We start from the raw sequence: 57,671 nt of genomic DNA, 5'->3' as shown, positions 1-57,671 counted from the left end.
TGAGGCTCGTCTGGATCCCTACACGGAAGCCGTCCTCAGCTTACAGGGGCAGGTTAGCCATGGTGCATCCTTGTTTGCCCTCAACTGTGCAGCCTGCCACGGAGAAGAAGCGGATGGGCGAGTGGGGCCCAGTCTGCGGGGGGTGAGCAGCCGCCGCTCGGATCGGTTTATTATTCAGCAGGTGACCGGTGGCAAAACGCCTCCCATGCCCCAGTTCCAGCCGGATCCTCAGGAGATGGCAGATCTGCTCAGCTACTTGAAAACCCTCTGAGGCCGTTTCATGGGCCTGGCCCAGCAGCTTGCTTGCTATGCTCTCTGGCTGGCCGCCGTATTTGCTTTTGCGGAATGGCTGCGCTCCCGGCAGGTGGACGGGGAATGGGTGCGCAAGGCCATTCACATTGGTGTGGGCAATATCATTTTGTTGGCTTGGGCTTTGCAAGTGCCTCGCTGGCTAGGGGTGGGATTCTCTCTGGTGTTTGCCGGCTTGGCGCTGCTCTCCTACCGGGTGGCCATCTTGCCCAGCTTGAATGGAGTCGGTCGCCGCAGCTTTGGCACCTGTTTCTACGCCGTCAGCATTGGCCTGCTGCTGTTTTGGTTTTGGCGTCCCCAGCGACAGGTCTTCGCGGTGATCGGCATATTGGTGATGACGTGGGCCGACGCCTTGGCAGGGTTAGTGGGCAAAACTTGGGGCAAACACCCCTACCAACTGGGATCCATTCAAAAAAGCTGGGAGGGATCCCTGACCATGTGGGCGGTGAGCAGCTTGGTGATCGCGGCTCTGCTGCTGGGGTACTTTGGCTTCTCCCCCCCTTTGCTGGCCATCAGCCTCTTGGTGGGGGGGATAACCATGGGGTTGGAGGTGTTCTCTTGGTGGGGGTTGGATAACCTGACCGTGCCCCTGGCCAGTGCCGGCCTCTGTTTTGTTCTGCTGCAGATCCTCAACTATTTGTAACGCTTGCTACGGAACGTTCCTCTCCGGTTCCCGGCGGTATAGTGTGGAAACAGCCCTTGCTTCTCTTCGCCATGGCTGCAAGTCCTGCGCTGGCCTCTTCTGCCCCTCCCTCTCCCGCCCATATCTGTCCCCTTGCCCAGGCCTGCAGCTACCTAGATTGGGCAGCTGGCGAGCTGAAACTGGATCCCGGCTGGGTGGCGATCCTCAGCTAGAAATTGCAGGAGCCCCACACTGTACCCGTAGGGTCGGTGTCGGGAGGAATGCTATAATAATACTGCGGACACCAGAAACGGTTGTTTAAGGCACTGGTAACGGTCGATTGGGGGTGCTGTAAACCACCCCAGAGGCTCGTGGTTGGCTTGCTAACTGCAGGGCTACTAAAAGCCCGCTCCGTACCGCCTAGCGGTTGGTGTCGGGTAGTTTACGACCTGGAAATGCGCCCTTATGGGCATTCCCTACGGTGGGGCCAAAGGGGGGATCCCCCTCGATCCCAAGCGTTATTCGGTCTCGGAGCTGGAGCGCATCACCCGACGTTACACCAGCGAGCTGATCAAGGATATCGGCCCTGCAGAGGACATTCCCGCTCCAGACATGGGAACTTCCGCCCGCGAGATGGCCTGGGTGATGGATACCTATTCCATGAATGTTGGGCATGCGGTGCCGGGAGTGGTGACGGGCAAACCTCTCTCGATTGGGGGATCCCGAGGGCGAGAACTGGCCACCGGACGGGGGGTGATGATCACGGTACGGGAAGCCTTGGCCCGACATGGTGGATCCCTGGCAGGGGCAACGGTGTTAATCCAAGGTTTTGGCAATGTGGGCGGGGCAGCGGCCAGCTTGCTGCATCAGGCAGGAGCCAAAATTGTGGCGGTTTCCGGCAGTTCTGGGGGCCTTTATAACCCCAAAGGACTGGATATCCCCGCCCTCAAAGCCCACATGAAGGAACAGGGAGGCCGCATGGCGGGCTTTCCGCAAGCTGAGCCCATTAGCAATGCCGACCTGCTGGTGCAAAAAGCGGATGTGTTGATCCCTGCCGCTCTGGAAAATCAAATTACCGAAGCCAATGCCCACCAAATTCAAGCCCGGATTGTGGCAGAAGCTGCCAACGGGCCAACCACCCTTGCCGCCGACCGGATTTTGGAATCGCGAGGGATCCAGGTATTGCCGGATATTCTGACCAATGCCGGTGGGGTAGTGGTGAGCTATCTGGAGTGGGTGCAGGGACTCTCTTACATCTTCTGGGATGAAGAGCGAGTTTATCAAGAAATGGAAGGTCTGATGGTACGTGCCTTTGAACGGGTGGTGCAGGAGGCAGAACGGCGGCAAGTGTCGCTGCGACTGGCTGCCTACACCCTGGGGGTAGGCCGAGTGGCCCAAGCCCTACAGGATCGCGGCCTTTACCCGTAGACGCTCCCCCACCTGGAGACCGGGAACTCTTGGCTCAACAAGCCTACTTGCCAAGGTTCGATTGCCCTTTTCTCAAGCCCGACGGTGTTCTTGCTCTTCCTGCTGCTGCCATTGCTTGAGCAGCTCTTTTGCCGCCTGCGGGGTAAAGTAGTCCAGCTCCATCAGCTTACGGTAGGTCAGAATTTGCCGCATCTCCAGGGGCATGTCTGCTTTTTGGTAGAAGTAGCGAATGCGATTGATGTTTTGCTCCATTTCTGTAAACTCTTGCTCCCGCTTGATCTGCCTTTCCTGCTTGAGCACTTCATGGGGAGCGGACAGGCGGCTGTAGTTAGGGATCCGTTGCGTGCCTGTGGTTTTGCTGGCAGCAGGCAGACGGTGGCCTCCGGTTTGTCGGCTGTTGGCCTTGTTGGAATTGAAGAAGAAAGAGAGCATCGGCAAACCTCACACAAACAGATAGACGGCCAGATAGACGGCGGCAGCTTAACGCCAAGTCAACAATATCAAGTTTAGGTGAAGAAGCCCGTGATCCCGATCCTTCTTGGAAAAACCCGTACTTCCGGCGCGGCGCTGTATCTCTCTGCTTTTCCCACCCCCGCGGATGGTCAAGGAAAAGCTGGGGTTTGGCCTCAAGCCAATCTATTCATGAGTCCAGCCTACCGTGTTTACACGGAAAATGACTGAGATCACGTCCGAGAGTACAAGGTATTTAAGTATCTTCACGTCCTTTTGTTCGGGATCCCTGTATCGGATGTACTTTCCCGCAGGCCGCTACAGGTGGGATTCATCTCCGCTCAGCAGCCAAGTGACCGATACCCCCAACGCCTTGGCAAAGGCCACCAGTTCCTTGTCAATGACGCGCCGTTTTCCCTTTTCCACCTGGCCAATTTTGACGTAGTCCAACTGCACACCGTACTTGGCCAAGCGACCCGCCAGTTGATCTTGGGTGAGTTGCAGCTTCTCCCGTACCCAGCGCACCCGCTCCCCAATCAAGTTGGCCGATGGATGGTGCCGGTCGTTAGACTCCATAGGAGCAGAAAGCCGTAAATATTCTTTTTCTTTTCCAGACTGAGGAAGTTGAGGGATCCTCACATGGTAGCCTGAGCTGGCAAGGTTCCCTTTTCCTGGGATCCCACCCGGCAGCCGTTGAGCTGACTGGCTCAGGAACAATCTTATCTCAAGGTCTAGATCGAAAATCGCTTACCGCTTTTTGGCGAGCGACCCCTTGCCTGCAAAGACTTGGCGGACGGGACCCCTGCTGTTCCCGCATCCAAGCGGAAAAATCTCCGGACAAAAAAGAGGGGCATGATCGATTTTCGCTCGCAGCAGCAGCAGAAACCTTTTTAGACTGGGAGATGAAGTTCTCTCCTCACCTGGCTGTGGTTTTTTCTCGTCCTCATCCTGAACACTCTGTCTCTTCGCCTCAGGAGTTCGACGATCTCTGGTTCGACCCCGAGTCTGCCCCTCAAGACGACCTCGCAGAAGTTGACTCAGAGCCAGGGGCCGGCGGATCCCGGTTGAATGAAGACCCTGTCGATCACTACCTGAATACCATCGGTCGCGTGCCCCGCATCGATCACGCTGAGGAAATCGAGTTGTCGCGCAAAATTCAGCAAAAGCTCCTCATCGACCAAGCCCGGCAGGAATGGCGGCAACAGCGGGGGGAGGATCCCAGTGACGAGGCTTTGGCCGAGGCCCTGCAGATTTCCGTATCCACCCTACGCTCCCGCATCCGACAAGGGGAGCAGGCTCAGCGCAAGCTGATCAACGCCAACCTGCGCCTGGTGGTCAGCGTTGCCAAGAAATACCTCAATCGGGGGGTGCCGTTTTTGGATCTGATCCAAGAGGGCAATATCGGGTTGATCCGGGCCACCGAAAAATTCAACGCCGAACGGGGGTTTCGCTTCAGCACCTACGCCCATTGGTGGATTCGCCAAGGCATTACCCGCTGCATTGCCAACCAAGCGCGGACGATTCGCCTGCCGGTACACATGGTCGACAAAGTACGCCTGCTCAAGCGCACCAACCGCGAGCTGATGAAGCTGCAGGGGAGGCGGCCCACCGAAGCGGAGCTGGCAGAAGCCTTGGGCATTAAAGTCAAGAAACTGCGCATGATCCAACAGGCTGCTGCTTTGCCCCTGTCGCTGGATGTGCCGGTCGGCCAGGAAGGAGAAAGCCGCCTTGGAGATTTGCTGCAAGATGAGCGGCAAGAGCAGCCCTTTCAAGGGATCCTCGTGCAATCGATGCAGCAGGATGTGCGTTCTGCCATGCAAACCCTGAAGCCGATTGAGAGGCAAGTGCTGGAGTTGCGCTATGGGTTAGACGGGCAACAGGCGAGAACCCTGCGGGAGGTGGGGGATCACTTCAACCTAACGCGGGAACGGATTCGTCAGATCGAGCGGGATGCCCTGCGCAAATTGCGGGTGGGCTATTCTTCGCGGGCTTTGGCCCAGTACATTCGCTAGTGGCTACAGGCCTGGCAGACCGATTTCCGGGCCAGCTTCTGCCCAGGGATAGCCTTTTTTCAATCTTCTTGGGTTGAACACCATAGCCCCTTGCAGCGGCGATGATAAGGATCCCTTATCCCCTGAGCCTATTGGGGCTGATGACCCCCCGGCTACCTCATCTTCACGACCAGAGCCAGTGGGAAGGACTTTGGCAGCTAACCTCTTTGGTCGTTGAGGAGTTGGCTGATCGGTTTCCTCTGGCGCTCAGGCATTGTAGTCATTCCAAACGAGATTGAGACACTCCCGCTGCCGCCCAAACGCTTCGCGCCGCTGCCGCGACCCCTCTCCCAGGGGGAAAAGGATTGGTCTGCTGGCTTGACTTCCCAGAGGTGCCTAGGATTCGGAACACCTGTGCGCCGAGAAAGAAATTCTTAAAAAGCCTTCGCCAGCCACAAAACCGCATTTAGGATTGGCTTCGAGGAATAGTCAGCGAGTAACCTGCGTCTTTGTTTCCAGATGGCCCGATACCAAGCCGGCTAGGCTTTTTCAGCCCAGCCTCTTTTTCAGTGCAGATGCTCGAGCCGTCAGCCCAGTCTTTGCTATGCCTTCAACTGCAATGGATTCTTCGATCTTTCATCAATCCCAACCTTCTTCCCAGCGGAATCCTGTGCTCTCAGACAAGCTTTCCCTGCGTATGGGACAAGCCCTACTGGGGTTAGCATTGGCCACTTGGCTGCTGATGGGGTTAGGCAGTGCCACCCGCGTCATGAATGCTGGGCTGTCCTGTCCAGATTGGCCCCTTTGCTACGGGGCAATTGTGCCCAGCCAGCAGATGAACCTACAAGTCTTTTTGGAATGGTTTCACCGCATGGTGGCTTCTGGGGTAGGCTTGGCTACCTTGGTTCTAATGGGGTTTGCTTGGCTGAAGCGTCAGGCATTGCCCACTTGGCTGCCCTGGGGTTTGAGCTGGGCTTTTGTTCTGGTCTTGACGCAAGGGATCCTGGGCGGGCTGACGGTCACGGAGCTGCTGCGCTTTGACATTGTGACAGCCCACTTGGGCACGGGCCTGCTGTTTTTTGCCACTTTGCTCACCCTGGGATTACTGATCTGGACAAGAGCCGGTTCTAAGGACTCCATCCTGCCGCTGCGACTGGGTGAAGGGCCATTTTCCGTCAGCTACTTGCCTTGGCTGGGCTTGGGGGCGGTGCTGCTGGTGTATGTCCAGAGCCTTCTGGGCGCCTTGGTGGCCTCCCAATGGGCTTTGCATCAATGCTTTGCTGCCGGCGAGCTGTGCTGGGTGATGAATAGCCACTTGCTGGGGGTTGCTCCGGCCACCCTTGGGGTGTTGGCGGTAGCGGTGGCCACCGGGCTGCGGCGCAAGCGGATCCCCCGCCTTCTCAAGTTCTTGGGCCATGGGTCTGTTGGCCTGCTGTTGGCCCAGGTGGGGATCGGTGTTTTGACCTATCATTACCGGCTGCAGGTAGAACCCCTAACGGTGGCCCATCAGATGATGGGGGCAGCTTTGCTGGCCTGTCTGCTGGGTTTTACGGTGCTGGCCTGGCGAATGCGAACCCAGGGGGAAGAAGGCCAGTGGATGGCCATGACCGCAGAAATGACTGGTGAGTGAATTTCATGCAAGATAGCGTTTTAGTCGACCGTCAGGCTTCCTACCAGAACCCGATGGGGGGGATCCCCTCTGAGCAGAGCCCATGTGCTCTGGGGTGCGAGCGCCAGGCGCTTGTCCAGGTTTTGCGCAGCTACAGCCAGTTGGTGAAGCCCAAGATCATCGCCCTCTTGCTGATGACGACGGCTGGGGCCATGTGGATGGCAGGCAACACCGACCCGTTCAGGTTTTTCATCACCCTTTTGGGGGGAGGAATAGCGGCGGCGGCAGCCAACGTCATCAACATGGTGTATGACACCGATATCGATCGGATGATGGAGCGAACCCGCCATCGTCCCCTGCCTTCCGGTCGAATCCGGGCGCGGGATGCTCTGATTTTTTCGGGGATCCTGGCTTTGGCTGCCTTTGGGTTGTTGGCTATTTTCACCAACCTGCTGGCTGCCGGTTTGGCCATGTCGGGGATCCTGGTGTATGTGGGGGTCTATACCCACTGGCTGAAGCGTTCCAGCACGCAAAATATTGTCATCGGTGGAGCGGCAGGAGCGATCCCACCTTTGGTGGGCTGGGCAGCAACCACAGGCGAGCTCAGCTGGGCCGCGTGGGTGATGTTCGCCATCATCTTTTTGTGGACTCCACCCCACTTCTGGGCTTTGGCCATTCTGAAGCGGGAAGACTATGCCCGTGCCGGGGTGCCGATGCTGCCGGTGGTAGCGGGCGAAAGGATCACTGCCGCGCAGATTTTGCTCTACGCGCTGCTGATGGTTCCGGTCAGTCTGTTGCTGGTTTACCCCTTAGGGATGCTGGGATCCTTTTATCTGAGCGCGGCGGCGCTGCTGGGATCCCTCTTGGTTTGGAAGGCGGTGCAGTTGCTGCAGGATCCCTGCGACCGAGATCGGGCGGCCTCGCTCTTCACGTTTGCCAACCTGTATCTGCTGCTGTTGTGCGGGGCCATGGGTCTGGATAGGTGGTCGTTAACCCACATCCTCTGGAGCCAGGCCACTGCGTCCCTCCAAGGGATTTACACCACCCTCATAGCGCTGGCCAGCTGACTTGCGCGAATGGGGGATCCCTGGGTTGATAACCCCCGTTGGCCAGCCGGTTTTTCCTCAAAATTGCGGCCCATTCTCAGAGAGCATGACTCTAGTCAATAATAAGCTCAACTATACTGAAAATAATGTATAATATGTTCAGTACGGATTACTACCAGTTGATCTTTCTGTTTACTTTCGAGTCTGCCAACATGGTAGCCAAAGCAAAGCAGAAAATTGGTAGTAAGACGACACGGAAACTGCGCTTTGGGTATTCTACTCAAAGCTTTGCGGGATACCGCCATTCTGTTTGGACTCCGTCCCGCTAACGCGAATGGAAACAAACAGAATGCTATCGCTGCATAGTTGAACAGTGATGTTCAGCAGTGCTCAGCGTAAATGTATCAGTGACACTCCATACCGTGCAGGGTAGAATGAGCTAATTATTAGCCAACCAAGACACACCCGGCCATGACCAATGAGGAAATTGAGACGCGGTTTGTCCAGTTGGCCGAAGCTGTGACCAGGGTGGCCAATACAGTTGCCCAGGTTACCGATGCTCAGCTTGCCTTGCAGACCCTTTCAGGGCGTCTCGCCGAAGTCGTCCTGGAGTTAAGGCAGGAAGTGCGAGAATTGCGGCAGGAGCTGAGAGAATTGAGGCAGCGGCAGGCTGAATCGGATCAACGCTTTGAGGTTCTCCTTCAGGAAATCCGCTTCTTGATCCGCCGTCAGGGGGAGGGGCAACCATGACCGGGTTTGCCGCTATGCCTTGCCTGTTTCCCACGAGGCCACAGATTGCTGGGTCGAAGACATTGGATTGGAACGGAGCGATATCACCATCGGTGTGAATTGTGGGAAAGGCTGGGGATCCCTTGTTCCACTGCTGTTTTTTTGCTCCTGGTTCTTGCTGGCGAACCTTTGGCCTGTCAATTCGCCGGGGCTAACCGTCTTGGTGAGCTTCGCAGGTTCCAGGGTTGAAGAGTCCCAGAACCCTGGCCTGCCGGAAACTCTCCAGGCTTTGGATGCTGTTGGATCATAACCAACTCACAATCAATGGAGCTTAGCGGACTTGAACCGCTGACCCCTTCAATGCCATTGAAGTGCTCTACCAACTGAGCTAAAGCCCCGATTTACTTTGCTTCAGGTCAGAATCCGCTCAAGGATCCAACTTTCTATTCCATTCTACACCTGCAGCCTGTAGAAGCTGCCTTATTGGTAAAAAGTGCTGGGATCCCATACTAGATAAGGGGAGGATCCTTGTCAATAGTTTGGATGGCTCAACCGGGGGGAAGCAACAGTGGGGTTTGCTCGGCCCTCAGCCTTTTGTTGCCCGGCATCCCAGGAAGCCCGCGGGGTGGTAGAACGGAGTCAGTGGCAATTGAGGGGCCTGTGACACAAGAAACTCAGCTTAACCGCATTTTGGCGGCTTCTTTGCTGGTCGTCTGCCTTATTGCGGCCATTGTCGGGGGCACGCGCCCTGCCCCAGAGCCTACCCGAGGCGGGGTTGGCCTAGAGGCTGCACGGGGGGCGGAGCGCATCGAGGTGGTCACCCTGGAAGGAACGATAGGCGGCCCAGGGGGTTCGACTTTGGTAGGCCTGCCCACTTCTCCTGTGGAACAGTTGCGGGAGGCAGCACGGGATCCCTCTGTCAAGGCTGTATTGCTGCGCATCAACAGTCCCGGCGGAGCTGTGGGATCCAGCCAGGAACTCTACCGTGCCGTAACTGCTCTGCACGAGGCGGACAAGCCGGTGATCGCTATCCTAGAAAACATTGCTGCCAGTGGGGGGTACTACGTGGCCAGCGCTGCCGACAAAATCTATGCCAACCCCGGCACCCTGACCGGCAGCATAGGGGCTATCATCAGCGGCCTCAGCTTTGGTAAGCTGCTGGAGAACTACGGCATAGAGCCGCAGACCTTCAAAACCGGCGAGTACAAAGACCTTCTCTCTCCTTTCCGCAGTGCCACTCCTCAAGAGCAGCGCCTTCTGCAAAACTTGGTGGAGGATACCCTCGAGCAGTTCATTCGCGATGTGGCCCAAGGACGCCAGCACTTGCCAGAAAAGGCAGATGAGGTGCTGGAAGCAGAGATGATCGCGCGACGGCAGAGCTTGGATGAAGACCGGGTGCGACAATTGGCCGATGGACGCATCTTCACCGGGGCGCAAGCTGTGGAGGTGGGCTTGGTGGATGCTTTGGGGGGGTACACGGAGGCGGTGGAGGATCTGCGGCGCATGACCGGGGATCCCTCTTTGTCGCCGGCGGGTGAGGGAGAGGGCTTCCAACGAGTACTGCGACGCCTGTTAAGCCAAGGACTGTCCTCGCAAAGGCAAGCCGCTTGGCTGGGCCGGCTGTTGGAGAGCAACGAGGCTGTTGGGATCCCAGACGTGCCGTTGCTGTGGATGGCGCCGGAGTGGACTTTGCGCTAAACCTAAATCTAATCAGGACGGGTTTTGGGTGTGGGGGGTGAACGGTGAATCGAGAACCGGTCGCGCCGGCGGCGCAGGGCACTTTGAGAGCAGCTGCTCTGGGAGTGCAGGGCAATACTTGGAGAGAGGGATCCCAGAGGGCAAATCCCTCGGCGGAGCTGGATTGCGCGATTGACCTGGAGCTGTTGACCAGTCGGGCTTGGGTGGAAATTGACGCAGCCCAGCTGCGAGAAAACCTGCGGCTGTTGCAGAGGCGCCTAGGCTCAAACGTCGAGATCTGGGCGGTGGTGAAGGCCAATGCCTACGGGCATGGGGCGCAGTTGGTGGCTCCCGTGGCTGTTGCGGCTGGGGCCAAGGGGCTATGTGTGGCCACCCTGGCCGAAGGGATCGAGTTGCGGCAAACGGGGCTGCAGGCTCCGGTTCTGGTGTTGGGAGCTTTGAATACTTGGGCGGAGCTACAGCAGGCCATGGCAGCCCGGCTGGAGGTCAGCCTCACCTGCACAGACCAAATCCCGCTGATGCGCCAGGTAGCCCGTTGGGCCGGGCGACCCATCCCGGTGCATGTCAATGTGGATACGGGTATGACCCGTTTGGGGATCCCCTGGAAGGAAGCTGCAGCCGTGTGGGGGCAGATTTGTCGGATCCCGGAGCTGGAAGGCTGTAGCTTGTTTTCCCATCTGGCGACGGCGGACGAGCCCCATTCTCCGGTCATGGAACAGCAGCACGCCCGCTTTGCCCAGGTGGTGGAACAGATCCGTCAAGCCGGGGATCCCTTGCCGGCGCTGCATCTGGATAACTCAGCCGGTGCTTTAACCCATCTCCACTACTCCCGTGTGCGTTTGGGGTTGGTCCTCTATGGCCTGTCCCCTGCCCCTCACTTGCCGGTGCCAGGTCTGCAGCCAATTCTGCGGCTCAAGGCGCGGCTGTCCCACATCCAAACTGTGCCTGCTCAAACTGGCGTGAGCTATGGGCATCGCTACATCACCTCTCGCCCCAGTCGCATTGCCACTCTGGCCATCGGCTATGCGGATGGGATCCCACGGCGGCTTTCCGGCTGGCTGCGAGGATGGGTGCGCGGCGGCTTGATCCAACAGGTGGGCACAATCACGATGGATCAATGTATGTGGGATGTAACCGAGAGGCCGGATATCCAGGTGGGGGATGTGGTGGAGCTGCTGGGCCCCAATCTGGCAAATGCGGGTTTATCTGTGCAGGATTGGGCCGATCAGTTGGGTACTATTTCCTATGAGTTGCTGTGTGGACTTTCTGCCCGTCTGCCAAGAGTGTTGGTTAATTCTCTGGGTTTTGATGATGCCTGACACGACAGATTGGATTGCCTCAAGCACGGATAGGAGCGGGCCAGAGGCTGTTCGCGTCGGCAGCAGAGGGCTTGACTTGACGTGTCAACAGAGAGTAGAGCAGCATCGAAGGTAATCGAGGGCACTCCTGATCACTGAAAACAGTGACTTGGCGGCGGATTCGGTTCCCATTGGGAGGTAGCGATGGCGGAGCAACATAAGCCTCTGAAGAGCCTGGAAAATCAAATGGAACGGGCTGTTCTGGAGATGGTCAATGAAATCCTGCTGATGGAGAGTCAACAGCGCTACTGCTTCTGCGAGAAATTCTGTAACGATGCTGCCGCCCTGGCTTTGAACAACCTCCAGCCTCGATACGCCACCAGTTTTCACGGCTCTCTCCGAACTTTAGAAGCCATTCAAGCGGATCAGGAGTTGCAGAGGCTGATCCGGTTGGAGGTGGTGAAGGCCATGGACAAGGTGGCGGCCAATCCCCGTTGCCCAGAACCTGAATGTCCTTTGCTGCTGCGCGACGTCGAGGCGATAGAGTTAGAACTGGCCCCTAGCGACAATTGAAGGAATGGCTCTGATGGAGCTGCGCTCCGCTAGCGCGAACGTTTCCCCTTCGCCAGTGGCCTTCCTCGGCCCTGCTGGAACCTACACAGAGTTAGCAGCTCTGCTGGCCTGCCCTGAGCAGCCTCACCTGCACAGCCAGGGATCCCACCCCTTAGTGCCTTATCCAACGATCAGCGCCTGTCTAGAGGCGGTAGCTGCCGGCCAGCAACAATGGGCGGTGGTGCCGGTGGAAAACTCGGTGGAGGGGGGGGTCTCGATGACCTTAGACGCCCTCTGGCAACTGGAGGGGCTAGGGATTCGGCAGGCGCTGATCCTGCCCATTCGCCATGCCCTCATCGGACGTGCCTCGCGGTTGGAGCAAATTGAGCAGGTCTACTCCCACCCGCAAGCTTTGGCCCAATGTCAGGCTTGGCTGAGATCCCATCTGCCCCAGGCCACTTTGATCCCAACCCGCTCGACCACCGAAGAATTGGATCGCCTGCAGGAGCAGCCCAGCGCTGCCGTCATCGCCTCAGAACGAGCTGCCACCCTCTACCAACTGCCGGTCTTGGCCTGCCCGATCAACGATCACCCCGACAATTGCACTCGCTTTTGGGTTATTGGCCGTGCGCCGCTCTCGCGTTCCGGTCAACAGGGTGAAACCTCTGCCGATCCTGCTTCTCCGGGGGGATCCCATACTTCCTTAGCCTTCAGCCTCCCCCACAACGTGCCGGGAGCGCTGCTGAAACCTCTGCAAGTGTTTGCGGAGCGAGGCCTGAATATGTCTCGCATTGAGTCGCGCCCCACTAAAAAATCGGCAGGGACGTATGTCTTTTTTGTCGATTTGGAGAACCCTATCGGCCAACCCTATTTGGATGCCGAGGTGGTTGCGGCGCTGGAATCAATTGCTGAAACCTTGAAGCTCTTCGGCAGCTACCCTGTGCATGACCTCTGCAAACAAGGGGATCTATCCCAAGTAGCAAAAGCCCTGCCCTCTGAGGGGAAAGCGCGTCCAACGTAGAATCGAAATGACCAAGGACTGCTGTCTTGAGCGCTCAGGCAGACCAGGATCACTTCACAGAGCTCGATAACCTTGCCAGGCTTGCCAAAAAATGTAAAGAGAAAGAATGGCCAGGAAGCCCCGAAACAACAGACTGACGGTTTCATCGGGCAATTTGGGCAGGGTGCGTGTGCTAATCTGTACACCGATTAACCCCCCTGTGCCCAAGATTAAACCTGGGATCCAGAGCACATTCTGGTGGATGGTGCCGTCCCCGAACCCCAGGCCATTCCAGATCCAATCGCTGAGGCCCGCATGGCTGGCAGTGGCAGCAACTGCTGTGATCACAATGGCCCCCAGACTGGTCTGAATCGCCACTTTGATTGTCTCTTTCAGCAGCAGGATCTGCATTGGCACCAGGATCACCCCACCGCCGATGCCAAACAGCCCGGCCAACAAACCGGCAGTGCCGCCGGTCAGGGCGCGGGCTAACCAGGGAGACATCTGCCCTGAGGACTCCGTTCCGCTGAGGTGCTCGGCACCGCTGACGTCAGCCCCCAATTCTTGGGCCTGGATAACCACCTTTTTGTTGAGTTGCACCAGGTAAGTGTTGGCCAGCAGCAACACTCCAAACGCTGCCAACAGCAGATAGCTGGGAAGGCGACTGGCGATAATTGCTCCTACTTGAGCCGTAAGCAACGCTGGGATCCCCAGCAGGATCACCCGTTTCAAATCAAGCATGCCCATCCGCCAGTTTTGGATGCTGCCCGCAATCGAGGTCATAACAATGGAAAGATTGCTGGTGGCTGCAGCTTGAACCGGTGGGATCCCCAAGCTGACCTGTAAGGGCACCAGGATCACGCCACCGCCAATGCCCAGCACCCCGGCCAGGATCCCTGCCACCAGGCCGCCAATTGCCAAGGCCAACTCCATCCCCTACCACTCCCCACCGCTGCTCTATCTTGCTGGCCAAAAAGCCGACATCATCGTAACATTCTCCAGTCCTGGCAAGACTAGCAGGGATACATCGGTCGAGAAGCCTTGGGTGTGGGGTTGAAAAGAGGCGCATCATAATAATGTTGGACAGTAAATATTGGACAGTCGTACCGCCTTGGTGCAGATCGCGCCAGCATGTCAACTTCATCCATAGGCAAGGAAGCCTTCATGGTTGCCATCCATCCGGCAAATGATCTGGGTGCTCTGAAAAATCTAGGTTCCACGGCAAGAGGATCCCAGCCTGCTTGGTGGCCTCCATCTGGGCGGCAACAGGGAACTGTGGCCCCTCTGCAACCTCTGGGGCTGGTTGCTTTGGAAGGTTTGGCCACCTGGGGAGATCGCCTGTTGGGCTTGGATCGGGTGAGGGGCTATTTGGTGGAAATTCAAGAGCACAACACCCTGCTGCTCAATCCCCATCATGTCCATTCTTTCCAAGGCGCTTACGGTTTGTGGGTAGAGTCAGAAGGGGATCAAGCGTGGATTTGGCTCAGTCGGGAGCAAGAGGGGCAAATCTTGCGCATTCCCATGTCCGCTCTGCAGCAACCGGGATCCCTGGAAGCCTTTCCAGTGTGTAGGTGCCCCTACCCTATCGAAGGGATCGCCCTCTGGAGCGATCCCCACACGGGAAACCGCTACCTCTATGCCACCTGCTACCGACGGGGAAAAATCCTGCAACTGGATCCCAGCCGTGGTCTCATCGTGCAGGAGATGCCTGCCCCTGGGGTTGGCCGAGAACAGATTGCGGTGCAGGGAGACTACCTCTGGGTGAGCGATCGGGTGGAAGAGACGATCTATGTGCTGGAGCGCCAGACCGGGCGAGAACTGGCCCGTATCCTCACCCCTTCTCCTGGGCCAACAGGCTTGGCCCATTGGCGGGGGCAACTCTGGGTGGCCTATGCCCACGAAGAAGCCTACATCCACGACAACCCCAACGCTCCAGATCCCTTGTCGGTGGCCCTGCGCGACAAAACCTGGGTGGCTCCCCTGCGCCTGCGGCCTTTGGATCCCCCTAGCTCCCCCGACCCCTCTGGCGGCAGTGGAACCGAGGCCGAGGATTCCCCCATTGCCTGTCCGGTAGTTTTTCAGCCCCAGTGTCTGGGGGAACGCGCCACCTACACCCTCTCCCACGGCTATCGGGTGGAGCTGACCTATGTGGAAGAAATTGCCCAAGAAGAGCCGCGCTTCCTGCCCGATTTGGTCTGGCGAATTGCCTTGCCCTGCAACAGCCTTCGCCAACGGGTGCGCAGCCTGCACTGGGTAGGTCTGCCGTTTGAAGTGGAAGAGCAATCTGGCCAACAGGTGGCGGTGTTTTCGCTGGGATCCCTGGGGGCCCATGAGGTGCGCTTGTTTGGCTGGCGGGCGGTGCTGGATCTCTACAGTATCAAGTACTGCATCGATCCACTGGATGTAGAGGCTGCCGTTTTGCCCAGGGAGCTGCGGGATCGCTACTTGGTGGACGATGACTACCTGGCCATGGACACCTCGATTGTCCGAGAGGCAGCGCGGCTGGCCGTTGGCAGCGAGACCAACTTGCTGCGCAAAATGCTCAATATCCGGGCCTATGTTTACGACAAGCTCTCCTACCGGGTCACCTCTCGCATCGATCCGCCGGATGAGGTTTTGCGGCGTGGCTCCGGTTCTTGTGGCGAATATGTGGGGGTGCTGTTGGCTTTGGCCCGCCTCAATGGAATCCCTTGCCGCACGGTGGGGCGCTACAAATGTCCTCCCCATCCAGAACTGAAAGGGATCCCGCTGTTTCCCCAGTACAACCACGTGTGGATTGAGTTTTATCTGCCCGGCTGGGGTTGGGTGCCGATGGAGTCGAACCCCGACGATCGGGGGGAGCGCCCCTATTCGCAGCGCTACTTCATGGGCTTGCCCTGGACCCATGCCGAGATCGCCAAAGGGATCCCTTTCGAGACGATCAACACCGACCAAGCCTCAATTGGGGAGCTGGCCATTAACCATGTGCAGTTTCGCATCTTAGAAGAAATTTGAAAGGCGAATAGAGTGAGAAAACGGCCCTGAGATTGGCCAACACTGCTCCGGGAGTGATTTTTGCCGAAGATAACAATGTGGCTCCTGATGTGGTGTGGGTAAGCCGCTCTCGACTGAGAACAGCGTTAGCTTATGGGGGTGTGGGGGTAGCTAAGCCCTGCACTGTACCCGTAGGGTCAGTGCCGGGATACAGATACCCCCACATGGTGTATGATGGGAGCAGTTGCACAAAACGGCTTTTGCCGGAATCTGGTGCAACTACGCGGTGGGACATCCCGTGTCTGCTCGCTGAGGGTTCTTGCGAAAGCTCCCCGATGAAGCGAGAAGCCCACGCTGTACCCGTAGGGTCAGCGATGGGAGTATGTCACGGGCGGATGGCAAACTCCACAGTGCCCCAGAATCGGCGGTAGGAGTGCTGAGCCCTGGAGCTCGCAATATTGGCCAAGATAAGCAAACTAAGCTCAAGCTTTACAGTCGGCTTGGGCTACAGGAGTATTGAGTGGTGGACTGGCAACAGCAACAAATAGAGCTGCACTCCGCGGGCGCGAATGTTGCTTTTTCTTCCCCAGCCTGATGCTGGAATGGCTATGGGCCAACAACAGGGCTCTGCCCCCATCTGGGGCTTGCGTTAAAGACTAGGATAGGAGACTACGGCGGGGCTTGGCTTCGCTCCAGGCACATCCATCCAAAGCAATCCGCTCTACCTCCGAGGCCAGCCTCAAAGCTTTCAGGGCCTGCTCCCCACCTACGGAAGGTTGGTTGCCTCCCCGCACGCAGTTGATGAAGTGCTCCAGTTCGGCATGCAGCTTGTCGATATTGTCGGTGTGGACTTTCTCAATCAAACAATCCCGCTGGTAGGGCATTTGGCCGTAGTCGCTGGTGCTGCCGACGGATCCCTGGCGGTACACCGAGATCTCATTGTGTAGAAAATCTGCTTCTACCAAGGCATTCTTGCAGTGGACGGCAATTTTGCGCACCTTGCGGTGGGTGACCTTGCTGGCGGTGAGGGTGGCGATGGCACCGTTGGCAAAAGTGAGAGTAGCCGTGACGTAGTCCAGGTAGCCCAGCTTGGAGATGCGGTTGCCGCTGGCGGTAATCTGGGTCACGGGAGATGGGATCAGCTCCAGCAACAGATCGATGTCGTGGATCATCAAGTCGAATACCACCGACACATCGCTGGCGCGGTCGGAATAGGGGCTGAGACGGTGAGCCTCGAAAGCCAGAGGTTCTTCACTTTGCAAGACTTGGCCCAGCTTTTGGAAAACAGGGCTGAAGCGCTCGATGTGCCCCACCTGCAAAATACAATTGCAATCGGCAGCTCGGTTCACCAGCGATTCTGCTTCGCTGATGCTGGCAGCGATGGGCTTTTCGATCAGCACATGTACCCCGGCCTCCAGGCAGGCCATACCCACCTCATGGTGCAGAACCGTCGGCACGGCAATGGCCACGGCAGCTACGTGGGGCAGCAGATCGCGGTAGTCCTCATAAAAATGAACGCGGTGGCGGCTGGCCACATCCAATCCCCGTTCCACGTTGATATCCGCTACCCCCACGACCCGCACATCCTTCATCAGGCTGAAAACGCGGGTGTGGTGCTGGCCCATGTTGCCTACCCCGATCACCCCAACCGGGACAGCTTGCTCTGAATAAGCCAGTGGACGGCGGGGAGAGTTGGCAGAACTCGGGCAAGATCGGGCCATGACGTTTCCACTACCTCTACCACAAGGGTTTCGCGAACCTCGCTCCATCTTTCGGTAACGGAGCGCCGCATTTCACGAAACAAACTTCACAAAGCTTACCATGCCTCCCTTAGATCCAGTTCAAGCCGGGGATGGGCGGCAGGTGCAGCGGGGGCTGTTGGCAGGATTGGGGGCTGAAACAGAACAGCGGCACCGGGCTAGAGCGAAACCACATGCGGGCGTAGAATCCGCTTGGACTGAGGGGCAGGCCAAGCCAAACGGGGAAAAAGAAGACAAAGGACGCCAAAACCAAGGCCACCGCCGTGATGCTCGCCCCGCGCCAAAAGCGGCGATAGCTCTGCCAGCCCAGCAGCACCAACCAAGCCAGGGCTAGGGTGCTAAACGCCAGAGCGCTCATGTAGTGGTAGATAAAAACGCAGCGGCTGACCCTAAACCAAGGCAGGTAATTGGCCGCATAGCCAATCAAAATGAAGGCTTCGAGACCGTGAAAGTGGCGGATCCCTCGCCAGACAAGCACCAAGATGGATCCCGTCCCCAGCCACCACAGCCAAGGATTGCCCAAGCCATGAACAGCTTGCCAGAGGTTGCCCTGACTGCCGAAGTAGTAGGCCACGGGGCGGCCCAGAATTGGCCAGGACCAAGCTCCTGCCGAGGCCAAGGGCGTAGTCAGCCAAGGACGCAAAGCCGGGAACCAAGCCACCAGGGATCGCAAGCTGGTGGAGCAGTAGGGGTGAACAGGGGTCTCTTCGTTCACCACCAGGTGGGCTGCCATGTGGCCGCCGTAGATGGATTGGTTGATGAGCACCAGGGATCGGAAATAATTCTGGATGCCCGTCCAGCTCCAATCCAGAGTTAGTCCCTGTTGGGGATTCAGCTGCAGGTGCGGGATCCACTGAATGGCATAAAAGGCCAGCGGAGCGAGGATGAAGCAAAACACATAGTGCCACCAGCGCAGATGACGAATCTGGATCAAAATGCCCAACCGTGGGATCCACTGCGGGCGCAGCCAGACCACCCCCCAGACGAGGATCCCCAACAGAGCAAACATGAAGGCAAACCAGAGGCCATTCCACTTCACCGAAGCTGCCGCCCCCAACAGGATCCCGGAGCAAGCAAAGTGAGCAGCCCGTCGCCAACCTTGGTTTTCTAGACCTCTGAGCAACAGAATGGTCGCTGCCAGCCCAAAGGCTACCAGATACACGTTGATCAGGCCAAAGCGGGATTCCACCAGAAACACCCCATCGGTCAGCAGCAAAACCCCGCTCAACAGAGCAAAGCCCACGTGGTAGGTGAGGCGGTAGGCTAAACCGGTCAGCAACAGAGGGATCAGGGATCCGCAAAAAGCAGTGGCGAAGCGGAATCCCCACTCGTTGCGGCCAAACACCTGAATGCTAAGGGCAATGAAGTACTTGCCCAAGGGGGGATGCACATCGTAAAAAGGCTTGCCATCCAGGTAGTTCTGGGCAAACTCCGGGAAGTACACCTCATCGAACACAGGTGCCGGGAACTCGTCCAGCCGCCACAGGCGCAACCCCAGACCCACCAGAAAGATCCCCAGCGCTCCCCATACCAGCCACTGTCGGGATCCCACAGCGCTGTGCGGGGATCCGAGGATGGGCACAGCTAGCAGCAAGCTGCCCTGAGACCGCTCCGGCCCGGGGTCAATGGGGGTTGGCTCTCCAGTCATGGATAGGGCACTCTCAACACTCCGGCGAGGATCCCTAGGGATCCCCAGTGTTACTTTAGCCGACCGTGAAAGTCTAAGCGATTCCAAAGCAAACCACTGCTAGACTGTAGAATTGAATACAAAGTTGGCCAACTTCTGGCCAGTACCCTGTCTGCGCTGGCGCTCCTGAGAGCGGGCGTTTGACGTTCGGTCATCTCAGTGGGGAGGAGACACCGTGGCGACTGGTGGATATGCGTTGGTGGACAGCCTGCACCGGCATGGGGTGCAACACATCTTTGGCTATCCGGGGGGAGCCATCCTCCCCATCTACGACGAGCTGTACAAAGCCGAGTCTCAGGGGCTGCTCAAACATTACCTGGTACGCCACGAACAAGCGGCTGCCCACGCCGCCGACGGATATGCTCGCGCCACCGGCAAGGTGGGGGTGTGTTTTGCTACCTCTGGCCCAGGGGCGACCAACCTGGTGACGGGCATCGCCAACGCCATGATGGACTCTGTACCCATGGTGGTCATCACCGGGCAGGTGCCCCGCCATTTGATCGGCACCGACGGCTTTCAGGAGACCGACATCTTTGGCATCACCCTGCCCATCGTCAAGCACTCCTACGTGGTGCGGGATCCGCGCCAAATGGCTCGGATCGTGGCCGAGGCTTTTCACATTGCTGGCACCGGGCGACCGGGGCCGGTGCTGATCGACATTCCCAAAGATGTGGGGCTGGAAGAGTTCGACTACCAGCCGGTTAGCGAAGTCAACATCCCCGGCTACCGGCCCACGGTGCGGGGGAACCCGCGCCAGATCCACGCGGCGGCCAAGCTGATCCTGCAGGCCAAGCGGCCCCTGCTCTACGTGGGGGGCGGGGCCATCATCTCGGGTGCCCATGCCGAGATTGCCGAGCTGGCCCACACCTATCAGATCCCGGTGACCACCACCCTCATGGGCAAAGGGGCCTTCGATGAGAACGATCCCCTCTCGGTGGGGATGCTGGGCATGCACGGCACCGCCTACGCCAACTTCGCCGTTACCGAGTGCGACCTGCTGATTGCCGTGGGGGCCCGCTTTGACGACCGCGTAACCGGCAAGCTGGACGAATTTGCCAAGCACGCCAAGGTTATCCACATTGATATCGACCCGGCAGAAGTGGGCAAAAACCGCACTCCGGACGTGCCGATTGTGGGAGATGTGCGCACCGTCCTGGTGGAGCTGTTGGCGCAACTGAGCAAAATGCCCCACACCCCTGGCCAGACGCAGGCTTGGCTGGAGCGGATCGAGCGCTGGAAACGGGACTACCCCCTGCAGGTGCCCCGCTATGAGGGCGTGATCGCCCCGCAGCAGGTGATCGATGCCTTTCGTCGCCATGCTCCCCACGCCTACTACACCACCGATGTCGGTCAGCACCAAATGTGGGCGGCGCAGTTTCTGCGTAACGGGCCGCGCCAGTGGATCTCCAGTTCTGGCCTGGGCACCATGGGCTACGGTTTCCCGGCGGCCATGGGGGTCAAAGTGGCCCTGCCCCACGCCGAGGTGATCTGCATCAGCGGCGACGCCAGCTTCCAGATGAACATGCAGGAGCTGGGCACGGTGGCCCAGTACGGCATTGCCACCAAGGTGGCCATCATCAACAACGGCTGGCAGGGCATGGTGCGGCAGTGGCAGCAGGCCTTCCACGGCGAGCGCTACTCCCACTCGGATATGACTCCGGGCATGCCGGATTTCGTCAAGCTGGCTGAAGCCTTTGGCGTCAAGGGCATGCGCGTCGATCACCCCGATCAAGTGGACGACGCCATCCAAGAGATGCTGCGCCACGAGGGGCCGGTGGTGGTCGATTTTGTGGTCAAGCGGGACGAGAACTGCTACCCGATGGTGCCCGCCGGCAAAGCCAACTACCAGATGATCGGCCTGCCGGAAAAGCGGCAACTGGAGCAAGCCGCCGAGCTGATTTACTGCCCCAATTGCGGCACCAAAAACCCCAGCCTGCACAAGTTCTGCGCCGAGTGCGGCACCAAGCTCTAGAATCGGTGGCCTGGCCATTCGGCTGGGGAAGGCGGGCCCCAGCAGCAGGGAGTCTTCGGGGATATCGGGGCTACTGAACAAGCCAGATTAAAACGCTCCCTGAGCGCTCTGCGAGGCCAACACGAGCGACTCCTGCCCCTTTCCCAAAAGGAGAGGAAGGTTGGGATCAGCGCAACGAACGGAGGATCCCTCCTGCCCTGGGGTAGTTCGATCCCCTCAAGGAGGGTAGCCGGAAACTTCTGCCTCTGGTGTCTCTGGCGGTCGGAAGCAGGCACCCTCCAGACCTGCCCAACCGGCTTAGAGGGGTCGGTAAACCCGGTAGTTGATATTGGGGAAGATGTTGTCCATGTATTCCACCTTGGCCAGCCACTGCTCCTCTTCAGGGGTGGCTTTTTCTCGCCGAAACTGACCCTCTTTGATCTTCTCGTAGAGGTGGTTGAAGCGCAGCAGATGGGACTTGGTGCGGCGCACTGCATAGGGAACCATCGTCCCTGTGCGCATGATAAAAGCCCAGTCAGACGATTGAGCCAGTAGCAATTCTCGCGCCGCCTGGTTCAAGGCCCGCCATTCTAGGTCATCGGCAGGCTCGCGACGGCTCAGCTCGATCATCCGCTCGGTGGCCTTGTGCAGGTGGGGGTAGATCCAGGCGTTGGTGGGGTTGAGCCAGTACTCGTGGAAGCCGCGCGCCCCCCAACTGGACTGGGCAGGTTTGCACACCTGCTGGGTGGGGTTCTCCCGCAGGTACTCCGCCAGGTGAGTCATGCGGTAGGTGTTTTGGTCGAAGTAGCTCTTGCGGATGAGAAAATCCAAAAACCAAGGGCCCTCGTACCACCAGTGGCCGAACAACTCCGCATCGTAGGGGGCCACCACCAGCGGCGGGCGGCCCATGACGCTGTACAAATATTCGATTTGCCGCTGGCGGTTGAACATAAAGTTGCCCGCATGCTCTGCCGCTTTCTCCCGCGCCCAATAGGGGTCGTAAAGCTGCTTTTGCCCCAGGTCCAGGTTGCGCCCGGTGATGCGGTGGTACTTGATGCCGGTGTTTTTCCGCTGGCCGTTGGGCATGATGTAAGGCTTGATGTACTCGTAGTCGGCCTCATACCCTAGGTCTTTGTAGAACTCGCGGTAAACCGGATCCCCTGGATAGCCCACCTCTGCCGACCACACCTGCTGCGAAGACTCGTGATCCCGCCCGAAAACGGCGACGCCGGTCTCGGTAAAAATAGGGGCGTACATGCCGTAACGAGGCCGGGGCTTGGCGTAGAGAAGACCATGGGCGTCGGTGATCATGTAGCGCAGGCCGGCATCGGCAATCATCCGCTCCAGCCCTTGGTAGTAGGCGCATTCCGGCAGCCAGATCCCCCGCGGCCACTGGCCAAAGTGTTCGTTGTAGTGCTCACAAGCTACAATCAACTGCGCCCAGACTGCCTGCGGGTACATCTGCATCAAGGGCAGGTAGCCGTGGGTAGCCCCACAGGTGATGATCTCCAGGTTGCCGCTGTCTTGAAACTGTCGAAAGGCCCGCACCAGATCCCGGTCGTAGCGCTCCCAGAGATCCCGCACCATGGCAAACTGCTTGATGTAGTGCTCCGCCAGGTAGCGAATGTGGCCGTTGGTGGCGTTTTTGTCGTACTCCAGCTGGGCCAGCTCTTCCAATTTGGTTAGGTAGTGGTCGTAGCGCTCCTGCAGCAAGGGATCCCGCAGCATCGACACCAAGGGCGGCGTCAGGGACATGGTGAAACGAAAGTCGATGCCATCTCGCTGTAGCCCCTCGAACATGTGCAGCAGCGGCACATAGGTCTCCGTGATGGCTTCGTAGAGCCATTCTTCCTCCAGCACAAAGTCTTGCTCAGGGTGGCGCACAAACGGCAGGTGCGCGTGGAGTACCAAGGCGAGATAACCCATGGCAGCCGGGGATCCTTACAGACAGGGAAAGATAACGGAGCAGACTTACCCTTCTCAGCAGCAAATCTGTAGAGAAGGTTAAGCCCAAGATTGCTACCTATCGTCCAGCATTTCGTCCTTGGGGTCAAGAGCTGGGATCGCTGGGGATCGCTGTTGGGCTCAGCGGTGACGAATGAAGTCGTAGATCTCCAGATACTCCTTGCCAGGATAGTTCCAGGAGTAGTCGTAGCTCATGCCTTGAATCTGCAGTTGACGGAACTGGTCAGGAGCGGTGTACCAAAGGTCGATGGCCCGATCCAGAGCCGACTCCAAAGCAGCTGGATCTGTGTGATAAAAGACGTAGCCGTTGCGTTGCTCGGGCAATTTGTGGGGATCGTAGTCGCGGTCGAAGACGGTATCCACCAGGCCACCCACTCCTCTCACCACCGGAACTGTGCCATACTTCAAGCCAATCATCTGAGTGAGTCCACAGGGTTCGTAGTGGCTGGGCACTACGATGATGTCTGCCCCCGCATAGATAAGGTGGGAAAGTTCTTCGTTAAAGCCCAACTCAATGTGAACATCGGGGTTGTTGTTGAGGTAGCTTTTCTCGTGGGCAAACCAAGCGCCGATCCCTCGCTCCGTAGCGGATCCCAGCAGAACAAATTGGGCATTTTTGAACAGGGAGCGGTAGATGGCATGATGCACCAAATGCACGCCCTTTTGCTCGTCCAATCGCCCGATATAGGCCACGATAGGCTTGTCAACATCCTGCAGTAGCAGCCGATCCCGCAGAGCTTTTTTGTTTTTAGCTTTATTTTCCAGCGTTTGAGCAGTGTAGCGCACGGGGATAAAGCGGTCGATCTCCGGGTTCCAAATGTCGTAATCGATGCCGTTCAAAACGCCGCGAAACTTGTGCCGGTGCAAGTAGAGGGTATGGCCAAGTCCATAGCCGTAGTCGCCAAATTGCACCTCCAGCGCGTGATTGGGAGAGACCGTAGTGACAAAGTTGGAAAAAACAATTCCCCCCTTCATAAAGTTGAGAGAAAAGGGGTTGAAGTTATCGCGCAAACGGTCGTAGTGGAAGTAGTAGGGTTCGCGGTTGAGGCCGGTAGCCCAAAGAATCTCTGGGCCGCCAAAGCCTTGGTGTTTGAAGTTGTGAATGGTGTAGCACACCCGCTGGTTTCCCATGCCGTGGTACTTGTAGATCTCAAACAGCAGCACCGGTACCAACCCTGTCTGCCAGTCGTGGCAATGGATGATGTCGGGGCGCTTGTTGCTTTGTAGGAGAAACTCTAGAGCCGCCTTGCTGAAAAAAGCAAAACGCATGTTGTCATCCGGGCAGCCGTAATAACACCCGCGATTGAAGAAGTTATCGCCCGAGTGGGGCTCAATAAAAAAGCAAAGGCGGCCATGCACCCAGCCGCAGTACACCGAGCAGTGAATGGCTCCCCCGTACCAGGGCACCCAGAGATCGCGATAGGCGTCGTGCAAACCCCAGATCTGGTCGTAGCGCATCGTGTCATACTTGGGCAAAACCAGCTCGACACAGTGGCCCCGCACCTCCAGCTCGCGGCTGAGGCCGTACACCACATCCCCCAGTCCCCCCGCCTTGATAACCGGGGCGCATTCAGACGCAATCTGCACGATGTACATTTCGAGACCTCCCGTAGCACCGCCTTAGCTTTCTTTACAAACGATAATCTTTTTGGCCTCGACAGAACATCCCTCCCAATGGCAAGGGATCCCTGCACTGGGGAACAACCTCTGGGCCGACCGGGTTCGAGCCCCAGCTGCGCCGTTTGCCGGGGAACCTGATCTACGGGAGCAGCCCTCTGGGCAATTATGGGCATTTCGATTCAAACTAGAAACGTTGAATGCACGGGGCCAGAAGGCTTTTCAAGGACTCCGTCCCGCTGGCGCGATCAGTAGCCCAGGCCTCTCACCCTAACCTGAAACGCGACTATGAACGGCTGATCCCGCTGGGGCGGTACCGTTCTTCGAGCCAAGTGCGCAGCTCATCTTCCGGGAAGGCGGCAGCCAAGGTGCCCGTTCTGGGATCGTGGGCATGCCAAAGAACATGGCCGGATGGATCCTGGCTTTACGGTAACTGCAGCCGGCTGCACCTCCCCTCGTCTCTTGCGAGCAGGCTTACTCTCTCCGGCTAGGGGTAGCCAGGGATTCTTCAAGGTCACGCGAACTCAATACCACTGCTGAGCGTAAAGGCGCTGCACCAAATAAAACACGAATAGGTTGACATCCACGCGCCGCTCGTCGATCATAAAAGACTCGATGGTGCTGGCCGGGGATCCTTCGGTGGTACAGCGGAAGAACTTGCGGCCATTCAAGGATCCCTCAGCAAACAGCACGCTAAATTGCTTCTTGCCTCCTGCAAACGCGCCGACCAGCGTCTTGCCTTCCAGGCGCAGCTCCAGATCGCTGACTCCGCGCTTTTGAAAAGCCGCAATGGCCGCCGGGATCACCTCTTCCGTGATCTGTTGCTCGAAGGGCTTTTCTTCCTTAGCAACTTTTTTCGCAGCGGCTTTGGGGGAATCCTCAGCAGCAGGCTTGGCAGCTTCAGCGGGTTTCTCGGCAGCAGCGGCCTCGGGGGTGGGTTCTCCAGACATGGGGAAACGCTCCGACAATCAGATGGGTAAAAGCCTTAGATGCAGAACAATCAAAAACTCTGTCCAGAACCGGCAAAGAGCTAGCCCTTGGGGATGTATTGGCCGACAATTTCTTCAGCAGGGATCTGGGGAAAGCCCATGCTGAAGTTGGGGGCACGCCCCTGCAGGTTGTAGGCAATCTCCCCTTGCTTGAGCAGGGAGCGGATGAAATGTTCCAGGTCAGACCCAATGCGGCGGATATTGTACTCGGTCAAGTCTCGCCCCCGGTATTCTTCCACCAACTCTTCGAAACGGGCATAGACCTTTTGCAGGGCAGCATCAGTCCAGACCAGCTCGTTGTCCGGATCCACATCGAGGGTAAACAGGTCGTCGCGGGGCACGAAGTTGTTGTCTGCAGTAACTTCACCGGCAAAAATGTGGACGTGGCGAGTGGTGCATTTCAGCATTGCGATGGCTCCGCTCCGGATCTAACCTGCTAAACAGCGTATCATTACCTAGCGCTTGTGGGGGATCCGCTATTTGCCCTCGACTTGTTCCGGCCCTCTCTATGTCTGCTGTTAATGTCTGCTGTTATTCCCCAACTGGAACGCCTGCACATAGAGGTGACCAACGTTTGCAACTTTAAGTGCGAGTTTTGTCCAGATGGGATCATGCAACGGCGGCGGGGGCACATGGAGCCCGCTCTGCTGGAGCAGATTTTGGAGGAAGTAGCGGCAACAGGGCTGGCCCGCGTGATGGCTTTTCACCTGATGGGGGAGCCGCTGCTCTACCCATACCTTTTCGAGGGTATTCGCAGGGCCGCTGAGCTTGGCCTTCGCCTGCACCTGACCAGCAACGGCAGCACCTTTGCCCTCTGGCCGGAGCACATTGAAAAGCTGAACCGCAGCCCCTTTGCTAAGCTAACCATTTCCCTGCAAACTCCCGATCCAGTCACCTTCAGCATTCGCGGAGCACCTCCCCGCCTCACGCCGGAGCGCTACTTTGCTGGGATTACCCAATTTCTGCAGGTGCACTTGCGCTCCTCCAGCCCTACGCAGGTGCATCTCAAATTCCTGGATACTAGCCCCCACCCGTTTTTGGTGCCGCATAAGGCTCTTTCGGTGATCGATTCTGCACAGCAGATGCCCGCTCAGCTCTCGGCTTGGGCCAGACGAGCTTTGCAAGGGATCCCGGATGCACCGGCTCTCGATTGGGTAGAAGCCCAGATTGCTACTTACCGACCGGGCCGCTGGCAGCAGATCCGCATCCATCCCCGCTTGGTTTTGGAAACGTTTCCCTTGGACAGTTGGGGCAACGTGGAGACAGACCGGGTAATCCCAGCTCGCTGGGGATACTGCAATGGCGCTTCCGGTCAGGCGGGGATCCTCTACGACGGCACGGTGGTGCCCTGTTGCAAGGACTATGAAGGGCAAATCCCGCTGGGGCAAGTGACGCTGGGGGGATCCCTGGCCGAGATTTTGCGGGGCCAACCGGCCTGTGCGCTGCGGCGGGGGTTCAATCGTCTGCAGGTGAACCATCCCGTTTGCCAGCGCTGTATGGGTGGAGACACTTGCATCAAAGCCTTGGCCAGACAAGTGGGTTCCGTTGTCTACTTCAAGGTGTATCGGCCTTGGAAACAGAGGCTGGATCCCGGTTGGGGACAAGTGTAGACAGTTTCGGGAAAAGTCAACGCCCCACAGCAGCGGTTTCCCTGCCGTGGGCATAGCAACAACGTGACTTTCTTTCGTGATTTCTTCTAAGGGGCTCAAGCCTTGGGAGGGAGTTCCAAGGCCAGCGGCCCCAGCAAGCCCTTGCGGTAGTCGTTGAGAACTTGCCGTGCCGCCCGCTGGGGATCCCCTTGATACCGCCGCTCGGCCAACTCCTGCACTGCAGCACCACCGGGAGGGATCGGATCCGGCCAACCGTAGCGCTTTTGCAAGAGAGATCCGGCTTGGGGCTGCACCCTCAGCACTTGATCCAAAAAGTGGGCCGCCACCCGTTCGGGATCGTAGGCCGCTTCGCCGATGTCATCGCAGATGGCCAATAGAGAGGCCGCCTGTTGATCCGGCAGAGAGGGCGGTATGATGCCCGGCGAGTCCAACAGATCCAACTCTCCCCCCAGCCGCACCCACCGCAGTTGCCGCGTCACCCCAGGACGTGCTGCGCTCTCAGCTGCCCGCCGCCCCAACAGTCGATTCAGCAAAGCAGATTTGCCCACATTGGGAAAGCCCACCACCACCGCCCGAACGGCCCGCGGTCGCATGCCCCGCTGTTGACGCCGCGTGTTGACCGATTGCCCCAAGTGCAAGACCGCCTGCTTGAGGCGATTCACCCCTTCTCCTGAGCGGCCATTGGTGGGATAGACAGGGATCCCTTGCCGTAAAAAATACTCCTGCCAAGCTTTCAGATCCCCAGCCTCAATGCAGTCCGCCCTGTTCAGAGCCAGGAGGCGAGGTTTTTCCCCCAGCCACCGGCCCAGCTCAGGATGACGACTGGCCAACGGGATCCGCGCATCCAACACCTCGATGACTGCATCCACCCGCTGCAACTCTTCCCGCAACTGGCCGATCGCCTTGGCAATGTGGCCGGGATACCACTGGATGGCCGGAGAACTCATGCCGCCAGAACCCTAGAAGTGGACAGCAGAAATCAACAGTGGGATCCAATCTAGCCCGATTCCCCAAAAGAGGCTCGACCTGCCGGCTGAAGTAGCCAATAATACAACGTGAGTGCCGCTGGGATCCCTTTCCTGGGCAACCTAATGTTTAACCAACGGGGGTGCGGGGGCAACAAGCCCCGCGCTCTACCCGCAGGGTTAGCGTCGGGATACATGGATCCCTGCATGCTATACCATTATCTTTTTAGGTTGTGTTGATCTTTCATTTGAGCCAAAAGAGAGCACTGACGAGATAGAGAAAACTCAAGAAGTTCCTGGCCAATTTGTCAAAACGAGAACATAGATGCCGGTACTGCTTTAACTTATGAAAAAAGCATTCGATTAAATGCCTCTCTTGATACAGATGCTTGTCATAATGCCGCTGCGTCTTTCTATTCCTTTTAGGCGGAATAACCGCTTGAGCTTCCCCTATCTTCTCAATCAACTTATCCGCATCATATCCTTTATCCCCAATTACTTTGGTATCCTTTCTCTGCCAGCCCTCTATCAATTCTTCCCCTTGAGTAATATCGCTCTTTTCTCCGCCAGTTATTCTCAATTCCAGCGGATTTCCCAACCCATCTACACTCACATGAATCTTGGTGCTGTATCCGCCTCGGCTTCTCCCCAAAGCTTGCTCCCCTTTTTTCCGGCAGCACAGGAGTGCGCTCGAACCATGGTTGAATCAATAATGAGATGCTCTAAATCAGGGTCGTCAATAAAATACTTGAACATCCGTTCCCACACTCCAAAACGACTCCACCGCTCCACCGGTGGAATCTTTGATAGATGGTGTACCATTTGCCATATCCTTCTGGGAGGTAGCGCCAAGGAGCACCGGAACGGGCTATCCAAAGAACTGCTTCAATAAACTGTTTGCAGTTTGCTTCTTTCCCAATGTTAACTCTCTCTTCTGTCTGTAAAAAAGCCAATATCTTCTGCCATTTGTTTTCATCTAAAAAAACCAACTTCATCTTCTTTCCTCATATAAGTTATTCTCTCTATCCTAACATAAGATCAACACGACCTAGCTCCCTCCTTCCCCCTGGACCCAACGCGGGAGCGCTACTCCATGTACCTAGCCAAGGTGCATCTATTACCCTGGCTCTATTGGAACCGCATGCTCAAGGGCAAAAAGTTTGAGGCAGACATCTTCAAGCCCATCAACAAGTTGGTGCATCGCTACTAAGGCTCTTGGATCCCTCGCCCCTGACCCCTCTCCTCTGGGAGAGGGGAGTTTTTTTAGAGGCAGGCTTTTAGCCTTTTCAGCATCGGCAGCGCCGTGCGCAGGCCGCCTGAGTATTCGCGGAACAGCCCACCGGCAGGTGATTTTTGGCCCTTCCAAGCCGGCTGTAAGCTCCCCAACCCCAGCCACTCACCCTTTTTCGCAAGCAGAACCAAGTCTGACTGCCTCTAGATTGTCCTGGGAATTACTGAGGAAGATCGCGGACAAAGCTACAAAATATTTCTTAGTATCAATGTTTTTTGAGATGTAAGGCTTTGCCGCATAACTTTCCCCTAGTCTCCGTAAAGACCGGATAGGCTAAGTGTGAAAGTCTCATCTAAGGATGTTATCATATGTCCGACGAAGAAGAGCTAGGGTATCTCATCAAGAGGCGAAATGAAATTATAGAGCAGCAGAGAAATATCCAAGCCATTATTCAGGCTCCAAGGAATTGGCGAAAACGGGATATTTTGCGTCAAGCAAAAGAGTGGGGCTGGGAAATTGTTCAGCGACGTGCCAGACATAGCACGCAGGCTGTTCGGGGTGATTTAAGAATTCCTATTCCCGGACACGGCGGCGGAGATACTTTGAAAGTAGGATTAGCTCACAAAGTCTTATCCGAACTAGCAGAGCCTGTACTCAGAGAGCTGCAGCTTCAAGAGCAAGAGTACAGCGACCTACTTATTAGCTTTCCAGCGAATAGAGGTGTTAGCTTTAGGGTTGAGGCGGATTTACTAACTAAGCAGATTGAGTTTCTGGAAGAGCAGAACCAAAAACTTGAATTTAAAATAGTCGAGACTGAGGAAGCAGCTCTTAGTTTGCTCACCGAGAAAGAACTTGAGAATCAGCGGCTAGCCAACAGAATGAGAGAGCTTGTGGAAGAGCAGCTTCAAGCGCAAGAAGTTCTCGGTCATGCTATCGTAGCTCTGAAGCAGCTCAAGCATCTCTTCGACCAGCTTCAGAATGCGGTAAACCAAATTCCCATCCTATGGGTTAAGAGCTTATTGCAAAGTTACCTGAACAACATCAAGTCTGTTTTTGAAACCAACTTGCTCTCTGCCGGTTCTAGAAAGTTGCTTCAGGAGAAAGAACAGGAGTCTTATCAAGGGAAGTTGCCTCAGGAGAACAACCATGGGTCTCATCGAGAGTCTTGAAACGGCAATCGCGACCTCGCGGCGCAACTATGCTGAGCTTGTTAGCTTGACAGACCAACTCATCACCGAGCAACAGCAGCAAGGTCAACGAAATTGGCTGCGGCTGAATGCCAAGCCCTGGACCGTAGCGACTCTTAAAAAAACCTTTGCTTCCTTTGCAGCAGCTCGAGCTTACTTTGGCAAATGTTATGGCTTAAAGGCAAGAGGGTGGAAAACTTTAGCAGAGCAGGTCAATACCGTTGAGACGGCATTGATTCACTTGGGTCTAGCTATTCGCGAAAACCCACAAGAAAAGAGCATCCCCCCTTTCAAGAATTGATGGCTACCCATTTTAGTCATTTCAAGCCAGGTTTTTTAGAAACAGGCTTTTAGCTTTTTCAGCACCACTCGATCCAGCGTCAGCAGCGCCGAGCGCAAGCCACCCGAGTAGCCCCAAAAAAAGCCGACAGGCAGATGTCCTGGCGGTGCATCCAGGCTGGTTTTGAGCTCGCCGTACCCCAGCCAGCGACCTTGGATCCGCCAACCCACGGCTTCCCCCATACACTCTTCGCGGGGCAAGGCGGAGAAGGATCGCGATCTGCCTATTGAGGTTCCTCCGGGGTCGCATCCTTGCCACAGTTGCTTTTGAACGCTAAAGCCAAAGCGCCCATGGCTGGCCCGCACCCACAGTTGGTCAATCAGCCGCAGCATGGGGCAGGGGAAGGCCTGAACATCCTTGGGATCAAAAAAGCCCACTTGCGAGCGCCCAGCAAGCTTCAGCATCAGGGCTGTCGTCCAGCGATCCGCCTCCCCCCACTGCCCCGCTCGCAGCCGATCCCACAGACCTTGCAAGGCAGGGGCTGCTTCCCCCACCCACTCTGGCCAAGAGAGAGTTCCGGGCAGGGATCCCCCCTTCCCTCTCTCCTCTGGACAGACCTCAGGAAAAATCAGGGATCCGGATCCCTCTTCTCTTCCAGCTTTTTTGGCAGTGGCAGGGGTGGGAGGTGCCACCAGTTGCTCTAGCTCTTCCGCCGAGTGCCGGGACAGGAGCTGTTCCAGCTCGTCTTGGGGTTCTGGAGGCTGGGCCAAGATCTGCTCCAGCTCCCTCAGCTCTTGGGTGCGGATGGCTGGCTCAAAAGCAACCGGCTTCCTCCCTTGTTGAGAGGCTTCTGCCGGTAACAGTGCCAGCCACTCGGCCATGGTTTGCGGGCGCTCTTCTGGGTGGAGAGCCATCCCTTTGAGAATGGCAGCCTCCACAACCTCGGGAATGTTGGGGTTAAGGCTGCGAGGGGTATCCAACTGGCGGCCTGTGGCCCGCACTGGCGCACACATAGGCACCATCCCCGTCAGCGCCGTGTAGAGGGTTGCTGCCAAGGCGTAGACATCGGTGAAGGCGCCGCGGCGGCGCAAGCTGTCGTATTGCTCTAGAGGAGCATAGCCATCGGTGCCGTAGGAGGTGTGGCGTTGGATCAGACCTTGGGTGTAGCCGCGAGCTAGGCCAAAGTCGATCAAAACTGCCTGCCCGGATCCCTCCCGCACCATGATGTTGGCTGGCTTCACATCCCGATGCAGGATCCCCTGTTCGTGCAAGGCCATCAGGGCAGATCCCACCTCCCGCGTCAGGCGCAGGGCTTCCGGCAGGGGCAACGGCCCTTTTTGCCGCAGAAGCTGGTGCAGAGTCTGGCCGCGGATGTACTCCATCACAATACACCAGCGCTCCTGCTCCCAGATCACTTCTTCCACCTTCACCACATGGGGGTGGTGGCAGCGGGCCAGTTGCAGCGCCTCATTCATGAAGTTCTGCTGGAAGTGGGGATAGTCGGGATCCTCACGAAGGCTGTCGTTCAAAACTTTGATAACCACCTGGTCGGCACGAACGCTATCCCAGGCCCGGTAGGTGATGCCGAAGCCCCCCTCCCCCAAAACGGCCTCGATGCGGTAGCGTCCCCCTTGCAATTGTTCACCAACTGCCCAAGCCATATCTGGATCCCCGCCTCTAGGGTCATTGTGTCACGGGGATCAGTAAATTGACGGCACATAAAACTGCTTAGAAGTCTACGGGCAGCACTCCAGTTTTCACCTGGAAGGTGCGCGCCTGTCCATCGCGGATGACCCGCAGCGTCAGCGTATTGCCCACCCCAGCGGCTTCCACCAACTGCTGCACCTGCTCGGCATCGTGGATGGCCTGCCCATTGATTTCAGTGATCACATCCCCCTCCCGCAAGCCAATCTCCTCAGCCGGGGATCCCGGAATCACCTGCCCGATCAAAACCCCTTCTTCCACCGTCAGCGTGGTGGGGCGAGCGGGGTCGCGGTTGAGGCGGGCCACAATGTCGGGGTTGAGGGTGATCATGCGAATGCCCAAGAAAGCGTGCTCTACCCGACCATTCCGGATCAATTGCTCGGCAATTTCCATGGCGCGGTTGATGGGGATGGCAAAGCCCACACTCTGGGCCCGCTGGAAGATGGCCGTATTCACCCCAATCACGCGGCCTTCCGCATCCAGCAGTGGGCCACCCGAGTTGCCGGGGTTAATGGCCGCATCCGTTTGCAGGAAAGTCACCCGCTTGTTGACAGCCCCAATTTGCCCGGAGGAGCGCCCGACGGCGCTGATGATCCCAGCAGTTACGGTATTGTCCAGGCCCAGCGGGTTGCCAATGGCGATGGCCCAATCCCCCGGTCGCACCAAGTCAGAGTTGCCCAAAGTAACCGTGGGCAGATTCTCCCCCTCAATCTTGATCACCGCGATATCGGTAACCGGGTCTGAGCCCTTCACCTCCCCTTCAAAGGTGCGCCCATCCAGCAGGTGAACCCTGACCCGCTCGCTGCCTTCCACCACATGGGCGTTGGTGAGGATCAGGCCACTGGCGTCGATGATAAAGCCCGATCCGGTGCCCTCCTGCTGAAACTCCTGCGGCAACTGCGGTATCTGATTTCCAAAGAAGCGGCGAAACAGGGGCTGGTTGAACAGTTCTGGGTTGACCCCCCTCGACACAGTGCGGGTGGCATCGATGCGCACCACCGCTGGGCCGACCTTTTGGGCGACTGCAGCAATAAAATTGGAAGGCCGGACAGCATCGGCGGGAGGAGCAGAATTCGCAGCCTCAGGGCGGGGCTCAGACCAGGGCAAAAGGGATCCCACTCCCTCACTGGCCCGTCGCGTCCAAGTGATCAGGGGAGTTTGCTGTAACCACTCCTGCCCCGCTCGAGACGATAGCCAGACCCCACCTGCGACGCCTCCACCAAACAGAGCCATCGCCAAAAGTGTATGCCGTAGAATCCGCGCCATGCTCCCTCCCAAAGCTAAGCCGTATCGCCAAGACTCAAAAGGCGTGAACCCGCTCCCCCGACTTACGCCATCAAGACCCAGTTCACTCCTGGTCTATTCTATCTATTCCTACTCTTTACTTTTGGATGTTCGGGGTATGTGTGCTTACCCTAGCAAATCTTGCGGACAGAGGCAGTGCTCGAAACGCCCAAAATGATCGGGGATCCGAGTATGCTCCATTCCTCCGAGCCGCAAGGGTGGGATCTGTGGCAGCGCCACCGCGCCTGGATGCAGTTGGCCTTGCGAGAAGCTGAGCAAGCGGGAGAAGCCGGAGAGGTTCCGGTGGCCGCTCTGGTGGTGGGGCCAGGGGAAAAGTTGCTGGCTTTGAGCAGCAACCGGCGGGAACGGGATCGGGATCCCACGGCCCATGCGGAGATTCTGGCCCTACGGCAGGCAGGGCAGCGCTTGGGCGATTGGCAGCTGCAGGGCTGTCGGCTGTATGTGACCCTGGAGCCCTGCCCCATGTGTGCGGGGGCAATCAGCCAATCGCGGCTGGCCCAGGTAATCTACGGCGCCGATGATCCCAAGGCCGGAGCACTGCGCAGCGTGCTCAATTTGCCAGCTTCTGCCGCCAGCTTCCATTGCCCGGAGGTCATCGGCGGAGTCTGCGAGGCCGAGTGTCGCCGCCTATTGCAGCAGTGGTTTTGCCGCCGGCGCGGGATCCCCTCTGAGCCGGCTGAATCCTGACCGAGGGACTGGGGGCGGAAAATTCTGGGTTGAAGTCGTGCATCTGCAGGATGTTTTTGATACTGTCATAACGGGTTCGGCTGGCCCTTGCCCGGGATCCCGCACCAGCCTCAAAAAAGGCTTTCCGAGTGCGGGATCTCTTGAGCCCAACGGTGGCCGCTTGGGTTGTTGAGGGTGCGTCGGCCCTATGCCTGGATTCTCAAAACCCGACTTGTCTGGGATCCCTCGCTGGCTATGCCCAGCGGCGGGTAGTCTTTCACAGAGGATTGGTGTGTGACTATTGCCCTCTCCTTTTCTCCTCTCCCATCAGCTTGGCTTAGGAGTATTGCCCTTCTGGTTTGGGCTTGGCTGTGCTTGACCTTTCCGGTGCAGGCACGGGTGCTGCTGCGGGTAGGTATTGCCGTCAACAAGCCCCAGGTCACCGTCGGCAGCTCTACCGGAGCCCGCCTATTGAATGCCCAGGGACAGCCGCTGGCAGAGGTTCAGGCCATGCAACCGCTGCAGGCCAGCCGTTCGGGTTCAGCAGTCAGTTTGGCCGGCCAACAGGGAGAACGTCTTTACCTACAGCCCACCACCTCCGATGGGTTAGTGTTTATCGACCAGAATTGGTACCGTGGCTTGGTGGAGCTGATCCCTGGCGAGCGTGGGGTGATTGCCATCAACCAAGTTGGCTTGGAGGACTACGTTTCCAGCGTGGTGGGCAGCGAGATGGGACACCGTTTTCCCATGGAGGCTCTTAAAGCCCAAGCCGTGGCCTCCCGCACCTATGCCCTCTACCACCGCAGTCGCCGTTCCCAGCAGCCTTTTGACTTAGGAAACGGGATTGATTGGCAGGTTTACAAGGGAGTGGCTGCCGAATCCAGCCGTACCCAAGCGGCTGCCCGTGAGACCGCCGGGCAGGTTCTCATCTACCAGGGGCAGTTGATCAATGCGGTTTTCCACTCCTCTGCGGGGGGACATACAGATGATGCAGGCAACGTCTGGTTAGAATCGCGGCCCTACTTACAGGGGGTGCCGGATTTCGATCAGCACTCACCGGTGTTTAGCTGGACGGCCACCGTTCCTGCCCAACAGATTCAGCAATTGGCTGCCGGGATCGGTGCCATTCGTTCTGTGGAGGTACTGCGCAGCTCCCCGTGGGGACGGGCAATCACGGTGCGCTTGACGGGATCCCAAGGGATCAGAGATCTCAATGCCGGCGATTTTCGTCGGGCTCTTGGGTTGCGCAGCACAAAGATTGCCATTAGCCCGCGCGGGGAGGCCGCCACTACGGCCAGCCTGGCTCCTGTGGCAGGGACATTCCCAGCTTTCTTTGAGATTCATGGGCGGGGCTACGGGCACGGGGTGGGCATGAGCCAGTGGGGAGCTGCCGCCCTGGCCAGCCAAAACTACTCTTACCAACAGATCCTCAGCCACTACTACCGCAACACCAGTCTGGCAGTGGTGGAAGGACGTTAAGGCTCAACTTCAAGGAGAAGCCAACAAAATCATCGATTGGTAGCAAAAGTAGCTGCAGTTTTTAAGAGCTTATGAGAAGCAGCATTTTAATTGAACCGGAGGGGTTCCCCAAGGGTTCGTTGGGGTTCTGTAGATTTTGTTAACTTTGAGTTAACTCTAATGTTGCACCATCTCTTACGATAGACGGGCAGCTTCTAGACGGGCAGCTTCTGCCGGAATCGAAAGCTGGGCTGCCTGTGAACGCTGCTTTTGAAGGCTCCGCGCTGCTATGACAAGATCGAGAGAAGCCCTGGAAAATTTGGGTTACGTCCCCTGAAGATTTTGTAGAGATCTTGAATTCCCCCCTCAGAATCCTCAGGATCGGCTCAATAATAATTTTGAGATACGTTTACCAGGATCGACCTCTACCTCTTCTTTTTCGAGCCCATAACTTTAACCCCAGGTATCTGTCCTATGTCCATTGCCACCTTAGCTCCTGCTTTTCCCGAACGTTGTCCGGTGCTGCCGGAAGCGCTCACGCCCCTGTGCGAGATCGCCCGCAACTATTGGTGGACCTGGAACCCGGATCACCTCACCATTTTCCGGGAAATGGATCCCGCCCTGTGGGAAAAAACCTCCCACAACCCGGTGCGCATGCTGGAGGAGGTTTCCTACTTGCGGTTGGCAGCCTTGGCCACCGATGTGAACTACCTCAACACGTTGAACCGGATGGTGCAGTCCTATCGGCAGTACATGACGGCTGAGGATACCTGGGCCAAGCGCACCATGAAAACCTACGACTGGCAGCGTCCTATTGCCTATTTCTGTGCCGAATACGGCTTGCACGAGTCTTTGCCCACCTACTCTGGCGGGCTGGGTATGTTGGCCGCCGATCACCTCAAGTCGGCTTCAGATTTGGGAGTGCCCCTGGTGGCCATCGGGTTGCTCTACCGTCAGGGCTACTTCCAACAGCGCCTGGACAACAATGGCTGGCAGGGGGAGCTTTACGAAGACTCTGAGTTTGAGTCTCTGCCGTTGACTCTGGTGCGCCAGCCGGATGGCAGCCCTCTGTTGGTGGAAGTGGCGATGCGGCAGCGGTTGGTGAAGGCGCGTGCCTGGCGAGCAGACGTGGGCCGGGTGCCGCTCTTTCTGCTGGACACCGACCTGCCGGAGAACGACCCCATCGACCGCTGGATTACCGCCCACCTCTACGGGGGCAGCACCGATACCCGCATCGCCCAAGAGTGCATCCTGGGTATCGGTGGGGTGCGTCTGCTGCGCCAGTTGGGTTTGGATCCCATGGTCTATCACATGAATGAAGGGCACGCTGCTTTCCTAACGCTGGAGTTGCTGCGGGAGGAAGTGGCGCGGGGCACCCCCTTCGAGACGGCGGAGGCCAAGGTGCGGGAAAAATGTGTGTTTACCACCCATACACCGGTGCCGGCTGGCCACGATGCCTTTAGCCCCAATGAGATGGATGCGTTCTTTGCCTCCTTCTGGCCTCAACTGGGCCTGACGCGGGAACAATTTTTGGCTTTGGGAGCTCGGCGCACCGGGGATCCCTGGGAGCGCTTTAACATGACGGTGCTGGCTTTGCGGTACGCGCGGGCAGCCAATGGCGTAAGCAAGCTCCACGGACGGGTTTCTCGCGAAATGTGGCATGTGCTCTACCCTGAGCGATCGGTGGATGAGGTGCCCATCAGCTCCATTACCAATGGGGTTCACGCCCGTACCTGGGTTTCCCCCCTCTTCTGGAATCTCTACGACCAGTACTTGGGCCCCGATTGGCCGGAGCGGGTGTCAGACCCGGAACTGTGGGCCAAGGTGGAAGAGATCCCAGATGAAGAACTGTGGCGGCGCAAAGAAGCTCTGCGGGAGCGGCTGGTGTCTTTCACCCGTCACCGGGTGTTGCGGGCCCGGCGCAATCGCGGCGAAAGCAACGAACGCATCCAAGCGGTCAACCAGTTGCTGGATCCCAAGGTCTTGACGATTGGGTTTGCCCGTCGCTTCAGCACCTACAAGCGAGGAGATTTGATCCTGCGAAATCTGGAGCGAATTACCCGCATCTTCACCAACAAAGAGTACCCTGTGCAAATTATCTTCGCCGGCAAGGCCCATCCGCGGGATGAAGGGGGCAAGCGCCTGATCCAGCGGGTGGTGGAATGGTCGAACCGGCCTGAGGTGGCCAACCGGGTCGCCTTCATCGAAAACTACGATGCCTATGTCGGTCGCAATTTGGTGCAGGGGGTCGATGTGTGGCTGAACAACCCGCGACGCCCTCTGGAAGCCTCTGGCACCTCAGGGCAAAAGGTGGGCTTCAGTGGGGGATTGAATTTGTCGGTGCTGGATGGCTGGTGGCCGGAGGGTTACAACGGTCGCAATGGCTGGGCTATTGGCCAAGAAATCGAAGGTCTGGATCCCGCTGCCCAAGACGACTTGGACGCCAACTCCCTCTACGACTTGTTGGAGTATGAAGTAATCCCCATGTTCTACGACCGGGATGAGAAAGGGATCCCACGTCGTTGGATTGCCCGCATGAAGGAGGCGATCCGCACGCTCAACCCCGTTTTCAACACCGACCGCATGGTAGCGGAGTACGTGCTGAAAATCTACGAGCCTCAGCCCCTGGAAGCAGAGGCGAGCCGGACTTTGTTGGGTTCGGCTGTTGCCGGCTAGGGTGGACTCCCCCTCTCCCAGCGCAAATCATACAAAACATTGGGATCCCTCTCTCCTCAAGAGGAAAAGCAGGGATCCCAAGTTTGAGCTTGGGGACAAGAGACTAGGCGCCAGCGTTGACGGCCATAGGCAGAGTCAGCGGCTCTGGCTCCTCTTCGGGGGGCAACATCACCACCTCAGAGTTGTCGATGATGGCCTGCAGCTCTTCCCCATCGATGGTTTCGGCCTCCACCAAACGACGGGCGATCCGATCCAAGAGGGCGCGGTTTTCTCGAATCAAGTAGGTAGCCCGTTGGTAGGCCTCGTTCACCAGCCGCCGCACCTCTTCGTCGATGAGGGCTGCTGTTTCCTCCGAGAAATCCCGTTCTGCGGCGATCTCCCGGCCCAGGAAAATGTTGGCGTATTGGCGGCCCAGGGCCACATTGCCCAGTCGGTCGCTCATGCCAAAGCGGGTCACCATGTTGCGGGCGATGCGGGCCACCTGCTGCAGGTCACTGGCTGCCCCTGTGGTGATCTCCGACTCTCCATAGACCACTTCTTCGGCCACGCGCCCACCCAAGGCAACAGTCATCATGTTCTTCAGATGGGCACGGGTGGTTAGTCCCATGTCGTCATCGCTGGGCATGAACCAGGTGAGGCCACCTGCTTGTCCCCGGGGGATGATCGTCACTTTTTGGATGGGATCGTAGTTGGGCAAGAGGGATCCCACCAGGGCATGGCCCGCCTCGTGGTAGGCCACCAATTCCTTGCGCCGCTCGCTCATCAGCCGATCCTTCTTCTCTGGGCCGGCCAACACCCGATCCACCGCGTCGTTGATCTCGTCCATGGAGATCTCGGTGAGGTTGCGGCGGGCTGCCAGAATGGCTGCTTCGTTCAGGAGGTTGGCCAAATCGGCACCGGTAAACCCAGGGGTACGGCGGGCCAATTTCTCCAGATCCACATCGGCAGACAGGGTTTTGCCGCGGGCATGCACCTTGAGGATTTCTAGCCGGCCCTGAAAATCGGGGCGATCCACCGTAACTTGGCGGTCGAAGCGACCGGGCCGCAGCAGCGCCGCATCCAGCACATCCGGTCGGTTGGTGGCCGCAATGACGATGATACCGGAGTTGCCCTCAAAACCGTCCATCTCGGTGAGCAACTGGTTCAGGGTCTGCTCCCGTTCGTCGTTGCCACCTCCCAAGCCAGCTCCCCGCTGGCGACCGACTGCATCAATTTCATCGATGAAGACGATGCAGGGAGCATTTTGCTTGGCCTGCTCGAACAGATCCCGCACGCGAGAAGCGCCGACCCCAACAAACATCTCCACAAACTCGGAGCCGGAAATGGAGAAAAAGGGCACACCTGCTTCTCCGGCTACGGCGCGGGCCAACAGGGTCTTACCGGTGCCGGGCGGGCCCACCAGCAGCACCCCGCGGGGAATCTTGGCTCCCAAAGCGGTGAAGCGCTCTGAGTTTTTCAGGAAATCCACCACTTCTGCCAGCTCCAGCTTGGCCTGATCGATGCCGGCCACATCGTTGAAGGTAATTTGGGTTTTCGGCTCCATTTGCACCCGTGCCCTGGATTTGCCGAAGTTGAGAGCTTGGCTGCCTGGGCCATTTTGAGCCCGCCGCAGCAGGAAAAAGAGCCCCAGCAAGAGCAAAACTGGCAGGAAGAAGGTGCTGAGAATGCGCCCGAGTAGCCCCTCCTCTTGGACAGGACGCACGGCCAGCTCCACCCCGTTGGCAACCAGGGTGTTCTCAAACTCGGGGGTAAGGGGGGGCAGATTCACCTGCACTTGGGTGGCGCGGTTGTTGATTTCTGCCTCGGCGATGGCAACCTGGCGACCATCCGGGGCCGTCTCCACCAAAACTTTGCTGACCTCGCCCCGTTCGACGCGGCTGATCAGGTCGGAGTAGCTGATCTCCAAACGCTCAGGCGGGCGATTACCCAAGAAGGTGGTGGCTAAAGAGATCAAGACGATGGCCAGCAGCGCATATAACCCCGCGCTTCTCCATTTCTTGTTTTTACCTTTCTGACTCACGGAAGTGTTTCCTCCCAAAGGGTGTTTTTGAATCGAACTCGCAGATGGTGACCTATGGGTAACAATCTGGGGTCGGGTGGGTTCTTGCAGCAACAGACTGTTAATTAATATTAACCTGAGTAAACTACCCGGCTCCGACCGCTAAGCGGTACGGAGCGGGCTTTCAGTAGCCCTGAGCCTGTTCTGCTCTACCAGAGAACAAAACAGGCCCGGACCTCTAGGCCGGTTTACGACAGCCCCCAAGAGCGCAATCACATTCGCACCATTCAAATCCGCATCCCCTTCCCATCCACAGTGCCCACACTTGAACGACTTGCCACTGCGATAGGATTGCGCAGGGTCGGGATGGATGTGCAAACACTTGTGGCAGGTCTGCGACGTGTAGGCGGGCGGCACAAGAATCAGAGAAACCCCTGCAACCCTCGCCTTGTATTCCAGAAACTGCCTCAGTTGGTAGAACGCCCAACTGTTGGTTCTGCGCCGTTCGGCCTTGTTGCGCGGCTGTTGATTGACTCTTTTCCGGATCCCTGTCAGGTCTTCCAGGGCAATAGCGCTGTTTGTGGTCTTTGCCCTAGAGACAATAGCTTTGGAGATGCGATGATTGACCCACGCCTGAAAGCGCCTCTCCTTGCCAGACAGCCGTTGCAGCAGTTGACGGCATCTGCGCCGCGAACTGCGTGTGCCCTTACTGGCTTTGCGTTGGAGTGCCGCCCTCAACCGGGAGTAGCGGTCGCGGACTCTGTTCAACTGCTGTCCATTCCAGTTGTCCCCTTCTGACGTATGGGCAATATCCGTCCTTCCCAAGTCCACCCCGATCACCTTGTCGGTATCTTGTTGTTTGGGTGGCTTTTTCTCTACGCAAATCTGGATGTAGTAGGAGCCATCTTTGCGCTTGACCAGGGTGGCAGATTTGGGGTTGGAACCAGCCAGCATCCCACGCTGGTAGTTGCCAATGGCCAGTTCAAAGCGTTCTCTCCCTTCCACCGTGGTCAGCGACACCGTCCAGTCTTTTTGACGGAACGAAAAGATACGGGCGTCGTAGGTAACAAAGCCGCTCTTAAACTCCTTGACGGGACGCTTTTTCTGCTTAGCCACTTTGCGGGAACCCGCTACCCGTCTGCACACCTGTTGGTCGCGTAAGCGGGACGTAGTCCTTGCCAAGTTACTGGACAAGCCAAACCGGGCTCGAATCTCGTAGTAGCAAAGGGATTGCAGCTTGACCGCGTTGACGATCTTCTCCGGCGTGTTCTGGTTGACCCAATTCAAGGCTTGGCCAAAAGCCTCCAAAGTCGCGTCCAATTTGGCGGCTTGCGACTGGGCTACCTTGAGCTTGCAGGAGACGGTCAGGACTTGGGTCATGGTTCTATCATAACTTCCGCATTCCTCCCGGCACTGACCCTACGGGTACAGTGCGGGGCTCCTGCGATTTCTAGCTGAGAGGGTTGCCGGGGATCCCTGCAATTCCCCTCTTCTGGCCAGGAGTTTGGGGATAGGATTGAGGGACCAAGGCTGTGCCGTCAGCCAGGATAGGTGGTGTTTTTTCCATTCTCATTCCAGCTTGCCCAGGGATCCCTATGCTGACTCAACTGCGCGAACTGAGCATCGCTGCCGACGGGCGCTATCTCAGGGATGAGGAGCTGCAGTTCATGGAGACCTATCTAGCCTCCTTTGACCTTCGCCTGAGCGCCTATCGCAAGATTCAGGCGGCGGAGGCCCAGATCATCCGGGATGTGGAGATGAAAATGCGCGCGCTGGATCCCTACTTGCTCATGCGAGGGGTGGAAGACTTCAGCAACAAGTGGAAGGCTGACACCGTGCGGGTTTTGCGCCTTTCGGCTTTGGCCATGCTCCTGGACGATGAGCAACGCTACAAAGATCGATTTCTCTACTGGTTCCAAACACTGATGCGAGCCTTCCGCACCCAACGCAGTTGCGAGGCCACCTATCGCTTCCTACAAGAAGTGATAGCCAATTACCTCACCCCCGAAGAAACCAAGTTGATCAGGCCGATTCTGGAAACCAACCGCACGCTGTTGGGCCTCAACTAGGCAGCCGTCTCAGCAGACTCTCCAGAACCAGCCGACTCCACCACCTCCAGCTCATCAGCCTGGAGATGGGCACGGAACTTGTTGTCAAACTGCACCTGAAAGGGAAAGTTGGCGCTGATCGGGCGGCCATTCCAATCCCGAATCACGGCCTTCAGCTCCCCTTCCATGCCTTTGAGGTCGAAAGGTTGATTGCGATGTTCCGGGTGGTGATAGACAATCACGCTGGTACGCACCCGCACCCGATCTCCAACTTTCATGTCTTGCCCTCCTGAAAAGGCAGCATACTGCAGGAACCGACTGGAAACACTCTAACTCAATCTCTAAGCAAGCTTTCCGGATGTGGAGAAGTGTGTGGAAACTGAAACAGTAGTTTGCATTTTTCTCAAGTTCCCTCTCACTTTGGATGACCCGAGAACATTCCCTCAAACTCAAGCCATGAGCCCGACCCAAGGGATCCCCCTGACTGGCCACTGGATCCCTGCATTGTATACATCCTTCCAGAGAACTTTAGGGTGTGGCAAGGAAAATCAAATGAGGGCTTTCAACCTCATGGGATCCCTATTGGGCAGGAGGCTGGTTTCGCCGGAAAAAGCTGCGTCTAGCCAATCTCAGCTTCCACCGGGATCTGGGAAAGAGAGAAGGCGACCTTTTGTTGCTCCACCAAGCGGTCGAATTCTCGCTCGAAGGTGACCAAGGCCCGGTTGGTTTTGCCCCCCAAGTAGAGCCCCGTCTCCGTTTGCAAAGCCCAGATTTGGCTGTAGCTGAAGTAGCTCATCACCACCCCCACCATCAACAGGCCAAATCCGAGATACACCGCAGGGATCCCTGGATCCGATTTAATTTGCAGTCCGGTAGCGCCGATCACCTCATCCAGATACAGAGTGAGGGGGTTGGGGAAGCGTTGGGGAGCGACCTCGTCGAGGGCCAAGCTCATGCCTTGGCGCAGGGATCCCATCCATTGCCCTTCAGTGTCGTAGAGCAGGGCTGTCCCCTGCAAATCCGGCAGCAGCAGCGTGAGTCCCTGGCTCATGTCCGGCTGGGTGGGCACAAAAGCGCCCCAGAGTTTGTTGCCTGCCTCGGTACGCACCGGCACCACCGGGATTTGAAAAGTGGGGCTGTTGTTGATGCGGATGCGGATGCTGTCGATGCTCCAATCGGCTTGGTAAAGGGTCACACCCCGGTAGGAGAGAGGATGGTTGACGGAAATGGTCTGACGTTTAACCTCCTGACCCTGATCCAAAATCGAGAGGTCGGAATAAAACTGCTTGACCCGGCCATCGGCAGCGTAGTCAATCCAGAAGCGATTGGCCCGAATTTGCCAGGTAGGCAAGTGAGCGCGAGCCAGATCCCCTGCTCCGGTCAAGTGTTGAATGGAAGCCACGCCGCCGCTGGGAATGAGTTCTTGGGCCTTGAAGCCGCTAATGCTGCCCCAAATGGCCCCCAGCAAGATCAGCAGCATGCTGACATGCACCAAGATGGGGCCGATCCTGCCGATTAACCCTTTGCGGGCGTAGAGGTAATGGCCCTCCTGAAACACCAGATAGCCCTGTCGACGCAACTGCTGCGGCAGACCTTGTAAAGATTGCTGAGGCAGATACGTCCGAAACGGCAGGCGCTGAAAAGACTGCGGGCGGGTGAGATAGCTCCAACGGCGGGCCCTCTTCAACATCGGCCATTGGCGCGTCAGGGAACAGGCGGCAAGGCTGCTGCCGAACAGGATCAAAATGGCCAGAAACCAAGGGGTGCGGTAGACGTGATCCAATCCCAAGCTCAGGATCACCCGCCAGGTGAGAAAGCCAAACAGGGCCGGATGCTCTGGATAGTGAGCCTGATAAAAAGCCGCCGTTTCCTCTTGCTCGATCACCGTGCCGGTGGCGCTCAAGACCGCAATTGCCAACAAAAGGCCAATGGCCAGGCGCAGATCCGCCAGCAGCGGCAGCAGCTCATGACGAAAGTACCGCCGCAGCGAGGAAACCCAGCGGGCAAGCGGGAGAGAGTATATGACCATGAGAAGTTTGTCGGCTCAAGATTCAGACCGCTGCTCTTGCCAGGCAAGGTGCAGTCCCCAACAGGGTGCTGTAGGTGTAGCCCCATCTTAGCCTGCAGCAGCAGGGATCCCTTAGACCCAGGCCGACAGGATCGTTACGCTGCCGAACCCCACCAACACCACCCCACTGGCATAAGTGAGCCAGCCCGACCAGCGCCGCAGGGCCAACAGTTGCTTCACCAACCCGGTAAACACCCCCGCCAGGAGCAGGGGAAAGGCCAACCCCAGCCCGTAAGCCAGCAACAGCCCACCCCCTACCCAGGGTTGCCCTGTGGTGGAAACCCAGGCCAGCAAAGCCACCAAAACCGGCGTACTGCAGGGAGAGGCCACCAGGCCAAAGGTTAACCCCAGCAACACTGCCCGACCCAGCCTGGGCCATTCTCCGGGAATCTCGAGGCGGTTAAACCAATCGGGAAAACGCAGGGGGATCACCTCCAACAAGTTCAGCCCCATCAAAATAGCAATTCCCCCCACCACAACAGGCCCGAAGGATCCGGTTTGTCCGTAAACGCGACCCAGCAAAGCTGCCGACAAACCCAGCAGGGTCAGGGTAAAAGCCACCCCAGCCGCAAAACCCAAAGATTGAGCCCAAACTTGCCACCGCCCTTCCCCAGCCGTTTCCTCAGAAGCGGGGGTGTAGCCGCCGATGTAGCCGATGGTCACCGGCAGCATAGACAACGTGCAGGGGGAAAGACTGGTGAGCAAGCCCGCCAGACCCACCACCAACAGACTAACGGGAGAAAGGTGCTGCAGTTGAAACTGAACCAGCTCAGTTGCCCATTGTTCTAGGTGGTAAAGCCAGAGCTGAGCCGCATTCAACATAAGCTCAATCTGTCAACATAAGCCCAAGGTAGCATGAAGGATCCCCGAGCCCGTTCAAGATATCTTTGCTATCCATTCCCACCGCCCAGGTTGTGGAGAATTTCGCGAGGATGGTTGACGGGGAACTGCTGCCATTCCTGTTGAGCTCGTTGCAGCACCAGGAGCAATTCGTCCCACCTTTCGCCAGCGATCAACTGCTCTATCTGTCGTAACTGGGCTTGGTAGCTGTGCAGGGCAGTCAGCAGCGCCTGTCGGTTGTGGCGGGCCATTTCCAAACCCAATTGCGGGATCCCTCCGCCAACACGGCTGGTATCGCGGAATCCGCTGCTGGCCAAAGTGCGGGCCAATTCCAGAATCGCGGGATCCCCTTCTTGGCTAACCGCTGCGATCAAACTGGCGCTGACCATAACTGGCAAATGGCTGATCCAGGCCACCGCTCGGTCATGGCGTGCGGGATCCGTGAGGACAGCTTCTGCGCCAACAGCAGCAATCAGTTCTTTCACCGCATCGAGAGCCTGAGGTTGGGTCTCGGCGATGGGAGTGAGCACGTAAGGCCGCCCCCGAAACAAGTCAGCTTCTGCCGCTTGGATCCCTTGCAGGCTTTTGCCGGCTATGGGGTGCCCCCCCACAAACCAGGGCCACAATTCGGTTGCCGGAGCAACGATGGGCTGCTTAACCGAGCCGACATCGCTCACTACGGTTTCTGCCGACAAATAAGGCAACAGGGCGGCTAGCGTGGCCAACACCTGCTCCAGAGGGGTACAGATCAGCACCATTTGCGGATCAAAGCGGGCCAACTGGGCCAACTCGGTTCCACAGCCTTGGACAGCACCCCGTTCCAGAGCCTGTTTGCAGGTGGCCGGGTTGCGGCTTATCCCCCAGACGGAATATCCCTTTTCGGTCAGTTTGAGGGCCAGGGATCCGCCAATCAACCCCAACCCGACAATGGCAATGCACATAGTATCTCAGTAAGCCAGTGAAACTCCTTTTTTGACACCACCAACAACCGCTTCCAGGTGTAGTAGGAGGCTACTCCCGTAGCTCAGCGATACTCGCCACCGGCGGGCAAGCCTAGTTCCTTCCGAAGCTCCCGCCGCAGCAGCTAAATTCTCGGCCAGGGACTGTCCACTTGTCCATTTTTAAGTCAATATAGGGGTAACATCCGGGCTTGCTTGCCCTGCGGATTCGTGGTAGCCAAACTGGCCTCCGACAGGAAAAACAAGGGCAGGCCTTGGATGTATTGGCAGGAGCTCGGCCCGCTGTGGACTGCTGTTGCGCCGAAGGGATCCCAGCCTTTCGTGCCGGCTCAGCGCAGTTCTTCTTCGCTTACTCAAGAGCAGGTGTCCCTCTTCTCAGCGATTCTCCAGAACTGTACCCATCGAGCCACTTTCACAGCGGGCTCGGCTTTTGGCCTGCGAGTTCCCGCTTTAACCCCCGTTGGGGAGCACTCTGTCGTTTAGGAGATTCTATGCCTAGTGAACCCAAAACCCGCAAGAGCCGTGAAAGCACTAACCCGCGCCCGCGCGACCGTCGTCGTGAATCGGCCAAAGGGAGCAAAGGGTCAGTCTCAGCCACCCATCTCTCCTTGCCGAAGTTAATTCAAGAGAATGCGGTGCTCCAATCTCGCAGCCAGTTGTTGTTGATGTACAGTGACTTCCAAACCGAAATGCCCAACGATGGCAAAACCGGTGTGGGCACCTGGCTACAGTCTCGACTCAAGGAGCACGGCATGCCCAGCCTGCTGCGTTTTGGCCCCCGCTCCCGCCCCCAGGTTTTCCGCCGCGATGAATTTTCCGAGTGGATTACGCTGGCTCTGGCCTCTGTTAACCCCAACAGCGATACTGCCCCCCAAGAGCACCTGAGCTAGGCCGGAAGGGGAAGTTGAGCGGTAGAAGCAGAGGTTGCTGGCCCAGGGATCCCGCCACGCCCGTTGAGGGAAGAGGGTGAACTGGGCTTTTCTGTATCCGGCAATAGCAGGTCGCGGATGAGGCGAGCTGCCGAGCGTTGCAACCAGCGGGAGGCCAATTGACGGCCCAGTTGTTGAGCTTCCGGTTTGGCAGCCACCTTGGCAACAATCGGCAGAAGCTGCAGCGGCTGAAAGCTCGGGTTGCTGCTGAGGAGTTCCCACAGACGCTGCAAATGAGCCAAGCCATCTGAGCCACCCTGGGATCCGGAGCTGGAAAAGAGCACATCCACTAGGCGCTCCCGCAGGAAAGCGCCCCGCTCAGAAAAGATAAAATCAACGGCCTTTTCCAGGGATCCCTGCAGGTCAAAATCCTCGCTGTTGACGGCGTTGCGCAGCAGGTTCTCCAGGCGGTTCCAGCGAAATTGCCCCTGGTTAAACAGCAGCTCCCGCAGAGATACGCGCAGCTCCGGGGCCGGGTCGGTGAGCAGGCGCTGAGCCACGTAGGGATAGGCCACGCTCAACACCTTAAAGTTGGGATCCAGGCCGATGGCGATCCCTTCCAGGGTGAGCAAAGAGCGGATGATCAAGGCGTAGTAGGCGGGAACTCGAAAGGGAAAGTCGTACATCACCCCCGAGAGCCGATCGGTGATGCTCTTGAAATTCAGTTCGGAGACCGATTTGCCCATCGCTTCGGCGAAGACAGCTTCCAGAGCAGGGATGATGGGAGTCAGGTCGGTATCTGGATCCAGGAACTCCAAGTCCACGTAGTCTTGGGCCAGCCCGGCAAAGTCTCGGTTTACCAAATGCACAATCGCCTTGATCAGGCCGTAGCGCTGATGGGGCGCGATGGTGCTCATCATGCCGAAATCGATATAGGCCAGCCGCCCGTCGTACATGGCCAAGAGGTTGCCCGGGTGGGGATCGGCGTGGAAAAAGCCATTTTCCAAAAGCTGCTTGAGGGAGCAATTGACACCGATCTCGATCAAGTGCCGTCCATCCAGCCCCGCAGCAGCGATTTTGTCAACCTGAGTCAGCTTGATGCCATCAATCCACTCCATCGTCAGCACCTTGGTGCGGGTGTACTCCCAGTAAATTTTGGGAGCGTAGATGGAGGGGTGACGGTACAGCGCCAGGAACCGCTCGGCATTGCGGCCCTCCTGCGTGTAGTCCATTTCTTCGTAGAGGCGCCCGGCAAACTCATCGACGATGCCCACCAGGTCGCTGCGGATGCGGCGGAAAGTGCGTTTGGCCCAGGCGGCCAGGCTGCGGACAATATACATGTCGAGAGAGATGCGCCCAATCAAGTCGGGCCGCTGCACCTTGACGGCGACTTTCTCCCCGCTGTGCAAGTAGGCCTGGTACACTTGCCCCAAGCTGGCGGCGGCAATCGGTTCAGGGCTGATCTCTCGAAAGATTTTGTCTATGGGTTTGCCGATCTCCGACTCGATGAGGGCAAAAGCAATGGCATTCTCGAAGGGGGGCAGCTCATCCTGCAGTTTGGCCAGCTCCTCCAGAAACAGGGGCGAAACCAGATCGGGACGGGTGGAGAGGGCTTGGCCGATTTTGATGGCTGTCGGCCCCAATTCCGTGAGGATCTCCCGTAGCCGGGCCGCATGTTTCGGGCGATTCTTCAGTTCTACTCCCCGCCAGCGATCCCAAAACACCCAGGCCAACAAGCCCAAAAAGGGGGTGATCAACTGAAACAGGCGCCGCACCACCAGATCCCAGCGCCCTCGATATTGCTTGGCCAACTGCTCTGGGTCGTAACGCAAGCTTGGCTCAGGAACCACCCCCAGATCTGCCGGAGGGATGGAGACAGCCCCAGAACCCAAGCCATCCTGCCTCGCTGCTATTGTCACTACCGGTGTTGCGCCCATAGATGCCCCAACGGATTCCGTAACACATCTTAACTTGCTGGCTCAGCCTGGCGACCCTCGGAGACAGCCACCAGCCTGCTCGATTGGGCTTGAAAAGGCCGGCCAAACCTTCAGAAAAGGATCTTCATCCTCTCCCGGAGAAGGTGACAGCAGCCCACCTACGGGGATCCCCGCCAAACCTAAAATGGGAAAACCGCGATCTCTGCCTTTGTGTCTGGATCCCCCCCTCTACGGCCTGCCGAGCCGAGTGTGACCGGATTTGCAGCCCTTAAGGCGCGCCACCTGCTGTTGGCCTTCTTGGTGATCAACCTGGGGGTAGGCTTGGGAGCCATCGCCTTGGCCCAGCTGTTTCATCTCCCATCTGACGATCCTCTGCTGGCCGACTTTGTCTATTGCGCTACATTTGTCCTCACCTGTATCTGGAGCTGGCGACGGGGGCAGCAAGCCCATCTGCAGATGAGACGGCTGTGGGGCAACTGGCGGGCTGCTATTCCTTGGGGATCCCTGCTGCGGGTGGTGCCGGCTTTGGTAGTGCTCTCCATCGGCACAACTTTACTGATGATCTACGTAAACTACCCGACTCCGACCGCTAAGCGGTACGGAGCGGGCTTTCAGTAGCCCTGAGCCTGCTCTGCTCTACCAGAGAACAAAACAAGCCCGGACCTCCAGGCTGGTTTACGGCAGCCCCCAAGAGCGCAATCACATTCGCACCATTCAAATCCGCATCCCCTTCCCATCCACAGTGTCCACACTTAAACTTCTTTCCACTGCGGTAGGATTGCGCAGGGTCGGGATGGATGTGTAAACACTTGTGACAGGTCTGCGACGTGTAAGCAGGCGGCACAAGAACCAGAGAAACCCCTGCAACCCTCGCCTTGTATTCCAGAAATTGACGTAGTTGGTAGAACGCCCAACTGTTGGCCCTGCGCCGCTCGGCTTTGCTGCGCGGCTGTTGATTGACTCTTTTCCGGATCCCTGTCAGGTCTTCCAGGGCGATAGCGCTGTTGGTAGCCTTTGCCCTGGAGACAATAGCTTTGGAGATGCGATGATTGACCCACGTTTGAAAGCGTCTCTCCTTGCCAGACAGCCGTTGCAGCAGTTGACGGCATCTGCGCCGCGAACTGCGTGTGCCCTTACTGGCTTTGCGTTGGAGTGCCGCCCTCAGCTTGGAGTAGTGGTCTCGGATTCGGTTCAACTGCTGTCCATTCCAGTTATCACCCTCTGACGTATGGGCAATATCCGTCCTCCCCAAGTCCACCCCCAGCACTCTACCCGTGCGTTGCGGTGGGGATGGCTCCGTTTCCACACAGATCTGAATAGAGTAGGAGCCGTCTTTACGCTTGACCAGAGTGGCAGATTTGGGATTGGAGCCCGCCAGCCGTTCTCTCTGGTAGCGGCCAATCGCCAGCTCAAAGCGCTCCCGACCCTCCACCGTGGTCAGCGACACCGTCCAGTCTTTCTCGCGGAACGAAAAGATACGTGCATCGTAGGTAGCGAAGCCACCCTTGAACGTTTTGACGGGGCGGTTTTTCTGTCGGGCAACTTTACGGGCGCCGGCCAGCCGTCTGCAGACCTGCTGGTCGCGTAAGCGGGACGTAGTCCTTGCCAAGTTACTGGACAAGCCGAACCGGGCGCGGATTTCGCGGTAGCACAGAGACTGGAGCTTAACGGCGTTGACGACTTTCTCTGGCGTGTTTTGGTTGACCCAATTCAAGGCTTGGCCGAAAGCATCCAATGTCTCGTCCAATTTGGCGGCTTGCGACGGGGACACCTTGAGCTTGCAGGATATGCTCAGGACTTGGCTCATAAGTTCATTGTACTTCATCAAAGCGCATTCCTCCCGACACTGACCCTACGGGTACAGTGCGGGGCTCCTGCGATTTCTAGCTGACAGAAGAGCGCTGCCGTGGGATCCCCATGGGAAGTAGCGGAGGTTTGATTGATAAGGAATGCAAAGAAAACGCCAAAAACTGTCACTCGATCTCGGGAAAAAGCTGTGTGGATGGGGATATCCTGAAATAGGCAGCAACAGATTCCAGTGCAAAGTTTAGCTGTGGCTCGCTGGCCGATGGGGTAGTCGTTGGGCCGGGGGTCAGCCCAGAGGGTCAACATGGAAAGGCGGTCTTTTCTGCAAAAACTCCTCCTGGTTGCTGCCGGTCTTGGCCTATCCCCTGGCTGGTTGAGGGGCCGGGCTGAGCGATATGGGCAAGCTTTGGCGGCTGGCTCCCGCAAGCTGGCTGTTCTCATCGGTATTAACCGCTACCTTGGCGAGGGATCCGCGCTACAAGGGTGTTTGACAGATGTGGAGTTGCAGCGGGAGCTACTCCTCTATCGCTTTGGTTTTGACCCGGCAGACATTCTCACCCTTACCGATGGGGCAGCCACGCCGGCTGGGATCCAATCGGCCTTTGCAGAGCACTTGGGGGGTCAAGGGCACACGGCTGAAACAGTGGTGGTGCAGTTTAGCGGCTATGGCCAGTGGCGGCTGGGATCCGCGCCCAACTGTTGGCAGCCGGTGCTGCTGTTGTCTGGCTCTGAGGGAGTGGCAGCAATGGAGCTAGACAGCTTTTTCCGGCTTTTGGAAGGCTTGGGCACTGCCCAGATCACCACCCTTCTGGACTGTGGCTTTACCTATGTCTCGCCGTCGGTGCGAGGCAACTTGCAACTGCGTTCCCGTCCCCCAGCCGCGATCTCGGACTCCAAGGACTCCGTCCCGCTGGCGCGATCGGAGCCGCAGCGGGTTTGGCCGTCTCCGCCCAAGGGCTTGCTGATTTCGGCCACCACCCCGCAAGACTTGGCAGCAGAAGCCGCTTGGCCAGGATTCTATGCCGGGGTACTCACCTATCTGCTGACGCAGTACCTGTGGGAAACCACGCCTGCCACCCGTCTGCTGGTGGCCTTTAACCAGGTGGTCAGCCGGCGGGAGCTGGGCCTCTTCGCCTGCCAACGCCCCACCTTGGAAGGCAAAGACACTGCTCGACACATCCACCCCTATTTTCTCATGCCCACACCGGCAGGGGTCAGCGGGGTAGTTCAAGAAGTGAAGGGAAATCGGGCTCAGGTGTGGTTAGGCGGGATCCCATCGGCGGCCCTGTGTGGTTTGCAGCCGGGTACTCTTTTGGTTCCCATTCCCGCCGATCCTTCCGCCTCTTCGCCGACGCCGCTGCTCATGCGTTCTCGCAGTGGGCTGTTGGCTCAGGTTCAGATGGCCAGTCCGGAAGGGCAGCTTCCCCCTGTGGGCACACCTTTGCGGGAGCAGCTGCGCGGCCTCTCCAGCACGCTCAAGCTTTTGGTTGGCCTAGAGGAGAACCTGGGCCGCATTGAAAAGGTGGATCTGACCAATGCCATTGCCGGCTATAGCTGGATGGAAACGGCCAACCCCCGCGAGCGACAGGTGGACTGTTTGTTGGGCCGCATCACCCCGGAAATGGCCGCTGCTTTTAGGACTCCGTCCCGCTGGCGCGAACGGTCGGATACCCTGCTCAAACCCCTGGAAGTGAACAGCTACAGCCTGTTCTGGCCGGGGCGAGAATTGCTCCTGAATTCCTGTGGCCCAGCAGGAGAGGCTGCAGCAATGGCCGTCCAGCGGTTAGCTCCCCGTCTTGCCCATCTGCTGGCTGCCAAACGTTTGCGCACCACCCTCAATGCGGTTTCCTCTTCCTTGGCGGTGGTGGCGGAGTTGGCCGTCAAAGGTAGAGCTGCCAATCGCGCCAGCGGGACGGAGTCCTTAGCTCCCTCGTTGGCGGCACGCCTTGTCCAGTCCGCAACTTCCGCTCCTGCTGAGGTGGGTATGCAGCGGTTTACGCGAGGGGATCCCTTGCATCTCACCCTTTGCAACAACAGCGAGCAGGATCTCTACGGCTACCTGTTGCTGATCGACCCGACCGGACAACTGCACCTGCTGGCCCCCCTGCCTCAGGACAACTTCACCACACCTCTTCGCTTGGAAGCCAAGAGCAGTTTAACTTTGCCACCCTTGCCGGAGGTCGATGGCGAGCTGCGCTCTGCTGTGAGCTCTGACTTGCTCACCTGTCATGCCCAAGGGCTGACGGAGCTGTTGTTTGTGGCCAGCACCCGCCCCCTGTCCGCCAGCTTGGAAGCCCTCAAGGCTATGGCCCGCAAACTGGGGGTAGCCCGTTCGCCGATGTTGCTCAATGGGCCGCTGGAATGGACGCAAACGCTCCTCGAGGAGTTGACTCAGCGTGCCTCCGATCGCGCCAGCGGGACGGAGTCCTTAGGGGATCCCGACTTGCGTTGGCTGGATCCCGCCCAATCCATCACCCTTTCCCTTACCTATTTGCTGGTTTAGCTCAGCAGCAGGGCAAACAAGCCACAGAGGGCAATACCATCGAAAACCCCGGCCCCGCCAATGCTGAGAATGCCAGAGCAGTTGCGCCGCAGGACTTCTGGCAGATGCAGGAGATCTGCCCCGATCACCGTGCCCAAAACTCCACCAGCAAAGGCCACTGCCGGTGCCTGGTCCCCTGCCCAAAACAGAGCGGCTAAGGCTGCCGTAGCCGGGGCAATCAAGGGGTTCATTTGAATGCCGATCCCCGGCACCACGTGGGAAGCATAGTAGCTGACCAAGGTTACCAGCGCCGTCACCGCCAGGATCAGCACGCTGTCGGCCCGCCCAAATTGATATAGGGCCAAGAGCACCGGGATCAGCCCCCCGCCCACGTTCAAGGCAATCACCGTCTCCTGGGAAAGCTTGGTCAAAGGGATCCCCCAGAACTGCCGCATCCACAAGCTAGCTAGGTCTTCTACCAGCGTCACCTCGCATTTCACCCGATAGAGGGGAATATTGACCGAGCTGCCCACCAGGATGGCCAGCAGCAGTAACAGCGCTCCCTCCCGCGAGAACCCCAGCTTTCCCACCGCCAGCGCCACCACATCCACTGCCAGCCCCAGCCAGAGGAAAGGCAGCAGCAACACCAGCATGAAAAACAACAGCAGCGAGACCGGCAGGTAGAACATGGCAGGGATCCCAACTTTTCTTCAGCCTATCAGGACTCGGTTCAACTTTTCTCAGCTGCGTGCCCCCTGAGAAAGTTAGGTTTGCAACTAAACTTTATTCGTTTCAGGATCTCAAAGGCCAAAAATGAGGTTGCGAATATCCCGATCGCGTTAGCGGGACGGAGTCCTTGAAATATTGCAGCCAGCCCTCCAGTCGCCAGGAGTTTTAGCCATAACGATTTGATAGCGCGGATCTCCATAAAACCGAATTTTGATGTGATTAGATTCTTCAACAGTCTCGAAGCAAAGGTCGCGCAGATACTGTTCAGTATGAATGTTCCACTTGCGGTAGTCTCTGAAGATGTAGCCCTACAGGACAGGCCGGCAGAGGTGCTGCAGATCCTGGGCTAGGCATGGCCCGCTACTACGGGAATGGGGGGATGCCTGCTGGCGAGACTCCGCCACACCAGGGATCCCAGCCCAACAGCCACTCTGGTCGCAGGGACGCCGTTCCCCAAGGCGCGGCAAACGAGCCCCAGCAGGACAGACCACAGCAAAACAACCAATACCCACAAGACTAGACCCAACAGCGGGCCCGCCAAGCCTGCTTCCAGATTGGTCAAAAACTGAAGGCCACCATCACCAACATCAAGGGCAACGAAGTTACTTTCCAGATTTGAAGATATCAGAGAAGATAGCAGAATCGGCAAAGTCCAGCTGCTCTGGGCGCAAAGCAAGACAGAGCTCTCGAAAAATTTGAGTTAACCGCCTATCATGCAGACCATCATCATGACTGTGGGCACCTCCTTGCTCACCAACCTTGACAAAGACCTGCAGCCGCAGCGCCCCTGGGTGGGACAAAAAACCATCGGGGATCCGGAGCAAGCGCTGGCCTGGATGAAAAGAACCGATCTGGAGCTGATCAGCGCCGATCGCGCCAGCGGGACGGAGTCCTTAACCAACACCTACTACCGCCTGGATCCCACCCCCGGCGATGCTTTGGTTCTGCTGCACTCCGCAATGGGCTGGAGTGTGCCCGGATTTTGAAGCTCTTCTTTGAAAGAGAACTGGGCCAACAACAGGTTTCTCTGGTGCCCCTTCCCGGCATCGACTACGAGCTAGAGGGATCCTCTCTGGAGCGGATGGCCGAGCTGTTGAAACAGTTGGCAGAGAGCGCCAAGGGGATCGTCACCTTTGCCGCCACCGGTGGGTTCAAAGCCCAAGCCATGATCATGGCTGTGGTGGGCAGCCAATTGGGGATCCCAGTTTGCTACATCCATGAGCAATACAAGTCTTTGGTCTACCTGCCCTACCTACAGCCGGAAGTTCAGCCCCGGATCCCTCGGGCAGGTCTTCCCGATCGCGCCAGCGGGACGGAGTCCTATCGCGCCAGCGGGACGGAGTCCTTTTCAGGCCGACCTCGCTCCGAAGTCATCCAGCTGCAGGTCGACAGCAGCCACCACCGTCCTCGCAGCTGGGTCAAGGTGGAAAAACTCCTGCGAGACATTCCCTGGGTGGATCTGGTCCGCTACGACCCGCACGCTTACTCTGCCCCCAAAAACAGCCTCAAAGCTGCAAACCGCAAAACAGAGGACGGCCGCCACATTCTGTGGATCCACCTCCACGAGAGCCAGGACACCCACCTTGCTGTCAGGGTAGAGACCACCGGTTACACCCCTGAGCACCTGGAGCAGGCCGCCGCTGAGTTGCGGGAGCGCTTGGGTCGTCTGGTGTGAGTTCCCCCCAGGGAAGGAACAGGCCAAGATCCACCCCCGGCCTTTCGCGAGGTGAGCGCGGGGCATTTTGTGGCTTGTCACCTGGTGCCCTAGGTAGCCCTCAAGGGATCCCGGCCACGCCGGTTTGGCGGGCAGCCTGGATTACCGCAGCGGCCACCTGAGGAACCACCCGCCCGTCGAAGACCGAGGGGATGATCCACTGGGGATCCAACTCTTCGGCAGGGATCAAGGCAGCAATGGCCTGAGCGGCAGCCACACACATCTCGGTGTTGATCTGCTTGGCGCGGCAGTCGAGGGCGCCGCGAAACACGCCCGGAAAGGCCAGCACGTTGTTGATTTGGTTGGGGTAGTCGCTGCGGCCCGTGGCCATCACTGCCACCCGATTGCCCACCAGCTCCGGCTGGATCTCGGGCACCGGGTTGGCCAGGGCAAAGACGATGGGATCCGGTGCCATTTTTTCTACCATCTCCACTGTCAGGGCATTGGCCACGCTCACCCCAATAAACACATCCGCTCCCACCAAGGCTTCCGCCAGGGATCCCTTCTCCTCGACGGCAATGGCCGCCTTCTCGGGGGTGAGATCGGAACGGGAGCGGCTAAGGATCCCTTGGCGGTCGCAGACCAGGATGTGGGCTGCCCCGGCCCGCCGCAGCAGTTGCGTCACGGCAATGCCGGCTGCCCCGGCCCCGTTGAGGACAATGCGCACCTCGTCTAGGCTCTTTTTCACCACTTTCAGGGCATTCAGCAGCGCCGCCAGCACCACAATGGCGGTGCCGTGCTGATCGTCGTGAAACACCGGCAGGTTGAGGCGGGCCTTGAGCTGAGACTCAATGGCAAAGCAGCGAGGGGCGCTGATGTCTTCCAGGTTAAAGCCGCCAAATCCCGGCGCCAGGCGCACCACCGTCTCTACAATTTCCCCCACCTCCTGAGTGGCCAGGCACAGAGGAAAGGCATCGATATCGGCAAAGCGCTTGAACAGCGCCGCCTTCCCCTCCATCACCGGCAAAGCTGCCTCCGGGCCGACATTCCCCAAGCCCAGCACCGCACTGCCATCGGTTACAATGCCTACACTGTTGCCCTTGATGGTGTACTCATAGACCGCGGCGGGGTTGGCAGCAATTTCTAGGGAAACCCGCCCCACCCCCGGCGTGTAGGCCATGGCCAGATCGGCGGCGCTCTCCAGGGGGCTTTTGGCCACCACCTGCAGCTTTCCCCCGCGGTGCAGCTCAAAGGTGCGGTCCACCACCCGCTCCACCTTCACATTGGCCAAGGAGGCAACGGCGGTGTAAATTTGCTGAGCATGCTCGCTGCTGACGGCATCTACACAGATTTCTCGCACCGTTTCTGCTGCCGATTGGTGGATGAGATCGATCTGGCTGAGGCTGCCTCCCACTTCCGCAATGGCCTGGGTGACGCGGGCTAGGGCTCCCGGCTGGTTGAGCAGGCGAATGCGCAGGGCAATGCTATAGCTAGAGCTGGGGGTAAGTTTTGTCATAGCTCCCT

At 58.0% G+C, this 57,671-nt stretch carries 47 protein-coding genes, 1 tRNA gene and 2 pseudogenes (1 of these 50 only partly in view); 26 read left to right on the top strand and 24 right to left on the bottom strand.

The genetic code is table 11. The features are described 5' to 3' along the window. The 4 genes from CYB_RS03170 to CYB_RS03160 form a co-directional block, all read left to right on the top strand. Window positions 1-271 carry the 3' portion of a c-type cytochrome gene (locus CYB_RS03170; RefSeq protein WP_369791762.1) on the top strand. The gene continues 23 nt to the left of window position 1, outside the view, so 271 of the gene's 294 nt are visible here — the last part of the coding sequence; its start codon lies beyond the left edge, outside the window; its stop codon occupies window positions 269-271. Between the two features lie 9 nt (window positions 272-280). Then, window positions 281-952 (top strand): diacylglycerol/polyprenol kinase family protein, encoded by a 672-nt coding sequence (locus tag CYB_RS03165; RefSeq protein WP_011432309.1) that lies wholly within the window; start codon window positions 281-283, stop codon window positions 950-952. A 71-nt stretch (window positions 953-1,023) separates the two neighbouring features. Then, window positions 1,024-1,164: a hypothetical protein gene (locus CYB_RS14690; RefSeq protein ID WP_202943709.1), complete on the top strand. Its 141-nt coding sequence runs from the start codon at window positions 1,024-1,026 to the stop codon at window positions 1,162-1,164. A gap of 232 nt (window positions 1,165-1,396) precedes the next feature. Then, the gene (locus CYB_RS03160; protein WP_083757630.1) at window positions 1,397-2,359 is read left to right on the top strand and encodes a Glu/Leu/Phe/Val family dehydrogenase; all 963 of its coding nucleotides are present in this window, start codon (window positions 1,397-1,399) and stop codon (window positions 2,357-2,359) included. A gap of 72 nt (window positions 2,360-2,431) precedes the next feature. Here the strand turns inward: CYB_RS03160 and CYB_RS03155 are convergent, their stop codons facing one another. Continuing rightward, the gene (locus tag CYB_RS03155) at window positions 2,432-2,791 is read right to left on the bottom strand and encodes a hypothetical protein (RefSeq protein WP_041436248.1); all 360 of its coding nucleotides are present in this window, start codon (window positions 2,789-2,791) and stop codon (window positions 2,432-2,434) included. Window positions 2,792-3,127: 336 nt separating this feature from the next. Then, complete coding sequence (locus CYB_RS14030) at window positions 3,128-3,385, bottom strand: helix-turn-helix domain-containing protein (RefSeq protein WP_041436246.1); 258 nt, start codon at window positions 3,383-3,385, stop codon at window positions 3,128-3,130. Window positions 3,386-3,711: 326 nt separating this feature from the next. Here CYB_RS14030 and CYB_RS03145 point away from each other — a divergent pair, with 326 nt between their 5' ends. The 4 genes from CYB_RS03145 to CYB_RS03130 all read left to right on the top strand — a co-directional run bounded on the left by CYB_RS03145 (window position 3,712) and on the right by CYB_RS03130 (window position 8,205). Further along, window positions 3,712-4,821: an RpoD/SigA family RNA polymerase sigma factor gene (locus CYB_RS03145; protein WP_238376879.1), complete on the top strand. Its 1,110-nt coding sequence runs from the start codon at window positions 3,712-3,714 to the stop codon at window positions 4,819-4,821. A gap of 676 nt (window positions 4,822-5,497) precedes the next feature. Then, the gene (locus CYB_RS03140) at window positions 5,498-6,430 is read left to right on the top strand and encodes a COX15/CtaA family protein (RefSeq protein ID WP_202943708.1); all 933 of its coding nucleotides are present in this window, start codon (window positions 5,498-5,500) and stop codon (window positions 6,428-6,430) included. 53 nt (window positions 6,431-6,483) lie between these two features. After that, window positions 6,484-7,476: a heme o synthase gene (locus tag CYB_RS03135; protein WP_011432304.1), complete on the top strand. Its 993-nt coding sequence runs from the start codon at window positions 6,484-6,486 to the stop codon at window positions 7,474-7,476. Window positions 7,477-7,926: 450 nt separating this feature from the next. Further along, the gene (locus CYB_RS03130; protein WP_011432303.1) at window positions 7,927-8,205 is read left to right on the top strand and encodes a hypothetical protein; all 279 of its coding nucleotides are present in this window, start codon (window positions 7,927-7,929) and stop codon (window positions 8,203-8,205) included. 304 nt (window positions 8,206-8,509) lie between these two features. Here the strand turns inward: CYB_RS03130 and CYB_RS03120 are convergent. Continuing rightward, a tRNA-Ala gene (locus CYB_RS03120) sits at window positions 8,510-8,582 on the bottom strand. A 262-nt stretch (window positions 8,583-8,844) separates the two neighbouring features. On the opposite strand from CYB_RS03120, the gene sppA reads away from it, so the two are divergent. From sppA to pheA, 4 genes are all read left to right on the top strand, one after another. Next, window positions 8,845-9,882 (top strand): signal peptide peptidase SppA, encoded by a 1,038-nt coding sequence (gene sppA, locus CYB_RS03115; RefSeq protein ID WP_041437123.1) that lies wholly within the window; start codon window positions 8,845-8,847, stop codon window positions 9,880-9,882. A 44-nt stretch (window positions 9,883-9,926) separates the two neighbouring features. Beyond that, window positions 9,927-11,201, top strand: a complete 1,275-nt coding sequence (gene alr, locus CYB_RS03110) for an alanine racemase (RefSeq protein ID WP_011432300.1) — start codon at window positions 9,927-9,929, stop codon at window positions 11,199-11,201. A 183-nt stretch (window positions 11,202-11,384) separates the two neighbouring features. Beyond that, window positions 11,385-11,753: a late competence development ComFB family protein gene (locus CYB_RS03105; protein WP_011432299.1), complete on the top strand. Its 369-nt coding sequence runs from the start codon at window positions 11,385-11,387 to the stop codon at window positions 11,751-11,753. 13 nt (window positions 11,754-11,766) lie between these two features. After that, window positions 11,767-12,753, top strand: a complete 987-nt coding sequence (gene pheA, locus CYB_RS03100; RefSeq protein WP_011432298.1) for a prephenate dehydratase — start codon at window positions 11,767-11,769, stop codon at window positions 12,751-12,753. A 54-nt stretch (window positions 12,754-12,807) separates the two neighbouring features. Here pheA and CYB_RS03095 read toward each other — a convergent pair whose 3' ends face one another. Then, complete coding sequence (locus tag CYB_RS03095) at window positions 12,808-13,665, bottom strand: sulfite exporter TauE/SafE family protein (protein ID WP_011432297.1); 858 nt, start codon at window positions 13,663-13,665, stop codon at window positions 12,808-12,810. A gap of 342 nt (window positions 13,666-14,007) precedes the next feature. Here CYB_RS03095 and CYB_RS03090 point away from each other — a divergent pair, with 342 nt between their 5' ends. Further along, window positions 14,008-15,726, top strand: a complete 1,719-nt coding sequence (locus CYB_RS03090; protein ID WP_049749614.1) for a transglutaminase-like domain-containing protein — start codon at window positions 14,008-14,010, stop codon at window positions 15,724-15,726. A gap of 635 nt (window positions 15,727-16,361) precedes the next feature. Here the strand turns inward: CYB_RS03090 and CYB_RS03085 are convergent. Next, a complete protein-coding gene (locus tag CYB_RS03085) occupies window positions 16,362-17,426 on the bottom strand; it encodes a Gfo/Idh/MocA family protein (protein ID WP_011432295.1) in 1,065 nt (354 codons plus the stop codon). A gap of 109 nt (window positions 17,427-17,535) precedes the next feature. Next, window positions 17,536-19,113 (bottom strand): phospholipid carrier-dependent glycosyltransferase, encoded by a 1,578-nt coding sequence (locus CYB_RS03080; protein ID WP_011432294.1) that lies wholly within the window; start codon window positions 19,111-19,113, stop codon window positions 17,536-17,538. Between the two features lie 211 nt (window positions 19,114-19,324). Between CYB_RS03080 and ilvB the strand changes: the two are divergent. Continuing rightward, a pseudogene (gene ilvB / locus CYB_RS03075) lies at window positions 19,325-21,124 on the top strand (biosynthetic-type acetolactate synthase large subunit); the annotation flags it as partial. A gap of 297 nt (window positions 21,125-21,421) precedes the next feature. On the opposite strand, the gene CYB_RS03070 reads toward ilvB, so the two are convergent. The 4 genes from CYB_RS03070 to CYB_RS03055 all read right to left on the bottom strand — a co-directional run bounded on the left by CYB_RS03070 (window position 21,422) and on the right by CYB_RS03055 (window position 26,081). Next, the gene (locus CYB_RS03070; RefSeq protein WP_011432292.1) at window positions 21,422-23,029 is read right to left on the bottom strand and encodes a glycoside hydrolase family 57 protein; all 1,608 of its coding nucleotides are present in this window, start codon (window positions 23,027-23,029) and stop codon (window positions 21,422-21,424) included. A gap of 159 nt (window positions 23,030-23,188) precedes the next feature. Continuing rightward, window positions 23,189-24,664: a glycogen synthase GlgA gene (gene glgA, locus CYB_RS03065; RefSeq protein WP_011432291.1), complete on the bottom strand. Its 1,476-nt coding sequence runs from the start codon at window positions 24,662-24,664 to the stop codon at window positions 23,189-23,191. Window positions 24,665-25,209: 545 nt separating this feature from the next. Next, window positions 25,210-25,635: a DUF2996 domain-containing protein gene (locus tag CYB_RS03060; RefSeq protein WP_011432290.1), complete on the bottom strand. Its 426-nt coding sequence runs from the start codon at window positions 25,633-25,635 to the stop codon at window positions 25,210-25,212. A gap of 80 nt (window positions 25,636-25,715) precedes the next feature. Then, window positions 25,716-26,081, bottom strand: a complete 366-nt coding sequence (locus CYB_RS03055) for an NAD(P)H-quinone oxidoreductase subunit M (protein WP_011432289.1) — start codon at window positions 26,079-26,081, stop codon at window positions 25,716-25,718. Window positions 26,082-26,195: 114 nt separating this feature from the next. Between CYB_RS03055 and CYB_RS03050 the strand changes: the two genes are divergently transcribed. Next, entirely contained in the window at window positions 26,196-27,284 is a 1,089-nt protein-coding gene (locus tag CYB_RS03050; RefSeq protein ID WP_041437115.1) for a radical SAM/SPASM domain-containing protein, read from the top strand. A 95-nt stretch (window positions 27,285-27,379) separates the two neighbouring features. Here CYB_RS03050 and ylqF read toward each other — a convergent pair whose 3' ends face one another. Beyond that, window positions 27,380-28,231, bottom strand: a complete 852-nt coding sequence (gene ylqF, locus CYB_RS03045; RefSeq protein ID WP_011432287.1) for a ribosome biogenesis GTPase YlqF — start codon at window positions 28,229-28,231, stop codon at window positions 27,380-27,382. 262 nt (window positions 28,232-28,493) lie between these two features. Beyond that, window positions 28,494-29,244, bottom strand: a pseudogene (locus CYB_RS14480) (IS5 family transposase). Between the two features lie 604 nt (window positions 29,245-29,848). On the opposite strand from CYB_RS14480, the gene CYB_RS03030 reads away from it, so the two are divergent. Continuing rightward, window positions 29,849-30,649, top strand: coding sequence for a hypothetical protein (locus CYB_RS03030; protein WP_041436241.1), 801 nt, complete (start codon window positions 29,849-29,851; stop codon window positions 30,647-30,649). Further along, complete coding sequence (locus CYB_RS03025; RefSeq protein ID WP_049749558.1) at window positions 30,627-30,968, top strand: hypothetical protein; 342 nt, start codon at window positions 30,627-30,629, stop codon at window positions 30,966-30,968. The genes CYB_RS03030 and CYB_RS03025 overlap by 23 nt, the downstream gene beginning before the upstream one ends. 35 nt (window positions 30,969-31,003) lie before the next feature. Here the strand turns inward: CYB_RS03025 and CYB_RS03020 are convergent, their stop codons facing one another. After that, window positions 31,004-32,608, bottom strand: a complete 1,605-nt coding sequence (locus tag CYB_RS03020; RefSeq protein WP_011432284.1) for a serine/threonine-protein kinase — start codon at window positions 32,606-32,608, stop codon at window positions 31,004-31,006. 67 nt (window positions 32,609-32,675) lie between these two features. Continuing rightward, the gene (locus tag CYB_RS03015; protein WP_369791768.1) at window positions 32,676-33,884 is read right to left on the bottom strand and encodes an HhoA/HhoB/HtrA family serine endopeptidase; all 1,209 of its coding nucleotides are present in this window, start codon (window positions 33,882-33,884) and stop codon (window positions 32,676-32,678) included. Window positions 33,885-34,127: 243 nt separating this feature from the next. Here CYB_RS03015 and CYB_RS03010 point away from each other — a divergent pair, with 243 nt between their 5' ends. The 3 genes from CYB_RS03010 to glgP all read left to right on the top strand — a co-directional run bounded on the left by CYB_RS03010 (window position 34,128) and on the right by glgP (window position 38,756). After that, window positions 34,128-34,643 (top strand): nucleoside deaminase, encoded by a 516-nt coding sequence (locus CYB_RS03010; protein WP_011432282.1) that lies wholly within the window; start codon window positions 34,128-34,130, stop codon window positions 34,641-34,643. 273 nt (window positions 34,644-34,916) lie between these two features. Beyond that, window positions 34,917-36,101, top strand: a complete 1,185-nt coding sequence (locus CYB_RS03005) for a SpoIID/LytB domain-containing protein (RefSeq protein WP_071818140.1) — start codon at window positions 34,917-34,919, stop codon at window positions 36,099-36,101. 453 nt (window positions 36,102-36,554) lie between these two features. Then, entirely contained in the window at window positions 36,555-38,756 is a 2,202-nt protein-coding gene (gene glgP / locus CYB_RS03000; RefSeq protein WP_041436239.1) for an alpha-glucan family phosphorylase, read from the top strand. 103 nt (window positions 38,757-38,859) lie between these two features. Here glgP and ftsH read toward each other — a convergent pair whose 3' ends face one another. Both ftsH and CYB_RS02990 read right to left on the bottom strand, forming a co-directional pair. Further along, window positions 38,860-40,776 (bottom strand): ATP-dependent zinc metalloprotease FtsH, encoded by a 1,917-nt coding sequence (ftsH, locus tag CYB_RS02995; protein ID WP_011432278.1) that lies wholly within the window; start codon window positions 40,774-40,776, stop codon window positions 38,860-38,862. 141 nt (window positions 40,777-40,917) lie between these two features. Then, on the bottom strand, window positions 40,918-42,135 hold the full coding sequence (locus CYB_RS02990) for an RNA-guided endonuclease InsQ/TnpB family protein (protein WP_011432277.1): 1,218 nt from the start codon (window positions 42,133-42,135) through the stop codon (window positions 40,918-40,920). Between the two features lie 215 nt (window positions 42,136-42,350). Between CYB_RS02990 and CYB_RS02985 the strand changes: the two genes are divergently transcribed. After that, complete coding sequence (locus CYB_RS02985; RefSeq protein WP_011432275.1) at window positions 42,351-42,824, top strand: hypothetical protein; 474 nt, start codon at window positions 42,351-42,353, stop codon at window positions 42,822-42,824. On the opposite strand, the gene CYB_RS02980 is transcribed toward CYB_RS02985, so the two are convergent. The 4 genes from CYB_RS02980 to CYB_RS02965 all read right to left on the bottom strand — a co-directional run bounded on the left by CYB_RS02980 (window position 42,821) and on the right by CYB_RS02965 (window position 46,652). Then, window positions 42,821-43,081, bottom strand: coding sequence for a ferredoxin-thioredoxin reductase variable chain (locus tag CYB_RS02980; protein ID WP_011432274.1), 261 nt, complete (start codon window positions 43,079-43,081; stop codon window positions 42,821-42,823). The two genes, CYB_RS02985 and CYB_RS02980, sit on opposite strands and share 4 nt — an antisense overlap. Before the next feature lie 341 nt (window positions 43,082-43,422). Then, window positions 43,423-44,832 carry a cytochrome c biogenesis protein gene (locus tag CYB_RS02975; RefSeq protein WP_011432273.1) on the bottom strand — a complete coding sequence of 470 codons (1,410 nt, stop codon included), beginning with the start codon at window positions 44,830-44,832 and terminating at the stop codon, window positions 43,423-43,425. A 111-nt stretch (window positions 44,833-44,943) separates the two neighbouring features. After that, window positions 44,944-45,693 (bottom strand): cytochrome c biogenesis protein CcdA, encoded by a 750-nt coding sequence (locus tag CYB_RS02970; RefSeq protein ID WP_011432272.1) that lies wholly within the window; start codon window positions 45,691-45,693, stop codon window positions 44,944-44,946. Between the two features lie 68 nt (window positions 45,694-45,761). Beyond that, window positions 45,762-46,652: a prephenate/arogenate dehydrogenase gene (locus CYB_RS02965; RefSeq protein WP_011432271.1), complete on the bottom strand. Its 891-nt coding sequence runs from the start codon at window positions 46,650-46,652 to the stop codon at window positions 45,762-45,764. A gap of 509 nt (window positions 46,653-47,161) precedes the next feature. On the opposite strand from CYB_RS02965, the gene CYB_RS02960 reads away from it, so the two are divergent. Then, a complete protein-coding gene (locus CYB_RS02960; protein ID WP_011432270.1) occupies window positions 47,162-47,560 on the top strand; it encodes a hypothetical protein in 399 nt (132 codons plus the stop codon). Here the strand turns inward: CYB_RS02960 and CYB_RS02955 are convergent. Further along, the gene (locus CYB_RS02955; protein WP_011432269.1) at window positions 47,557-49,476 is read right to left on the bottom strand and encodes an ABC1 kinase family protein; all 1,920 of its coding nucleotides are present in this window, start codon (window positions 49,474-49,476) and stop codon (window positions 47,557-47,559) included. The genes CYB_RS02960 and CYB_RS02955 overlap by 4 nt on opposite strands. 249 nt (window positions 49,477-49,725) lie before the next feature. On the opposite strand from CYB_RS02955, the gene CYB_RS02950 reads away from it, so the two are divergent. Then, window positions 49,726-50,094 carry a hypothetical protein gene (locus CYB_RS02950; RefSeq protein ID WP_041436236.1) on the top strand — a complete coding sequence of 123 codons (369 nt, stop codon included), beginning with the start codon at window positions 49,726-49,728 and terminating at the stop codon, window positions 50,092-50,094. Here the strand turns inward: CYB_RS02950 and CYB_RS02945 are convergent. Beyond that, window positions 50,066-51,283 (bottom strand): RNA-guided endonuclease InsQ/TnpB family protein, encoded by a 1,218-nt coding sequence (locus CYB_RS02945; RefSeq protein WP_011432266.1) that lies wholly within the window; start codon window positions 51,281-51,283, stop codon window positions 50,066-50,068. The two genes, CYB_RS02950 and CYB_RS02945, sit on opposite strands and share 29 nt — an antisense overlap. A 303-nt stretch (window positions 51,284-51,586) precedes the next feature. On the opposite strand from CYB_RS02945, the gene CYB_RS02940 reads away from it, so the two are divergent. Then, window positions 51,587-53,785: a caspase family protein gene (locus CYB_RS02940; RefSeq protein WP_011432265.1), complete on the top strand. Its 2,199-nt coding sequence runs from the start codon at window positions 51,587-51,589 to the stop codon at window positions 53,783-53,785. Here the strand turns inward: CYB_RS02940 and CYB_RS02935 are convergent. Next, complete coding sequence (locus CYB_RS02935) at window positions 53,782-54,453, bottom strand: DUF1614 domain-containing protein (protein WP_011432264.1); 672 nt, start codon at window positions 54,451-54,453, stop codon at window positions 53,782-53,784. The genes CYB_RS02940 and CYB_RS02935 overlap by 4 nt on opposite strands. Window positions 54,454-55,221: 768 nt before the next feature. Here CYB_RS02935 and CYB_RS15320 point away from each other — a divergent pair. Together CYB_RS15320 and CYB_RS02925 are read left to right on the top strand one after the other, a co-directional pair. Continuing rightward, complete coding sequence (locus CYB_RS15320) at window positions 55,222-55,479, top strand: hypothetical protein (protein WP_238376877.1); 258 nt, start codon at window positions 55,222-55,224, stop codon at window positions 55,477-55,479. After that, window positions 55,476-56,168 (top strand): putative CRISPR-associated protein, encoded by a 693-nt coding sequence (locus CYB_RS02925; RefSeq protein WP_011432261.1) that lies wholly within the window; start codon window positions 55,476-55,478, stop codon window positions 56,166-56,168. The genes CYB_RS15320 and CYB_RS02925 overlap by 4 nt, the downstream gene beginning before the upstream one ends. 100 nt (window positions 56,169-56,268) lie before the next feature. On the opposite strand, the gene CYB_RS02920 is transcribed toward CYB_RS02925, so the two are convergent. After that, a complete protein-coding gene (locus CYB_RS02920) occupies window positions 56,269-57,663 on the bottom strand; it encodes a malic enzyme-like NAD(P)-binding protein (RefSeq protein WP_011432260.1) in 1,395 nt (464 codons plus the stop codon). Between the last annotated feature and the right edge of the window lie 8 nt (window positions 57,664-57,671).

The sequence above is a fragment of the Synechococcus sp. JA-2-3B'a(2-13) genome, from assembly GCF_000013225.1.
Lineage (GTDB): Bacteria > Cyanobacteriota > Cyanobacteriia > Thermostichales > Thermostichaceae > Thermostichus.
This window is presented reverse-complemented; position numbering and strand designations above follow the sequence as displayed.

Coding starts and splice junctions, on each gene's coding strand:
- CYB_RS03165 (WP_011432309.1), top strand. CDS start 281: ATGGGCCTGGCCCAGCAGCTTGCTTGCTATGCTCTCTGGCTGGCCGCC.
- CYB_RS14690 (WP_202943709.1), top strand. CDS start 1,024: ATGGCTGCAAGTCCTGCGCTGGCCTCTTCTGCCCCTCCCTCTCCCGCC.
- CYB_RS03160 (WP_083757630.1), top strand. CDS start 1,397: ATGGGCATTCCCTACGGTGGGGCCAAAGGGGGGATCCCCCTCGATCCC.
- CYB_RS03155 (WP_041436248.1), bottom strand. CDS start 2,791: ATGCTCTCTTTCTTCTTCAATTCCAACAAGGCCAACAGCCGACAAACC.
- CYB_RS14030 (WP_041436246.1), bottom strand. CDS start 3,385: ATGGAGTCTAACGACCGGCACCATCCATCGGCCAACTTGATTGGGGAG.
- CYB_RS03145 (WP_238376879.1), top strand. CDS start 3,712: ATGAAGTTCTCTCCTCACCTGGCTGTGGTTTTTTCTCGTCCTCATCCT.
- CYB_RS03140 (WP_202943708.1), top strand. CDS start 5,498: ATGGGACAAGCCCTACTGGGGTTAGCATTGGCCACTTGGCTGCTGATG.
- CYB_RS03135 (WP_011432304.1), top strand. CDS start 6,484: ATGGGGGGGATCCCCTCTGAGCAGAGCCCATGTGCTCTGGGGTGCGAG.
- CYB_RS03130 (WP_011432303.1), top strand. CDS start 7,927: ATGACCAATGAGGAAATTGAGACGCGGTTTGTCCAGTTGGCCGAAGCT.
- CYB_RS03105 (WP_011432299.1), top strand. CDS start 11,385: ATGGCGGAGCAACATAAGCCTCTGAAGAGCCTGGAAAATCAAATGGAA.
- pheA (WP_011432298.1), top strand. CDS start 11,767: ATGGAGCTGCGCTCCGCTAGCGCGAACGTTTCCCCTTCGCCAGTGGCC.
- CYB_RS03095 (WP_011432297.1), bottom strand. CDS start 13,665: ATGGAGTTGGCCTTGGCAATTGGCGGCCTGGTGGCAGGGATCCTGGCC.
- CYB_RS03085 (WP_011432295.1), bottom strand. CDS start 17,426: ATGGCCCGATCTTGCCCGAGTTCTGCCAACTCTCCCCGCCGTCCACTG.
- CYB_RS03080 (WP_011432294.1), bottom strand. CDS start 19,113: ATGACTGGAGAGCCAACCCCCATTGACCCCGGGCCGGAGCGGTCTCAG.
- CYB_RS03070 (WP_011432292.1), bottom strand. CDS start 23,029: ATGGGTTATCTCGCCTTGGTACTCCACGCGCACCTGCCGTTTGTGCGC.
- glgA (WP_011432291.1), bottom strand. CDS start 24,664: ATGTACATCGTGCAGATTGCGTCTGAATGCGCCCCGGTTATCAAGGCG.
- CYB_RS03060 (WP_011432290.1), bottom strand. CDS start 25,635: ATGTCTGGAGAACCCACCCCCGAGGCCGCTGCTGCCGAGAAACCCGCT.
- CYB_RS03055 (WP_011432289.1), bottom strand. CDS start 26,081: ATGCTGAAATGCACCACTCGCCACGTCCACATTTTTGCCGGTGAAGTT.
- CYB_RS03050 (WP_041437115.1), top strand. CDS start 26,196: ATGTCTGCTGTTATTCCCCAACTGGAACGCCTGCACATAGAGGTGACC.
- ylqF (WP_011432287.1), bottom strand. CDS start 28,231: ATGAGTTCTCCGGCCATCCAGTGGTATCCCGGCCACATTGCCAAGGCG.
- CYB_RS03030 (WP_041436241.1), top strand. CDS start 29,849: ATGTCCGACGAAGAAGAGCTAGGGTATCTCATCAAGAGGCGAAATGAA.
- CYB_RS03025 (WP_049749558.1), top strand. CDS start 30,627: ATGGGTCTCATCGAGAGTCTTGAAACGGCAATCGCGACCTCGCGGCGC.
- CYB_RS03020 (WP_011432284.1), bottom strand. CDS start 32,608: ATGGCTTGGGCAGTTGGTGAACAATTGCAAGGGGGACGCTACCGCATC.
- CYB_RS03015 (WP_369791768.1), bottom strand. CDS start 33,884: ATGGCTCTGTTTGGTGGAGGCGTCGCAGGTGGGGTCTGGCTATCGTCT.
- CYB_RS03010 (WP_011432282.1), top strand. CDS start 34,128: ATGCTCCATTCCTCCGAGCCGCAAGGGTGGGATCTGTGGCAGCGCCAC.
- glgP (WP_041436239.1), top strand. CDS start 36,555: ATGTCCATTGCCACCTTAGCTCCTGCTTTTCCCGAACGTTGTCCGGTG.
- CYB_RS02990 (WP_011432277.1), bottom strand. CDS start 42,135: ATGACCCAAGTCCTGACCGTCTCCTGCAAGCTCAAGGTAGCCCAGTCG.
- CYB_RS02985 (WP_011432275.1), top strand. CDS start 42,351: ATGCTGACTCAACTGCGCGAACTGAGCATCGCTGCCGACGGGCGCTAT.
- CYB_RS02980 (WP_011432274.1), bottom strand. CDS start 43,081: ATGAAAGTTGGAGATCGGGTGCGGGTGCGTACCAGCGTGATTGTCTAT.
- CYB_RS02975 (WP_011432273.1), bottom strand. CDS start 44,832: ATGGTCATATACTCTCTCCCGCTTGCCCGCTGGGTTTCCTCGCTGCGG.
- CYB_RS02970 (WP_011432272.1), bottom strand. CDS start 45,693: ATGTTGAATGCGGCTCAGCTCTGGCTTTACCACCTAGAACAATGGGCA.
- CYB_RS02965 (WP_011432271.1), bottom strand. CDS start 46,652: ATGTGCATTGCCATTGTCGGGTTGGGGTTGATTGGCGGATCCCTGGCC.
- CYB_RS02960 (WP_011432270.1), top strand. CDS start 47,162: ATGCCTAGTGAACCCAAAACCCGCAAGAGCCGTGAAAGCACTAACCCG.
- CYB_RS02955 (WP_011432269.1), bottom strand. CDS start 49,476: ATGGGCGCAACACCGGTAGTGACAATAGCAGCGAGGCAGGATGGCTTG.
- CYB_RS02945 (WP_011432266.1), bottom strand. CDS start 51,283: ATGAGCCAAGTCCTGAGCATATCCTGCAAGCTCAAGGTGTCCCCGTCG.
- CYB_RS02940 (WP_011432265.1), top strand. CDS start 51,587: ATGGAAAGGCGGTCTTTTCTGCAAAAACTCCTCCTGGTTGCTGCCGGT.
- CYB_RS02935 (WP_011432264.1), bottom strand. CDS start 54,453: ATGTTCTACCTGCCGGTCTCGCTGCTGTTGTTTTTCATGCTGGTGTTG.
- CYB_RS15320 (WP_238376877.1), top strand. CDS start 55,222: ATGACTGTGGGCACCTCCTTGCTCACCAACCTTGACAAAGACCTGCAG.
- CYB_RS02920 (WP_011432260.1), bottom strand. CDS start 57,663: ATGACAAAACTTACCCCCAGCTCTAGCTATAGCATTGCCCTGCGCATT.